Source organism: Uliginosibacterium paludis (genome assembly GCF_039631355.1).
GTDB classification, from domain to species: Bacteria; Pseudomonadota; Gammaproteobacteria; order Burkholderiales; family Rhodocyclaceae; genus Uliginosibacterium; species Uliginosibacterium paludis.
In genome coordinates, this window is sequence record NZ_JBDIVF010000014.1 from 1 (window position 1) to 55,591 (window position 55,591).

Annotated in this window: 53 protein-coding genes (1 of these 53 cut by a window edge); 27 read left to right on the forward strand and 26 right to left on the reverse strand. The window is 66.3% G+C overall.

The genetic code is table 11. The features are described from left to right. A partial coding sequence (locus ABDB87_RS19000) for a LysR family transcriptional regulator (RefSeq protein WP_345930041.1) occupies positions 1-1,060 on the forward strand: 1,060 nt, incomplete at its 5' end. A gap of 50 nt (positions 1,061-1,110) precedes the next feature. Continuing rightward, positions 1,111-1,953, forward strand: a complete 843-nt coding sequence (asd, locus tag ABDB87_RS19005; protein WP_345930043.1) for an archaetidylserine decarboxylase — start codon at positions 1,111-1,113, stop codon at positions 1,951-1,953. Between the two features lie 23 nt (positions 1,954-1,976). On the opposite strand, the gene ABDB87_RS19010 is transcribed toward asd, so the two are convergent. The 4 genes from ABDB87_RS19010 to ABDB87_RS19025 form a co-directional block, all read right to left on the reverse strand. Then, positions 1,977-2,129 (reverse strand): hypothetical protein, encoded by a 153-nt coding sequence (locus ABDB87_RS19010; protein ID WP_345930045.1) that lies wholly within the window; start codon positions 2,127-2,129, stop codon positions 1,977-1,979. Between the two features lie 113 nt (positions 2,130-2,242). Then, the gene (locus tag ABDB87_RS19015) at positions 2,243-3,373 is read right to left on the reverse strand and encodes a porin (protein ID WP_345930047.1); all 1,131 of its coding nucleotides are present in this window, start codon (positions 3,371-3,373) and stop codon (positions 2,243-2,245) included. Between the two features lie 307 nt (positions 3,374-3,680). Continuing rightward, on the reverse strand, positions 3,681-4,829 hold the full coding sequence (locus ABDB87_RS19020) for an AraC family transcriptional regulator (protein ID WP_345930049.1): 1,149 nt from the start codon (positions 4,827-4,829) through the stop codon (positions 3,681-3,683). A gap of 111 nt (positions 4,830-4,940) precedes the next feature. Then, complete coding sequence (locus tag ABDB87_RS19025) at positions 4,941-6,203, reverse strand: putative Na+/H+ antiporter (RefSeq protein WP_345930051.1); 1,263 nt, start codon at positions 6,201-6,203, stop codon at positions 4,941-4,943. A gap of 318 nt (positions 6,204-6,521) precedes the next feature. Here ABDB87_RS19025 and ABDB87_RS19030 point away from each other — a divergent pair, with 318 nt between their 5' ends. Next, positions 6,522-7,820 (forward strand): nitrate- and nitrite sensing domain-containing protein, encoded by a 1,299-nt coding sequence (locus tag ABDB87_RS19030; RefSeq protein ID WP_345930053.1) that lies wholly within the window; start codon positions 6,522-6,524, stop codon positions 7,818-7,820. 14 nt (positions 7,821-7,834) lie between these two features. Here ABDB87_RS19030 and ABDB87_RS19035 read toward each other — a convergent pair whose 3' ends face one another. Beyond that, positions 7,835-9,577 carry an AbgT family transporter gene (locus ABDB87_RS19035; RefSeq protein WP_345930055.1) on the reverse strand — a complete coding sequence of 581 codons (1,743 nt, stop codon included), beginning with the start codon at positions 9,575-9,577 and terminating at the stop codon, positions 7,835-7,837. A 631-nt stretch (positions 9,578-10,208) separates the two neighbouring features. Here ABDB87_RS19035 and ABDB87_RS19040 point away from each other — a divergent pair. After that, positions 10,209-10,409: a hypothetical protein gene (locus ABDB87_RS19040; RefSeq protein ID WP_345930057.1), complete on the forward strand. Its 201-nt coding sequence runs from the start codon at positions 10,209-10,211 to the stop codon at positions 10,407-10,409. Between the two features lie 3 nt (positions 10,410-10,412). Here the strand turns inward: ABDB87_RS19040 and ABDB87_RS19045 are convergent, their stop codons facing one another. The 6 genes from ABDB87_RS19045 to ABDB87_RS19070 all read right to left on the reverse strand — a co-directional run bounded on the left by ABDB87_RS19045 (position 10,413) and on the right by ABDB87_RS19070 (position 15,042). Continuing rightward, entirely contained in the window at positions 10,413-11,297 is an 885-nt protein-coding gene (locus ABDB87_RS19045) for a DNA-3-methyladenine glycosylase family protein (protein WP_345930059.1), read from the reverse strand. Next, complete coding sequence (gene alkB / locus ABDB87_RS19050; protein WP_345930061.1) at positions 11,294-11,950, reverse strand: DNA oxidative demethylase AlkB; 657 nt, start codon at positions 11,948-11,950, stop codon at positions 11,294-11,296. The genes ABDB87_RS19045 and alkB overlap by 4 nt, the downstream gene beginning before the upstream one ends. Positions 11,951-11,952: 2 nt before the next feature. Continuing rightward, positions 11,953-13,011 (reverse strand): bifunctional DNA-binding transcriptional regulator/O6-methylguanine-DNA methyltransferase Ada, encoded by a 1,059-nt coding sequence (gene ada / locus ABDB87_RS19055; RefSeq protein ID WP_345930063.1) that lies wholly within the window; start codon positions 13,009-13,011, stop codon positions 11,953-11,955. A 91-nt stretch (positions 13,012-13,102) separates the two neighbouring features. Continuing rightward, positions 13,103-13,603, reverse strand: a complete 501-nt coding sequence (locus tag ABDB87_RS19060) for a TPM domain-containing protein (protein ID WP_345930065.1) — start codon at positions 13,601-13,603, stop codon at positions 13,103-13,105. Further along, positions 13,603-14,442 (reverse strand): TPM domain-containing protein, encoded by an 840-nt coding sequence (locus tag ABDB87_RS19065; protein WP_345930067.1) that lies wholly within the window; start codon positions 14,440-14,442, stop codon positions 13,603-13,605. The genes ABDB87_RS19060 and ABDB87_RS19065 overlap by 1 nt, the downstream gene beginning before the upstream one ends. 3 nt (positions 14,443-14,445) lie before the next feature. Beyond that, complete coding sequence (locus ABDB87_RS19070; protein WP_345930069.1) at positions 14,446-15,042, reverse strand: LemA family protein; 597 nt, start codon at positions 15,040-15,042, stop codon at positions 14,446-14,448. A 352-nt stretch (positions 15,043-15,394) separates the two neighbouring features. Between ABDB87_RS19070 and ABDB87_RS19075 the strand changes: the two genes are divergently transcribed. Further along, positions 15,395-16,084, forward strand: coding sequence for a GntR family transcriptional regulator (locus tag ABDB87_RS19075; protein WP_345930071.1), 690 nt, complete (start codon positions 15,395-15,397; stop codon positions 16,082-16,084). 30 nt (positions 16,085-16,114) lie between these two features. Further along, the gene (locus tag ABDB87_RS19080; protein WP_345930073.1) at positions 16,115-17,089 is read left to right on the forward strand and encodes a bile acid:sodium symporter family protein; all 975 of its coding nucleotides are present in this window, start codon (positions 16,115-16,117) and stop codon (positions 17,087-17,089) included. Between the two features lie 383 nt (positions 17,090-17,472). Here ABDB87_RS19080 and folP read toward each other — a convergent pair whose 3' ends face one another. Beyond that, entirely contained in the window at positions 17,473-18,297 is an 825-nt protein-coding gene (gene folP, locus ABDB87_RS19085) for a dihydropteroate synthase (protein WP_345930165.1), read from the reverse strand. Between the two features lie 200 nt (positions 18,298-18,497). Continuing rightward, positions 18,498-19,337 (reverse strand): class I SAM-dependent methyltransferase, encoded by an 840-nt coding sequence (locus tag ABDB87_RS19090; protein ID WP_345930075.1) that lies wholly within the window; start codon positions 19,335-19,337, stop codon positions 18,498-18,500. 264 nt (positions 19,338-19,601) lie between these two features. Between ABDB87_RS19090 and ABDB87_RS19095 the strand changes: the two genes are divergently transcribed. Continuing rightward, positions 19,602-20,012: a VOC family protein gene (locus tag ABDB87_RS19095; protein ID WP_345930077.1), complete on the forward strand. Its 411-nt coding sequence runs from the start codon at positions 19,602-19,604 to the stop codon at positions 20,010-20,012. Positions 20,013-20,159: 147 nt separating this feature from the next. Then, the gene (locus ABDB87_RS19100; protein ID WP_345930079.1) at positions 20,160-21,137 is read left to right on the forward strand and encodes a D-2-hydroxyacid dehydrogenase family protein; all 978 of its coding nucleotides are present in this window, start codon (positions 20,160-20,162) and stop codon (positions 21,135-21,137) included. A gap of 13 nt (positions 21,138-21,150) precedes the next feature. Here the strand turns inward: ABDB87_RS19100 and ABDB87_RS19105 are convergent, their stop codons facing one another. After that, complete coding sequence (locus tag ABDB87_RS19105) at positions 21,151-22,095, reverse strand: LysR family transcriptional regulator (protein ID WP_345930081.1); 945 nt, start codon at positions 22,093-22,095, stop codon at positions 21,151-21,153. Positions 22,096-22,174: 79 nt separating this feature from the next. Between ABDB87_RS19105 and bla the strand changes: the two genes are divergently transcribed. Continuing rightward, entirely contained in the window at positions 22,175-23,047 is an 873-nt protein-coding gene (bla, locus tag ABDB87_RS19110; RefSeq protein ID WP_345930083.1) for a class A beta-lactamase, read from the forward strand. 106 nt (positions 23,048-23,153) lie between these two features. Here the strand turns inward: bla and ABDB87_RS19115 are convergent, their stop codons facing one another. Next, positions 23,154-23,783 carry an NADPH-dependent F420 reductase gene (locus ABDB87_RS19115; protein ID WP_345930085.1) on the reverse strand — a complete coding sequence of 210 codons (630 nt, stop codon included), beginning with the start codon at positions 23,781-23,783 and terminating at the stop codon, positions 23,154-23,156. Between the two features lie 144 nt (positions 23,784-23,927). On the opposite strand from ABDB87_RS19115, the gene ABDB87_RS19120 reads away from it, so the two are divergent. Beyond that, positions 23,928-24,842 (forward strand): LysR family transcriptional regulator, encoded by a 915-nt coding sequence (locus ABDB87_RS19120; RefSeq protein WP_345930087.1) that lies wholly within the window; start codon positions 23,928-23,930, stop codon positions 24,840-24,842. A 38-nt stretch (positions 24,843-24,880) separates the two neighbouring features. Here the strand turns inward: ABDB87_RS19120 and ABDB87_RS19125 are convergent, their stop codons facing one another. Continuing rightward, positions 24,881-25,393 carry a nucleoside deaminase gene (locus ABDB87_RS19125; RefSeq protein ID WP_345930089.1) on the reverse strand — a complete coding sequence of 171 codons (513 nt, stop codon included), beginning with the start codon at positions 25,391-25,393 and terminating at the stop codon, positions 24,881-24,883. Positions 25,394-25,736: 343 nt separating this feature from the next. On the opposite strand from ABDB87_RS19125, the gene ABDB87_RS19130 reads away from it, so the two are divergent. The 5 genes from ABDB87_RS19130 (at position 25,737) to ABDB87_RS19150 (ending at position 30,871) form a co-directional block, all read left to right on the forward strand. Next, complete coding sequence (locus tag ABDB87_RS19130) at positions 25,737-27,023, forward strand: MFS transporter (RefSeq protein ID WP_345930091.1); 1,287 nt, start codon at positions 25,737-25,739, stop codon at positions 27,021-27,023. Between the two features lie 126 nt (positions 27,024-27,149). After that, on the forward strand, positions 27,150-28,001 hold the full coding sequence (locus ABDB87_RS19135; protein ID WP_345930093.1) for a tetratricopeptide repeat protein: 852 nt from the start codon (positions 27,150-27,152) through the stop codon (positions 27,999-28,001). Positions 28,002-28,050: 49 nt separating this feature from the next. Then, complete coding sequence (locus ABDB87_RS19140; RefSeq protein ID WP_345930095.1) at positions 28,051-28,941, forward strand: DUF4037 domain-containing protein; 891 nt, start codon at positions 28,051-28,053, stop codon at positions 28,939-28,941. After that, entirely contained in the window at positions 28,941-29,552 is a 612-nt protein-coding gene (locus tag ABDB87_RS19145) for a DUF4125 family protein (RefSeq protein WP_345930097.1), read from the forward strand. The genes ABDB87_RS19140 and ABDB87_RS19145 overlap by 1 nt, the downstream gene beginning before the upstream one ends. Before the next feature lie 458 nt (positions 29,553-30,010). Beyond that, positions 30,011-30,871: a pectate lyase gene (locus tag ABDB87_RS19150; RefSeq protein WP_345930099.1), complete on the forward strand. Its 861-nt coding sequence runs from the start codon at positions 30,011-30,013 to the stop codon at positions 30,869-30,871. Between the two features lie 70 nt (positions 30,872-30,941). On the opposite strand, the gene ABDB87_RS19155 is transcribed toward ABDB87_RS19150, so the two are convergent. Genes ABDB87_RS19155 through ABDB87_RS19170 form a run of 4 tightly spaced genes read right to left on the reverse strand, consistent with a single transcriptional unit; the run spans position 30,942 to position 34,254 of the window. Next, on the reverse strand, positions 30,942-31,322 hold the full coding sequence (locus tag ABDB87_RS19155; protein ID WP_345930101.1) for a DUF350 domain-containing protein: 381 nt from the start codon (positions 31,320-31,322) through the stop codon (positions 30,942-30,944). A 4-nt stretch (positions 31,323-31,326) separates the two neighbouring features. After that, the gene (locus ABDB87_RS19160; RefSeq protein ID WP_345930103.1) at positions 31,327-32,445 is read right to left on the reverse strand and encodes a glutathionylspermidine synthase family protein; all 1,119 of its coding nucleotides are present in this window, start codon (positions 32,443-32,445) and stop codon (positions 31,327-31,329) included. Positions 32,446-32,450: 5 nt separating this feature from the next. Next, positions 32,451-32,870, reverse strand: coding sequence for a hypothetical protein (locus ABDB87_RS19165; protein ID WP_345930106.1), 420 nt, complete (start codon positions 32,868-32,870; stop codon positions 32,451-32,453). Between the two features lie 13 nt (positions 32,871-32,883). After that, on the reverse strand, positions 32,884-34,254 hold the full coding sequence (locus tag ABDB87_RS19170; protein ID WP_345930108.1) for a saccharopine dehydrogenase NADP-binding domain-containing protein: 1,371 nt from the start codon (positions 34,252-34,254) through the stop codon (positions 32,884-32,886). A 155-nt stretch (positions 34,255-34,409) separates the two neighbouring features. On the opposite strand from ABDB87_RS19170, the gene ABDB87_RS19175 reads away from it, so the two are divergent. The 3 genes from ABDB87_RS19175 to ABDB87_RS19185 all read left to right on the forward strand — a co-directional run bounded on the left by ABDB87_RS19175 (position 34,410) and on the right by ABDB87_RS19185 (position 39,618). Next, a complete protein-coding gene (locus ABDB87_RS19175; RefSeq protein ID WP_345930110.1) occupies positions 34,410-35,315 on the forward strand; it encodes a DMT family transporter in 906 nt (301 codons plus the stop codon). Between the two features lie 112 nt (positions 35,316-35,427). Next, on the forward strand, positions 35,428-37,176 hold the full coding sequence (locus ABDB87_RS19180; protein ID WP_345930112.1) for a polysaccharide lyase family protein: 1,749 nt from the start codon (positions 35,428-35,430) through the stop codon (positions 37,174-37,176). Between the two features lie 270 nt (positions 37,177-37,446). Continuing rightward, positions 37,447-39,618 (forward strand): putative bifunctional diguanylate cyclase/phosphodiesterase, encoded by a 2,172-nt coding sequence (locus ABDB87_RS19185; RefSeq protein ID WP_345930114.1) that lies wholly within the window; start codon positions 37,447-37,449, stop codon positions 39,616-39,618. On the opposite strand, the gene ABDB87_RS19190 is transcribed toward ABDB87_RS19185, so the two are convergent. Continuing rightward, positions 39,572-41,011, reverse strand: a complete 1,440-nt coding sequence (locus ABDB87_RS19190) for an MFS transporter (RefSeq protein ID WP_345930116.1) — start codon at positions 41,009-41,011, stop codon at positions 39,572-39,574. The two genes, ABDB87_RS19185 and ABDB87_RS19190, sit on opposite strands and share 47 nt — an antisense overlap. A gap of 81 nt (positions 41,012-41,092) precedes the next feature. Here ABDB87_RS19190 and ABDB87_RS19195 point away from each other — a divergent pair, with 81 nt between their 5' ends. The 4 genes from ABDB87_RS19195 (at position 41,093) to ABDB87_RS19210 (ending at position 44,081) form a co-directional block, all read left to right on the forward strand. After that, positions 41,093-42,049 (forward strand): LysR family transcriptional regulator, encoded by a 957-nt coding sequence (locus tag ABDB87_RS19195; protein WP_345930118.1) that lies wholly within the window; start codon positions 41,093-41,095, stop codon positions 42,047-42,049. Positions 42,050-42,304: 255 nt separating this feature from the next. Next, positions 42,305-42,586: a hypothetical protein gene (locus ABDB87_RS19200; RefSeq protein WP_345930120.1), complete on the forward strand. Its 282-nt coding sequence runs from the start codon at positions 42,305-42,307 to the stop codon at positions 42,584-42,586. A 183-nt stretch (positions 42,587-42,769) separates the two neighbouring features. Then, positions 42,770-43,156 (forward strand): hypothetical protein, encoded by a 387-nt coding sequence (locus ABDB87_RS19205; protein WP_345930122.1) that lies wholly within the window; start codon positions 42,770-42,772, stop codon positions 43,154-43,156. An 85-nt stretch (positions 43,157-43,241) separates the two neighbouring features. Next, the gene (locus tag ABDB87_RS19210) at positions 43,242-44,081 is read left to right on the forward strand and encodes a DMT family transporter (protein ID WP_345930124.1); all 840 of its coding nucleotides are present in this window, start codon (positions 43,242-43,244) and stop codon (positions 44,079-44,081) included. 3 nt (positions 44,082-44,084) lie between these two features. Here the strand turns inward: ABDB87_RS19210 and ABDB87_RS19215 are convergent, their stop codons facing one another. Further along, positions 44,085-44,546: an AsnC family transcriptional regulator gene (locus ABDB87_RS19215; protein WP_345930126.1), complete on the reverse strand. Its 462-nt coding sequence runs from the start codon at positions 44,544-44,546 to the stop codon at positions 44,085-44,087. A 190-nt stretch (positions 44,547-44,736) separates the two neighbouring features. Between ABDB87_RS19215 and ald the strand changes: the two genes are divergently transcribed. Further along, a complete protein-coding gene (gene ald, locus ABDB87_RS19220; RefSeq protein ID WP_345930128.1) occupies positions 44,737-45,849 on the forward strand; it encodes an alanine dehydrogenase in 1,113 nt (370 codons plus the stop codon). Between the two features lie 48 nt (positions 45,850-45,897). Here ald and ABDB87_RS19225 read toward each other — a convergent pair whose 3' ends face one another. The 3 genes from ABDB87_RS19225 to ABDB87_RS19235 all read right to left on the reverse strand — a co-directional run bounded on the left by ABDB87_RS19225 (position 45,898) and on the right by ABDB87_RS19235 (position 48,555). Beyond that, entirely contained in the window at positions 45,898-47,088 is a 1,191-nt protein-coding gene (locus ABDB87_RS19225; RefSeq protein WP_345930130.1) for an MFS transporter, read from the reverse strand. Positions 47,089-47,219: 131 nt separating this feature from the next. Further along, on the reverse strand, positions 47,220-47,837 hold the full coding sequence (locus ABDB87_RS19230) for a glutathione S-transferase family protein (RefSeq protein ID WP_345930132.1): 618 nt from the start codon (positions 47,835-47,837) through the stop codon (positions 47,220-47,222). Positions 47,838-47,862: 25 nt separating this feature from the next. After that, complete coding sequence (locus tag ABDB87_RS19235) at positions 47,863-48,555, reverse strand: Crp/Fnr family transcriptional regulator (RefSeq protein WP_345930133.1); 693 nt, start codon at positions 48,553-48,555, stop codon at positions 47,863-47,865. Between the two features lie 51 nt (positions 48,556-48,606). On the opposite strand from ABDB87_RS19235, the gene earP reads away from it, so the two are divergent. Both earP and efp read left to right on the forward strand, forming a co-directional pair. Then, on the forward strand, positions 48,607-49,779 hold the full coding sequence (earP, locus tag ABDB87_RS19240) for an elongation factor P maturation arginine rhamnosyltransferase EarP (RefSeq protein ID WP_345930135.1): 1,173 nt from the start codon (positions 48,607-48,609) through the stop codon (positions 49,777-49,779). A 101-nt stretch (positions 49,780-49,880) separates the two neighbouring features. After that, a complete protein-coding gene (efp, locus tag ABDB87_RS19245; protein WP_345930137.1) occupies positions 49,881-50,438 on the forward strand; it encodes an elongation factor P in 558 nt (185 codons plus the stop codon). Positions 50,439-50,511: 73 nt separating this feature from the next. Here efp and ABDB87_RS19250 read toward each other — a convergent pair whose 3' ends face one another. Next, positions 50,512-50,967 carry a DUF2141 domain-containing protein gene (locus tag ABDB87_RS19250; protein ID WP_345930139.1) on the reverse strand — a complete coding sequence of 152 codons (456 nt, stop codon included), beginning with the start codon at positions 50,965-50,967 and terminating at the stop codon, positions 50,512-50,514. A gap of 106 nt (positions 50,968-51,073) precedes the next feature. Between ABDB87_RS19250 and ABDB87_RS19255 the strand changes: the two genes are divergently transcribed. Both ABDB87_RS19255 and ABDB87_RS19260 read left to right on the forward strand, forming a co-directional pair. Then, positions 51,074-51,346: a hypothetical protein gene (locus ABDB87_RS19255; protein WP_345930141.1), complete on the forward strand. Its 273-nt coding sequence runs from the start codon at positions 51,074-51,076 to the stop codon at positions 51,344-51,346. Between the two features lie 62 nt (positions 51,347-51,408). Continuing rightward, positions 51,409-55,591: the 5' portion of an excinuclease ABC subunit UvrA gene (locus ABDB87_RS19260; RefSeq protein ID WP_345930143.1), read on the forward strand. Its footprint extends 1,736 nt past the window's final position; 4,183 of the gene's 5,919 nt are visible here — the first part of the coding sequence; the start codon lies at positions 51,409-51,411; its stop codon lies off the right edge, out of view.

A 55,591-nucleotide genomic window follows, 5' to 3' on the forward strand; every position in this document is an offset into this window, starting at 1 on the left:
GGTGCTGGGTGCTGGGTGCTGGGTGCTGGGTGCTGGGTGCTGGGTGCTGGGTGCTGGGTGCTGGGTGCTGGGTGCTGCAGCGATGGTCTCGCAGAGACTTCATGCCGTAAAATGCTTATTTGTCAAACTTCGATTCATTTCTGATATGGACATCGAGCATCGGCACATCGAGGTTTTCCGCGCAGTGATGCGGGCTGGCAGCGTGACCGGTGCGGCGGCCCTGCTCTTCAGCTCTCAGCCGACGATCAGCCGCGAGCTGGCGCGGCTGGAGCAGTTGCTCGGCTTTGCGCTGTTCGATCGGGTCCGCGGTCGTCTGCAGCCCACGGCCCGTGCGCTGGCCCTGCATGACGAAGTGCAGCGCGCCTGGACCGGGCTGGAAGCCGTCCGCGCCACCGCCCGCAGCCTCCGCGACCATGCCGGCGGGCAGCTCGCGATCGTCTGCGTGCCCGCCTTTGCGCAATCGCTGCTGCCCATGGCCTGTCGTCTGTTCGCGCAGACACATCCGGATGTCGCGGTCTCGATCACGCCGCAGGAATCACCCCTGCTAGAAGAATGGCTCAGCGCCCAGCGCTTCGATCTGGGCCTCACCGAGCAGGACAGCCCGCCGCCGGGCTGCGCGCTGGAACCGCTGCTGGCGGCTGACGAGGTCTGCGTGCTGCCCGAGGGGCATCCCCTGCTGTCGCGCGACACGCTGAGCCCGGCCGATTTCGCCGGTCAGCCCTTCATCAGCCTGGCCCCCGGTGACCCCTATCGGCGACAGCTTGACGCCTTGTTCCAGGCGCATGAGGTGCCGCGCCGCATGGCCATCGAAACGCAGACGGCCGCCTCGGTCTGCGCCCTGGTGCGCGAAGGCCTGGGCGTCGCGGTGATCAATCCGCTGAGCGCGCTCGAATACGCAGGACAGGGCATCGTGCTGCGGCGCTTCAGCGCGTCGATTCCGTTCCGCGTCAGTCTGGTCCTGCCGCAGTTCCGACCCTCCACACCGCTGGCGGCCGACTTCGCACAGGCGCTACACCGGGCCGCGAAAAGCCTGCTGGCACGGCTTCAAATCGCCGGCTGAACGCGGCCGAGCCGCTACAATGAGCGCTTTCCGCAAGCTCTGGAGTCATCGTGTCCGATCGCCTGAAAGTCCTGCCGCAATACCTGATGCCCAAGCAGTTCCTGACGGAGCTCGCCGGCCGGTTTGCCGGCAAGGCGCTCGGCAGCCGCACCACCGCCGTGATCCGCTGGTTCGTCGGTCGTTACAACGTGAATATGGCCGAAGCCGCGAACCCGGATATCGCCAGTTACGCGAGCTTCAATGATTTCTTCACCCGTGCCCTGAAGGAAGGTGCCCGCCCACTCGCAGGCAGCCGCCTGCTCTGCCCGGTGGATGGCGCGATCAGCCAGTTCGGCCGCATCGAGGGCGATCAGGTTTTCCAGGCCAAGGGCCACAGTTATTCCACCACCGCACTGGTCGGCGGCGACGCCGCCCTGGCAAAACAGTTCGAGAACGGCAGCTTTGCCACGCTCTACCTCTCGCCCCGCGACTATCACCGCATTCACATGCCGGCCGCCGGCCGACTCACCCGCATGATCCATGTGCCGGGCGAGCTCTTCTCGGTGAACCCGACCACCGCACGCGGCGTACCGGGACTCTTCGCCCGCAATGAACGCGTGGTCTGCGTGTTCGAGGGAGAGGCCGGTCCCTTCGTGCTGGTGCTGGTGGGCGCCACCATCGTCGGCAGCATGGCCACCGTGTGGCATGGGGTCGTCAATCCGCCGCGCGTGATGGATGTACGCGAATGGCGTTATGACGATCAGGAAATCCGGCTGGAAAAAGGCGCCGAGATGGGCCGCTTCCTGCTCGGCTCCACCGTGGTGATGCTCTTCCCGCAACCGGGCGTCGAATTCAATCCGGCCTGGCAAGCGGGGGCAGCCATCCGCATGGGCGAGGCCATGTCGGCCAGCTGAGGCTCACCGTCGCGAACACGGCGTCATACTCGCGTCCGGGCGGCATGCGCGGCCCGCAAGCCCCTCAGCACTTTCCCCAGCGCTTCCAGCTCGTCGGCCTGCATGCCGGCGAGCGCCTGCTCCAGCGCATCACAGTCCTGCCCCGTCTGCGCCGCCAGCCTCAGCAGCTCGAGCATCTGTTTGTATCGAAGATCCAGGACCAGGCCTCCCCAAACGAAAAAGGCCCGCCTCCTTGCGGAAGCGGGCCGGTCTGACTACAGCTGTGTGATCTGGCTCGTCACAGCGGGAATCAGAATTCCTTCATGATGCCGACCTTGACGGTGCGGCCATTTTCGAAGGTACGGGTCGCGGAGTTGAGCGCACCGGTGCCGTCATAACGCCAGCCCTTGTAGCCGCCGCCGTCCTTGTAGGAGTTCTTGGCGAGGCCGGCGTACACCTGAACGCTCTTGCTCAGGAAGTAGGAGCCGCCGAGCATGATGCCGCGACCTGCGAAACGGGTGGTACCCACACCGTTGGTGTGGGACACGCCCAGACCAACTTCAGCCTTGCCGTTGAAGTTGTAGGACACGACAAAGTTCGTGTTCTTGTCTTCATACGAAGTCATGCCGGTGCCGCTGGCTGCGCCGCCCGAGCCTTCCCAACCCTTGTAGGTGTTGTACTGGGCCGTCAGCTTGAGGTTCTTGTTGCCCGGCAGCGGACGCACGTTCACATAGTAGTGATTGAACACGTGCGAGCCGTTGTTGGCGCCGCCTTCAGAGGAGCGAGCACCCACCTTGGTCACGTCGATACCGTAGTCGGCCACGCCATCGAACAGTTCGCCTTCGTGACCGAGCACCACGACGTTGCCGGCATTCGTGCCCGCGGCATCGTTTGCGCCGGTCTTCTGGCCGTCACCGAATGCGAAGGAGGCCTTCACCAGACCCTCGTACGGGCCAACCTTCACGACCGGCGACCAGTAGGACGTATTGTTGCTGGTGAGCGAGCTTTCGCGCAGCTGGGACACGCCGAACTTGACCAGCTCGGTGTCCTTCGGGGTGACCATGTAGGGCTTCTCGGCCAGCTTGTAGTCGTTCGACATCAGGTTGGCCGTACCCCATTGCAGCGTACCGAAGGGGGTGCTGAAAGCCATGGCCTTCTTGTCGTTGGAGGCCAGGCCCGACTTGCCTTCGTGCACGTTGCCGAAGCGGATATCGTAATCGACGCGGATGTCATAACCCTTGGCGATGTTCTCGCGAGCGCCGATCGAAACACGGGAGGTCGAGTTGCAACCGTCGGTCTGTGCTTCGGTGGTCACGTTCTTGGCGGTGCGGGTGAAGGCGTAGCAGGCATCGAACTTGCCACCCAGGGTGACGGAAGTTTGCGCAAAGGCGGCGCCGGACATCAGACCAGTGACGGCCAGAGCGATCAGTTTCTTCTGCATGAGTTTATCTCCTGACATGAATGGGTGACTCTCTCTTCGAAGCCGGCTTCCTTGATGACATACACATAGCGCCTTTGCGCTTCTGTCATGCCGCCCGGCGGTCGTTGATCAGAGGTCAGGACGATTTGTACCGGTCGCTCCCTGGGGTCTCAATTTCGATATTGCCGAAAACCCGTTGTTAAATCCGCTCACGAATTTCGTAAGGCACTGATTGCGTAACGGGCTTTTTTTTCTTCGCCTGCCGGGCCTGCCGCGCAAAAAGGCCGGCAGCGCCCGGTTTTGTGTTGCTGGGGCACAACAGCCCCGCTCAGGCGAATTCCAGCGAGGCGGGTGCCGCACTCTGCGCAAACTCCACCGGCGACATGCCCAGCTCGCGCTTGAACACCACATGCATGTACTGCTGCGTACGGAAACCGCACTGGCGCGCGATTTCGGCCGTGCTCAGCTCGCGCCGCTGGAGCAGCAGCTTGGCCTGGGCGATGCGGCGATTGAGCAGTTCGTCATGCACGGTCACCCCGAGCTGGCTCAGGAAGGTGCGCTCCAGCGTGGCACGGGACACGCCCATGTAGTCCGCCACCTGCTGCGCCTTGATGCAGCGGCCCAGCTGGGCTTCGATGAAATCCATCGCACCACGCACCAGCGCGCTGGACTTGCTGCTGGTTGCGGCAAGCTGCAGCCCCTGCGGCGCTACGGCAAGATCGGCGGGCATTTCATCGGGCCGCACCATGCGCCGGCGCAGCATGTCGCAGGCCTTGCGGCCGATCTCCTCGCTGGCCTGCATGACGGAGGAAATCGTCAGCGGAGAGAGCGCCGCGGCCAGGGGATCATTGTCGATGCCGACCACCGCGATGTCGCGCGGCACACTGCGGCCCGCCGCGGCACACATCTGCAGCAGCTCGCGGGCGGTGGAATCATTGACCGCCACCACGCCGGTGCGCGGCGGCAATGACCGCAGCCATTCAACCGCACGCTCTTCATGCTGGCGGCTGTCGGACAGGCCACCGATCTGCACACCGGCAGAGGCCCCGGCCATGACCCGGAAGGCCTCGATGCGCTCACGCGCCCAGGGCATCGACTGGTAGCGCACCAGCGAAAAACAGGCGAGGCTGGTGAGGCCGTTCTCGCGCAGATGATTCACCGCGAGTTCGACCATCGCCGCGTTATTGGCACAGACCCGTGGTCTGGCCTTGCTCAGGCCGGCGCTCTCGGCGCTGCCGATGAACACCATCGGACAGGCCGGGGGCGACTCCATCAGCTGCTCGAGGCCAGGCGTCTCGACATCGGCGATGATGCCGTCGATGCGCTCGAATGACGCCGGTATCTTTCTGGCGACGCGGATGTGCCAGCCGAGTTCGCTGGCGTGCACGAAAGCACCGATACCGCGCATCACGTCGCGGTGGAAAGGCATGCTGCTGTCAAGGATCAGCAACACGCTGCGTGTACGTCTGCTTCTCATCAGTCTCCCCTGCGTATTTCTTGTTCAGGACCTTCAACAATCAAACTGCCTGCACGCGGCAGACACCTGCTGGCACGCGACCGGTCTCCCGGCCGGTCGCGCACCGCCGGATCAGAGCAACCAGAACGCAGCCATGGCCACCAGCGTGGGTGGCAGGGCGGCGCACAGCATCGGCAGCGCAGCCACGCTCTCATCGGCGAAATGACTGCGCAGGATCGACACCCCCGCCGGATTCGGCGCGTTGGCGATCACGGTCAGGCCACCGCCGGCAACCGCCCCGGCAACCAGTGCGTACTTGAAACCTTCGGACAGGCCGTCGACCAGCGAGCCCAGATAGGTCAGCGCGGCGTTGTCGGTGATGGCGGTCAGTGCCGTCGCGCCGAAGAACACGGCGTCCTGGCTCATGCTCATGAGCAGGGGACGCAGCCACCATTCCTGCAGACCGCCCAGCACCACCAGCCCGCTCAGGAAGAAAGCCACCAGCAGCGCCTCGTTGATCATCAGCCGGCTCTGATAGCGCTCATAGGCATGGGCAAAGCCGATGAAGGCCATCAGCAGGCCCATGCAGATCACCGGGTAGTGCGCGAAATAGACGGTGGCGGCGAGGAAGAACAGGTGCACCAGGGTGATACGCATCGGTACCGCCTCCGCTGCGGACTGCGCGTCCTTCATCGTCAGCCCGGCGAGTTCGCGGCGGAACATCCAGGTCAGCACGCTGGTGTTGCACAGCACGGCCACCGCGGCTTTCCAGCCGAAATGGCTCGCCATGTAGGCGGTGTCCCAGCCCCAGGCGCTCGCAACCATCAGCACTGGCGGTGCCGCATAGGAGGTAAGCACCCCGCCGATGGACACATTGACGAAGAGCACGCCGATGGTGGCGTACTTGAAACGTTCCGAGAGCCCGGCCGCATAGAAGCGGTCGCGCAGCATGAGCGCGGCTACGGTCATCGCGGCCGGCTCGGTGATGAAGGAGCCCAGCAGCGGCAGCAGACCGAGGCACAGCATGTAGAGCGCAATGCTGTCGGGCAGCGGGATGATGCGGGCGAGCCGCTTCACCAGGCTTGCCGCGAGCCCCATGATCGGCCTGCTCGCCGCGATCACCATGATCGCGAACACGAAGAGCGGCTCGACGAAGCTGCGGGAGGAAACGTAGTCGGTCGCGAACGACTTGCCGGCCACCGCGATCATCACCACGAAAAGGCCCATGGCCCACAGACCGAAGACGACCTCGACCTCGCCCAGCAGGTGGAAGAGGCCGGCGTGCGCCGGGTAACGGTGGGCCAGCCGCTCGAAGACGCGGGTGGAGAAGGTATGCACCAGCGCCAGACCGAACAGGACGGCTGCAATGATTTCAATCGTACCGGCGGTTGCCACGCGATTTCCTTTCGAATAAACGGGGCCAGAAGGCCTAAGCTGACCTGTGTGAAAAAAAAAAGTTCCGGCTATCCGGCCGGGACAGGACCTGCATCAAGCGCCCGCCGGCTTCCGCCGGCAGCGCTTTCCCCGTTCAGTCAGGCGGAGACACTTCCCGCCCGCTGCCGGAGATGACCTTGCCACATCCCGCACCGCCTGTTGCCGTGCAAAATCAAGCGATAACAAACCGACACACCGGCGCAACAGACTGACACAATCACGTCCGTGCACCCGCGGCCCGCGCCGCGCGGCCCTCACCCACGACCTCCACGCGCAGCCATGAAACTCTCCGTTCCCGACATCCTGCTCGCCGCCAAACAGAACGAGATCGACGAACTCCGCCGGCTCACCTCGCGCGCCCGCTTCGTCGGCCTGCTCGGCCACATGATCCACGTTCTTCAGGCCGAGCGCGGCGCCTCGAGTATTTATCTGGCATCCGCCGGCAAACGCTTCGAGGCCAACCGGCGCCACCTGATTGCTGAATCGGAGGCCGTCGAAAGCCTGCTCCGCGCCAGCTTCCAGGAGCAGCTCGACACCCCGCAGAACGGCCCCGCCCGGCAATACTCGCTGATGGCCTGGGTGCTGCTCGGGCTCGAATCCCTGCCCGAGCTGCGCAAGCGCATCGCCGAATTCTCGATCGACGCCGAAGCGGCGGTGACGGAGATCAGCCGCATCGTGGCCGGGCTGAGCGCACTGATTTTCGAGGTGGCCGACAGCGCGCTGAACCCCGCGATCTCACGCTCGCTGGTGGCACTGTTCAACTTCGTGCAGGGCAAGGAGCAAACCGGACAGGAGCGCGCAGTCGGTGCGCTGATCCTGGCCGCAGGCCTCTGCGAGCGCAAATACCAGCAACGCCTGCTCCACCTGATCGAGGCCCAGGAGCGCAGCTTCCAGGTCTTCAGCGAATTCGCCGGCGACGCCGCCCGCGCCCAGTGGCAGGCGATCCAGGAAACGCCCGAGATCATCCGCATCGAGCGGCTGCGCCGCATCCTGGCCAGCGCGCAGGATGGCGCCAGCATCGACGCCAACCTGATCAACGAGTGGTTCGACTGCTGCAGCGAACGCCTCGAGCGCATGTGGAAGATCCAGTGCAGTCTCGTCGATGGCCTGCTCGAGCATTGCAACGTGCTCATCGCCGAAGCCGAGCGCGACCTGCACGATTCCGAAGGCCTGCTCAAGGGGCTGATGGCCCATCCCCCGGCCAGCGCGGGCCAGGTCGAGCGGCTCTTCGACCCCGCCAGCCCGGCCTCGCGCGAGGGCGCCTTCATGCCCGGCGCACACCTCGGCAGCCATCCCGGCCAGGCGGTGATCGACATGCTGCAGGCCCAGTCAGACCGCTTGGCGCGCATGGAGAACGAGCTCGAAACCGCGCGCCGCTCGCTCAACGAACGCAAGCTCATCGAACGGGCCAAGGGCCTGCTCATGGCGCGCATGGGCATCGCCGAGGAAGCGGCCTATCGCATGCTGCGCCAGACCGCGATGGACCAGAACCGGCGCATCGTGGACGTGGCCGAGGCCGCACTCGCGCTGCCCGCCTTCATCGGCGGCGACGGCAGGCGGGGCAGCAGCCGGCCCTGAATGCGGCCTGCCGATCACCGGGACGGCGGCACGAAGAAGATGGCCGAGTCCGGACCGATCGGCCAGCCCGCCAGCGCCCAGACCAGGAAAAGCAAGGTCCAGCCGATCATGAACACGATCGAGAAGGGCAGCATCAGCGACACCAGCGAGCCGATACCGAAATCCTTCTGGTACTTGCGACCGATCACGATCACGAAAGCGAAGTAGGTCATCAGCGGCGTGATGATGTTGGTCGAGGAATCCCCGATCCGGTAGAGCATCTGGGTGGCAGCCGGGCTCACGTTCACCGTCATCAGCACCGGCACGAAGATCGGCGCCAGGATCGCCCACTTGGCCGAGGCCGAGCCCATGAACAGGTTGATCACGGCGGACAGCAGCACGAAGCCGGTGATCAGCAGCACGATGCCCGCCGTGCTCTGGTGCGGCAGCAGCTCCAGCAGCTGCGCACCCTTCATCGCGATCAGCACGCCGATGTTCGAGGCATTGAAATACGCCACGAACTGCGCCATGAAGAACACCAGGATCACGAAACTGGCCATGCCGCGCATCGACTCCTCCATCGTATGCACGAAGTCGACACCGCGCCGGATCCGGCCGACCGCCATGCCGTAGACGAGACCGGGAATCAGGAACAGGAAGAACAGCGCCGAGACGATCACCTCGGTTCCGAACAGCGGCGCATGGGTAAAGCCCACGCTGCCGTAACGCGCCATGATGGATGCATACTGCGCTTCGGGCAGCGAGGCCGTCGACAGCGTGCCCAGCAGTGGCAAACCGCTTTTGACCGGAAAGGCCATCCAGGCCAGCACCGCCACGCAGGCGAGAAACGCCAGGCCCGCCCGGCGCAGGCCGCGACGCTCGGCCTCGCTGAGCTCCTCGGCATGCTCTTCGGGCGTGGCCGCATCCGCCCTCCACACACCCAGGTGCGGCTCGATCACGCGCTCGACCACCCAGCTTCCCAGCACCACGATCAGCAGCGTGGAGGCCACCACGAAGTAGTAGTTCATGGTCGCGATGTTCATCGTCTCGCCGAAGTTCGTGCCGACCATGGCGTCGCCGGTTTTCGCGGCGGCCAGCGTGAATCCGCCCAGCAGCGGATCCAGCGTGGTGATGATCAGATTGGCGGAGAAACCGCCTGAGACCCCGGCAAACGCGGCGGCGAGCCCGGCCAGCGGATGTCGCTTCATGCCGAGAAACACCACTGCCCCCAGCGGCACCAGCACCAGGTAGCCGGCATCCGCCGCGATGTTGGACATCACGCCGGCAAACACCACGACCGGCGTGACCAGCCGTGCCGGCGCCGAGAGCACCAGCTTGCGCACTGCGGCCGCGATCAGCCCGCCCTGTTCGGCCACGCCAATCGCGATCATGATCACCATGACCATGCCGAAGGGTGCGAAGCCCACGAAGTTCGGCGTCAGGGTCTGGGTCAGATACTGCCAGCCATTGGCGTAAGTGCTCACCACCGCACCGGTGCGCGGGTTCTGCAGGCTGACCGGATCCTGCCCCAGCAGGTTGTTGATGGCGAAGCGCCCGGTCGGCGTTTCCGCCACCACGCCGAAGGCTGACAGGACTGCCGCCAGAACCAGCAGCCCTGCGACCAGCCCGATGAACATGATGGTGGGATGCGGCATGCGATTCCCGACCGACTCCACCAGCGCCAGGAAGCGCGGCATCAGCCCCCTGCTCCGCGCCTTCCCCTCCGCTTTGCCGGAAGCCGGCCCGGCCTGCCCGGCCACATTCACGCCCTCGTTCATGATCCCTCTCTCCTGCCGGAGCGCGTGCGCTGCGCAGCCTGCTGCAAGCGCGCACGATCCGTTAATGCGCAGCCGCTCGTGGCGCCGCTGCCGTGACTTGAAAGGGCCGAAGGGTAAAAGCACGGAACACTCCGGAACAACCCGGATCACGTCCTTGCCGGCTTCACCCCCGCGAGGGCATGACAGGCGCATCCTGCGGAAGACCTTGTTCGGAACGAGGCGATTCCCTGCCGTGAAGAGGCTTACGGGGGTCTCGGCACGCGCCCCGGCGAAGGCATTTCTGGTTGAATGCAGGAGTTGTTTTTAAACAACACTAGCAGCATCCTAGCAACATCAAAACGCCAAAAACGGCCTGAAAATCGCCAACAAAAAAATGTATTTCGAACAATACAAATCAAATACTCAACAAAAACCGAATCATCAGACAATTTTTTGCGAATTACCGAAGGCGTCGGAAAATCCTAAAGTGAGTGCACACCAGCCCCTGCAGACCGCCTCGGGCGGACTGCGACGGCCTCACTGCCGGAGGCGATGCGTGGGCCGTCCGGCTCAGTGGCGCTCCACGCAGCGAGCGGATCATCCGCCCTGTCCGGCAGCGCAAAAACGGTGCCACACGACCAAGGAGATCCTCATGAAAGCCGCCCTCGTCTGCCTCGTCCTGCTGACGCTGTTCGTACTGTTCAGCTGGTATTTCATCGTGCCCTATCTGGGATTCCTCCTGCTGGCCATGCCGGCGATGATCACCATTCTCGGCGCCCGCGAAATCTGGCGCGCCCTGCGCCCGCAGCTGGCCAGCGCCCCCCGCCCGCAGACCCTGCGCCCCCAGCACTGAGCCTCAGGGCGCGCTGGACGCTGCAGCCCACAGATGCGCCGCCACCAGCGCACGAAAGGGGGCGAATTGCGCGAGCCAGGCTTCGGCCTGCGCCGGCGTGACGGGCGCGGTTTCGCCCCGCAGGGCCTCGATACCGCGGCGCACGGCCACGTCGCCATGCAGCGAGGCATCCAGTGCGGCATAACCACGCAGGAGGGTGTACTGACGCGTCCACGGGCCAATGCCCCGAATGCCTCGAAGCAGCCCTTCGAAGACAATGTCATCAGGACTGGATTCCGATCCGGGCAGCACCAAGCCTCCTGAAGCCAGGGCGGTGGCGAGCTGTGCGAGGCAAGCGGCCTTGGCCGTCGAGAAGCCGCAGGCACGCAGCGCCGCCTCGCCGAGATCGGCCACCGCCTTCGCGTCCGGGTAACACGGCATGCCGTGCTCATTCACGGCGCCTGCCGCCAGAATCATTCTGCGGCGCAGGCTCAGCGCAGCGACCACGCTGATCTGCTGACCGGTGATCGCCCAGCTCAGCGCCTCGAATGGGGTGGCACTCTGCGGGATGCGCAGACCGCGCTGGCGCGCCAGCAGCGGCCCGAGCTGGGGGTGACCGGCAAAGCAGGATTCAAAGCGCGCCACCGGCTGGTCGAGCCCCAGCATGTGGGCCACACGGCGGCGCAGTGCGGCAGCATCCGGCAGGCTGCCTTCAAAGCGGACCGCGATGTGGCCGGGCCGAAATGCCAGCTGCAACCAGGCCGGCTGGCCGTGCCAGACAAAGGCTTTTTCCAGCCAGTCCGGCCCGGTCCGCTCCGCAATCTGCTGATTGTCCCGCGCATGAAAGGCCAGGAAACCCGAAAGCGGATAATCTGCCGGCAATGCAATGACAAAGTCATGCGAACTCATGTCCGCGAGGCCTTGCGGAAGGTGAGATTGATCCGGTAGCGGCCGGTGAGCGGATGCTCGCCTTCGCGCACCGGCAGCACCGCATGAAAGCGCAACCGTGCCGGTCCGCCCCATACAACCACATCGCCATGCACCAGCCCCACGCGCTGCTGGGGATCGCTGCGCCGCAATCCGCCGAAGAGGAAGGTGGCCGGCAGGCCGAGGGAGACCGACACGATGGGCGCAGACAGATCCGGCTCGTCCCGGTCCTGATGCAGCGAGAGTTTTGCACCCGGCCGGTAGCGGTTGATCAGGCAGGCGTCGGGGCTGAAATCCGGGAAGCCGGCTTCGGCAGCGCACGCAATCGCGAATCCGCGCAAGAGCTCCGGCATCGCAGGCCAGGCGCGCCCGGTCTGCGGATCGGTGACCGAGTAGCGATAGCCCCGTTCGTCGCTGACCCAGCCCAGCCGGCCGCAGCAGCTCATGTCGACCGACATCGGATAGCCGCCGGGTGTGGTCATGTTGCGGAACGGCGCCTGCGCGCTGACCCCGTCGATCAGCTCCAGGAACTCCGCTGCGCGCGCATGGGCGCGGCCACGCAGCACCCGCGCGCCCTCGGCGAGCACTTCGCTGCGCCCGAGGCTCGCGTCATGATCGGCGAAAAGGTCATCCATGCTCAGCGGCTTTCCGCCTCGCGATCGAGCAGCGCGCGCTTGCGCGCCACGCCCCAGCGGTAGCCCGACAGCCCGCCATCACTGCGCACCACACGATGGCAGGGAATCGCGACGGCGAGCGTGTTGGCCGCACAGGCGCCGGCAACGGCGCGCACTGCGGCGGGTGCGCCGATGCGCGCCGCCAGTTCGCTGTAGCTCAGCCTGCTGCCTGGCGGAATGTCACTCAGCGCCTGCCACACCCGCAGCTGAAAGGCCGTGCCGCGCAGGTCCAGCGGCAGATGGAGTCCGGTACCGGGCGCTTCGACAAAGCCGATGACCTGCGCCATCCAGTCCTCGAACCCGGGGTCGCCGCCGACCAGTTCGGCCTTCGGGAAGCGGGACTCCAGCTCGCGCAGCAGGGGCTCGGGCGCATCGCCCAGCGCAATTGCACACAGCCCGCGCTCACTGGCCGCAACCAGGATCGCCCCCAGCGCGCACTCGCCGAGTCCGAAGCGGATGCGGGTCTTCGCACCGCCGGCGCGGAATGCGCCAGGGGTCATGCCCAGCACACGGTCTGCCTCTTCGTAGAATCGGCTGCTGGCATTGTAGCCGGCGTGATAGATGGCCTCGCTCACGGCCATGCCCTCGCCCAGCGCCTCGCGCAGACGACCCGCGCGCAGACCGGCAGCCCAGGCATGCGGCGTGAGCCCGGTATGCTTTTTGAATACACGCAGGAAGTGATGCGGACTCAGTCCGGCCCGCTCAGCCAGCACAGCCAGCAGCAGCGGTGCATCCGCCGCAGCCATGCTGCGGCAGGCCGCCTCGACCAGAGCGACGTGCGGATCCACGCAGAGGCTTGCAGCAGGCCGGCAGCGCAGGCAGGCCCGGAAGCCGGCCGCCAGCGCAGCCTCGGGCGAGTCGAAAAAACAGGTGTTCTCGCGCCGCGGCCGGCGCGACGGGCAACCCGGCCGGCAGAACACGCCGGTGCTGCGCACCGCATACACGAAGCTGCCGGCGGCCTGCGCATCCCGCTGGCAGACGGCCGCCCAGCGGGCTTCTTCGGAGGACTGCGAAAGCTTCATGACACGCCCCGGACAGGAATGGGATGACTGCATTCTGGCCCGGTACGGCGTCCGGCGCACTCCGCTTCTTGCGACCGGATTCCCGCCCGGGCTAGAGACGCACCGGCCGGTTCGGCAGCTCGTCCGGATTCTGGCCACCGGCGGGAAAGTGCGTCTGCAACAGCGCACTGAGCGCCGAGACCGCCCGCAGCACACCCTCGAGTGGCTCGCCCGCCGCGAAACGCTGTACGGCGTCCTGCACGATGGCGTCCCACACCTGCTGTGCCACACGGCGGTGAATGCCGCGGTCGGCAATGATTTCGAGGCGTCGTTCCGCCATCAGCACATAGAGCAGCACGCCGGAATGCGCTTCGGTGTCCCACACGCCCTGCATCGCGAAATGCGTCAGCGCCAGGCTTCGGCTGTCAGGCACGCCGCGCAGTGCAGCAAGGCCGAGCCCGCCCTGAATCACCACCCGCAACTCGCCACGATGCAGGCGCTCGGATTCGCTGACCGCCGCCTCGATGCGCTCGAGCGCCTCGGCCGGAAAAGCCTTGCGCGCCTCGCGCTCGCCCTGCCACAGATGCTGCCAGAGTGTTGCGATGCCGCCCATCACCAGCCTCCCGAAGCGCCGCCGCCACCAAAACCGCCACCCCCACCGGAGAAACCGCCGCCGCTGCCGCCACCGGAGCCTCCGCCCCAGCCACCACCCCAACCGCCTCCCAGCGGGAAGCCGCCACCGTGGCGCAGCACCCGCGAGCCGCGGCTGCTGTACCAGGAGGACCGGTCGGACACGATGGAACCCAGTACAACGAGCACGATGAAACCCGCCACGATCAGGAAGCCAATGGGCAGCTCCTCCTCATCGCTGCGGCCGTGGGTGTCGGGCGGCGGCAGGGCTTCGGCGCCGATCTTCTCCGCGATGGCAATCACGCCGGCTGCTAGCCCGCCATGCGTCTGCGGCGGCGGCAAGGCTTCGGCGCCGATCTTCTCCGCGATGGCATTCACGCCTGCTGCTAGCCCGCCATGGAAATCGCCCTGCTTGAAGAAGGGAGTGATGGTGTCAGAGATGATGCGCTTGGCGATTGCATCCGGCAGTGCGCCTTCCAGACCGCGCCCAACCTCCAGGCGCAAGCGGCGATCCTGCAAGGCAACGATCAGGATCGCGCCGTCATCCACATCCTTGCGGCCCAGCTTCCAGGCATCCGCCACGCGAATCCCGAAAGCCTCGATGTCTTCCGGCTGCACCGTCGGCAGCAGCAGGATCGCGACCTGGCTGCCCCTGGTCTTCTCGATGGCTTCGAGCCGGGTGGCGAGATCCTGCTTCGCCTCGGCCGACAGCGCGCCGGTGAGATCGACCACCCGGCCGCTGAGCGGCGGCACCGCCACCTGTGCCTGCGCCAGGGCGGCAGCGCACAGCAGCAGGCATGACAGCAGGATGCGGCGCAGCATCGCTTACTTCTTGCCGCCGCCGAAATCCACCGCCGGCGCATTGCTGATCTGCGCCTCGTTCTCGACGGTGAAGCTGGCCTTGGGCTTCGCACCCGTAGCCATCGCCGTCAGATTGTTGGGGAAAGTGCGCACGCTGATGTTGTAGGTTTCCACCGCCTTGATGAAGCGGTTGCGCGCTACCGTGATGCGGTTCTCGGTGCCTTCGAGCTGGGCCTGGAGATCCCGGAAGCTCGCATCCGCCTTGAGGTTGGGATAGTTCTCGCTGACCACCAGCAGGCGCGAGAGCGCGCCCGAAAGATTGGCCTGGGCCTGCTGGAACTTCGCCATCGCCTCCGGATCATTGAGCAGCTCCGGCGTGACATTGATGCCGCCGACATTGGCCCGCGCCTCGGTCACCCGGGTCAGCACCTCCTTCTCGTGATCGGCATAGCCCTTGACCACGTTGACGAGGTTGGGCACCAGATCGGCCCGGCGCTTGTACTGGTTCAGCACCTCGGCCCAGGATGACTTGACGCCTTCGTCATTGATCTGGATTTCGTTGTAGCCGCAGCCGCTGAGCAGCGTCACGCACAGCGCAAGCAGGAAGGCACGGATCTTCATGGCTCTCTCCAAGGGGGTTCGTCAAGCTGCAGGGCTGGCCCTGCCGACTCCGCATTCTATGCGTGCCGCGTCCACAGGTGATGACGGTCTGTGTCGCTTTCAAGTCGCGGCCGACCGCGCGCACCTGCCCATGCCCCGCCCGGCCAGCGGATCAAACCCGCGCGGAGCCCGGCGAACACTGACCGGCCGCCATCGGACAAGCAGGCATTGCATGCAATCCTGCCAGCGCAATCACGCCACCTGAAAAATACAAAACCCGGCAAACCACTGAAATAAATATGAATTTCAAATACATACCGGGGCCGGACTTCGATTGCTATATTGCATGCAATCCGCCCAGGAAGCCGCCTCCATGCCCCGCTCCACCTCCCTGCCGCCTGCCTCGCGCGGCAGCCGCGCCAGTGAAATCTGCCAGCTGATCGCCGATGCGATTGCGCTGGGTGAATTAGCGCCGGGGCAGCATCTGGAGGAGGTGGCGCTGGCGACGCGCTTCGGCGTTTCGCGCACGCCCATCCGCGAGGCGCTGCGCCAGCTGGGCAGCATGGGGCTGATCGAGATGCGGCCCAATCGTGGCGCGGTCGTCGCGGCGATGACGCCGGAAATGCTCGACCATCTTTTCGAAGCGATCGGCGAGCTGGAAGCAAGCTGCGCCCGCCATGCCGCAGCCCGGATGAGCGAGGCCGAGCGCGAAGCACTGCGAGCGCTGCATGCGCACAGCCGTGAAGTCATGCAGCGCAACGATGTGCCGGCCTACGACCGCATCAATCTCGAACTCCATGCGCTGATCATCCGTGGCTCGCACAACCCGGTGCTGATCGAGACTGTCAGCGCGCTGCACAGCCGCGTGTCTTCCTTCCGCCGGGCGCAGTTCCGCAGCGCCGAGCGCATGGCCGAGTCCTACGCCGAGCATGCCGTCATCATCGAAGCGCTGCTTGCCCGCGATGCGCTCGGCGCCTGGCGCGAGATGCGTCATCACCTGCTTGCCGCCCGGCAGGCGAGCAGTCAGGTCGCGCCGGTCTGGGCACACACGCCTGAGCGCTGAATTTTCCATCCCCTCTCCCTGTACAAGAAAATGAAGTTCAAATTCGACTGGTTCATGAAAGGCATGGTGATCGCCGTGCTGATCGCCTTCCTCTGGCCCGAGCCTGGCGCGCGCGGTGGCTGGCTGCATCCCGAGCTGCTCAACAAGCTGGGCATCGCGATCGTGTTCTATCTCAACGGCCTCGCGCTCAGCATCGCCGCCATGCACGACGGCCTGAAGCGCTGGCGCGCCCACCTGCTGATCCAGGGGGCGACCTTCCTGATCTTTCCGCTGCTGGGCCTGGCGCTCATCTGGCTGTGCGGCGGCTTCGTGCCGGGCGATCTGCAGACCGGTTTCTTCTACCTCTGCGCGCTGCCCTCCACCGTGTCGTCTTCGGTGGCACTCACCGTCGCCGCGCGCGGCAATGTGCCGGTGGCGGTATTCAATGCCACGCTCTCCAGCCTGATCGGCGTGATCCTCACCCCGATGTGGGTGGCGCTGATTCTCGGCCACTCCGGTCAGAGTTTCGAAGTGTGGCCGGTAATCGTCGACCTGCTCGAGTGGCTGGTGCTGCCGCTGGTGGCGGGCCTGTGCTCGCGCCCGCTGCTCGCCGCCTGGGCCTCGCGCCACAAGAAGCGCCTGCAGATCGTGGACCGGCTCACGATCCTGATGCTGGTCTACACGTCCTTCGCCGATTCGGTGAAGGAAGGTATCTGGTCGAACTACGGCCCGCTGGTGCTGGTGGAGACCGTGCTGGGCTCGGCCCTTTTCTTCGCGCTGGTGTTCTGGATCATCCGCCTGATCGCGAAAGCCTTGAAGATGCCGATGGAAGAAGAAATCGCGGTCGTGTTCTGCGGCTCGAAGAAAACGCTCGCCTCGGGCGTGCCGATGGCCCACCTGATCTTCGGCGCCAACCCGGCGCTGGGCCTGATCCTGATGCCCATCATGATCTACCACCCGCTGCAACTCGCCATCGGCGGCGTGCTGGCACAGCGCTGGGCGGAGCGGGGGAAGACGCAGGGCTGAGTCCCGGGTGCTGGGTGCAGGGCGCGCAGAAGGATGCGCGTCTTGTAGGGCGCTCTGAGCAGAGCGAAGCGCGCCGAAGAAGCCGATCCCTGCGTCGTGCGTGCCACGAAATGGAGCCTGGCATGGTGAGCAACGCGGCGCAGGAGGCCGGCGTGCGGAGTGCGTGCCGCCTTGTCGCACGTTGCTGCTGCGGCGCGCTTCGCTTTGCTCAGAGCGCCCTACGGCAAGCCTTCTCCCGCGCCTTCGGCCATCGGGCTGCACACAGGCATCCTGAGTGCAACAAAGGGCAGCAGGTCGAAACAGTCCGGTATTGGGTGCTGGACACTGGCCGCGGACGCCACTCAGTCCTCGGCACTCTGCACCCAGTCCTTCGCTTTCCGCACTCAGTCCTGCAATGCCACCAGCATTGCCAGCGCGTCACGCGTGGACGCCACGTCATGCACACGCAGGATCGCCGCGCCATGCTGGGCTGCGAGCAGCGACGCGGCGGCGGTGGCGACGTCGCGGGCCTCCACCGGGCGGCCGGTAATTTCGCCGAGCATGGTCTTGCGCGACACGCCCACCAGCACCGGCATGCCTTGCGCCACGAACTGCGGCAGCGCGCGGAAGAGCGCCAGGTTGTGCGCCAGCGTCTTGCCGAAGCCGAAGCCGGGATCCAGCGAAATGCGCTCTGCCGGCACACCGGCGGCCTGCAGCACCACCACGCGCTCGCGCAGGAAAGTGTCCACGCTGCCGACCACATCGTCATATTGCGGGGCGCGCTGCATGTCGCGCGGCTGGCCCTGCATGTGCATGATGCACACGCCGGCATCGGTCGCGGCCACCGCTTCGACCGCACCCGGTTCGCGCAGCGCGTTGATATCGTTGATGATGCTGGCCCCCGCCGCGATCGCGGCCGCCATCACCTCGGGCTTGGTGGTATCCACCGAGACCGGCACATCGAAAGCCGTCAGCGCCCGCACCACCGGAATCACGCGAGCGAGTTCGTCGGCGAGCGTGGCGGGCACCGAGCCCGGCCGGGTGGACTCCCCGCCCACATCCAGAATCGCCGCGCCTTCCGCCAGCGCCAGCTCCGCGCGCCGCAGCGCAGCCTCCACCGAGCCATTCACGCCGTCGCCCGAAAAGGAATCCGGCGTCACATTGATGATGGCCATGATCGCCGGCCTGGCAAAGCTCAGCCGGTAGCGTCCGCATTGCCACACCGGCAAGGACGACGCGAAGGGAGACGGGGCGGCGGGGCTGGCAGACATGATTCGGATTCCGGGCTGTTCAACAGAGCCGGCCGCCTGAATATCGGAGACCGGACAAGGCCGCCATTGTAGGTCGGCCCGGAGGCCGCACGAAAGGCTGCGGGGCCACATGCCCCGACCGCTTCAAGAAGGGAAACAGGGCGTGGCCCGGCGCAGGGTCAGACTGCGCGGGCACTCAGGAAGCGCAGCGCCTGCGGAAAGTCCAGCATGCCGTCCGGCCCGGTCGCGCCGGTGACGGCCTGCATGAGCTCATGCTCGACAAGCTCCCGGTCTGCCGCACTCAGCAACTGCAGGTCGTACAGGTCGAGAAACCAGTCCCGGAGCTGCGCAGGCGCGAGTCGCAGCGGAAGATGGAGCTCCTCGATGACGAGCTCATCGAAGCCGGACGCGAAAACTTCGCGGATGCCCTCAGGACTTCGCAGGCGCCGATCGCCCAGGCGCAGCCCGGCAAACTGCGGCAGGCGACTGCGGCGGGACAGCGCTTCGAGGTAAGCGCTCAGCACCGGTGAGTCCGGTGGCATGGCACCCACCACCGCCGCAAACCGGCCGCCCGGACGCAGCACGCGACGCAGTTCGCGCATGACTTCGTCGAGCTCGTCCATCAGCATCAGGGCCATGTGGCAGAGCACGCAGTCGAAGACCCCGTCGGGATACGGCAGCGCCTGCGCCCGGCCCTGTTTCAGGTCTGCCTGGGCACCGAGTCGCGTGCGTGCCAGGGCGAGTTCAGCCGCGCTCATGTCGAGGCCGCTCAGCGCGAGACCAGGCTGTCGGCGAGCGGCCAGCAGCCCGAGCAGATGCCCCTCGCCACAGGCCAGGTCCAGCACCTCGATCGCTTGCGATGATGCGGGGACCACCTCCGTCAGCAGCGCATAGGACGAGTCCATCTCCTGCCCCCTGAAGACAAGCGGCAGACCACCGTAGGCCTTTGAAGTCAGCCCGGGCCGGGCCTCATGGAATGCCTGCAGAAAGGTTTCGGACAGCGAGGGCGCGGAAGACATGATTTCTCGGGAAGGTGAGTCAGGAAGGGATGACCGCGGGGCCGGCCGGTGCGATCCGGAAAACGCTGCATATTACGTCAGCATGACGGCCCCATCTCCTTCCCGCTCGCATCGGAATGCCGCTGCACGGCACGGGCCTGCGCATGCGGTGTCGGGGAAGACCGCTACCCGGCCTCCCCGGCACGCCCAATCCGTGCGTCAATGAAGGCCGTCGGGCCGGGCAAGGCCTGCAGGCCACACTTTTCCCGCAACATGGAGACCACGATGGAAGCACGGATCAGCATCATCACCCTCGGCGTATCGGATAGCGCCGCATCCACCGCCTTTTACCGCGATGGCCTGAAGCTGCCGCTGCTGGCGGACCAGAGCAACGAGACCATCTCCTTCTTCGAGGTCAATCGCGGTTCGCTCTGGCTGGCACTCTATCCCGCCCATCTGCTGGCCGAAGACGCCCGTGTCGCACCGGAGCGGACCGGCTTTCGCGGTTTCACGATTGCGCACAATCTGCGCAGCCCGGAGGAGGTCGACCAGATCTTCCGCGAAGCGCTGGCCGCAGGCGCTACGGCGGTGAAGTCGCCGGAGAAGGTCTTCTGGGGCGGCTACTCCGGCTACTTCGCCGACCCCGACGGCTTCCTCTGGGAAGTCGCCCACAATCCCTTCAGCTGGATCGAGTGAGAGAATGTGCGGGCGAGGCTGCCGGGCAGGCCTGTCGTGTTACGTCGGCCCGGATTCCTTCCAGAAGCCAGTTCATGCTTGCGGCATATCACCCCATCTCGCTGTGGCGTGCCCAGAGTTTTTTGAACATCCCCGTGAAAGATCAGCATGACAATCCGGATCTGCATTCCTGATGACTACCAGCGCGCCAGCGCGTCGCTGCCTTGCCTGCACGACACGCCGGGCTTTGTCTGCAGCACGCTGGGTGACCTCGCACGGGACGCAGAGGCCGGGGCGGCGCTGTCTGCCGCGCAGGGCCTGATCCTGATCCGCGAGCGGACGCTGATCGATGAAGCCTTTCTGCGCCGCACGCCACAGCTCAGGCTGCTCAGCCAGACCGGCAAGCTGGCGCGCAACATCGATATCGAGGCCTGCACCCGGGCCGGCGTCGCCGTCGTGGAAGGCACGGGCTCGCCGGTCGCGCCGGCCGAGCTGACCTGGCTGCTGATCATGGCCTCGCGCCGCAAGCTGACACAGCAGGTCGATGCGATGAAAGCCGGCCACTGGCAGACCGAAGCCGGCGAAGCACTCTGCGGGCAAACGCTGGGCATTCTCGGCTACGGCAAGATCGGCAAGCGCGTGGCCGGCTATGCGCGCGCGTTCGGCATGCAGGTCCAGGTCTGGGGCAGCCCGCGTGCGCGGGATGAAGCCCGGGCGGAAGGCCTGCGTGTGCCGGACAGCCGCGAAGCCTTCTTCGCCAGCAGCGATGTGCTCAGCGTGCATCAGCGGCTGGTCGCCGAAACCTCGGGCGCGATCACGGCAGCTGATCTTGCCGCCATGCAGCCTTCCGCGCTCTTCGTGAATACCAGCCGGGCCGAGCTCGTTCAGCCGGGCGCCCTGCTCGCGGCCCTGCAGCAGGGGCGGCCCGGCTTTGCGGCGCTGGATGTGTATGAGCAGGAGCCGATCTATGATCCGCAGCACCCTCTGCTCCAGCTGCCCAATGTGTTGTGCACGCCCCATCTGGGCTATGCCGAGCAGGCCAGCTATGCCCACTATCTGGAAACGGCCTTCAACAATGCGATCCGCTTCTTCGAAGGCGATACGACGCAGGTCCTGAACCCGGCTGCCCTGCGTGTGACGCGCTGATCCGCGCCGGCATCTATCGGGTTGGCAGCCCCTCATCCTTGTCGTCCGACCGATGCGCCTCGCTCACCAGCCAGTCGTGCAGATCGCGCATCGCGGGCGTATGCGAACGGGATTTGAGCCAGGTGAGCCAGTACTGGCCGGTAGTCACGGTGTGTTCGAAGGGCTGGGCAAGCAGGCCTTCGCGCAGCGGGCGCTGGAACATCGCGACCGGCAGCAGCGCAATACCCAGACCCTGAATGGCGACTTCGGCCATCGCGAGCGAGGAGTCGAAGACCGGGCCGCGCACCAGGGGGTCAGGCAGCCCGGCCGCGGCAAACCAGCGCGGCCATTCATCCGCGCGATAGGAGCGCAGCAGTTCGCCATCCAGGAGGTCGGCCGGGCGACGCAGGGCGGCTGCCACACGCGGCGCGCACAGGGGCGCCATGCGTGCTTCGACCAGCATCTCGGCGCCCAGGCCACGCCAGGCGCCATCACCGAAGCGGATCGCGAAATCCAGGCCCTCGGCGCTCAGATCCACCCGGTTGTTGTGGGTGAAAACGCGCAGGTCAATGAAGGGATGCGCCTGCCGAAAAGCTGCCAGACGCGGCATCAGCCAGCCCACGGCGAAGGTGCCGACCACCGCGAGGTTCAGCACTTCGCGCACGCGGCCGCCTTCGAACTGCTGCAACACGGAAGCGAGACGGCCGAAGGCATCGGCCAGCGCAGGCTGCAGCGCCTGGCCTTCCTCGGTGAGTGCGAGCCCGCGAGGCAGGCGGCGGAAGAGCGTCATGTTGAGGCGCGCTTCGAGATTCTTCACCTGCTGGCTGACAGCGGCCTGGGTCACGTTGAGTTCGCGGGCGGCCAGCGTGAAGCTGAGATGACGGGCAGACGCCTCGAAGGCGCGCAGCGCATTGAGCGGGATGTTCATGACCGGATTGTGGGCCGGCCGCACACGCCCGGCCATCAGATTTTCTTGCATCAGGCGCAGGAAATCATCGTTTGAAGCACCGCCCCGAGGCTGCGAGGATGCGCCTCACCCTCACGACAGGAGCCCCGCCATGCAAAGAAGAAGTTTTCTCGCCCTCAGCGGCATCGGCCTGCTGCCAAGCTCTTTCGCCGCACTCGCCGCATCCTCCGGACGGCCATCCGGCTTCGAGACGCGCTGCCGCGAGCTGGAGACGGAGAGTGGCGGCCAGCTTGGTGTATACCTCTTCGACGCGCGGACAGACTCAGAATTTCTTTACCGTGCGGAAACGCGCTTCCCGATGTGCAGCACCTTCAAGTGGCTCGCGGCCGCCGCCGTGCTGGGGCAAGTCGATGCCGGTCGCGAAGGCCTCGACCGGCTTGTCCGCATCGACCCGAAGGCGGTGCTCGACTATTCGCCCGTCACCGCGCGGCATGCCGGCGGGCCCGGCCTGAGCCTCGCGAAGATCTGCGACGCCGCCATCACCGAGAGCGACAACACCGCCGGCAATCTGCTGATCGAAGCGGCAGGCGGCCTGACCGGCTTCAATGATTTCCTGCGCCGCCAGGGCGACACGGTCACGCGCCTGGATCGCATGGAACCCGCGCTCAATGAAGGCCTGCCGGGAGATCCGCGTGACACCACCACGCCGGCCGCAATGGGCGCCAGCCTGCGCCGCCTGCTGCTGGGCGAAGGGCTCAGCCCGGCCTCCCGCCAGCAGCTGAGCGACTGGATGCTCGCCACCCGCACCAGTGGCCAGCGCCTGCGTGCGGGCCTGGAGCCCGGCTGGCGGCTGGCCGACAAGACCGGCACCGGCCAGCACGGCATCGCCAATGACGTTGGCATTTACTGGACACCTGCCGGCGAACCGGTCGTGATCTGCGTGTATCTCGCTCAGGCAAAAGCGCCCTACGGAATCCAGCAGTCCGTGATCGCCCGGCTCGGCCAGTGGGCACGACAGGGCTGAGCGCTCGTCCGGACGAAAGCGCAAGACCCGCTCCCGCGGGATGATCGGGCAGGAGCGGGGCCGGAGAGGGCGCGCAACACGAGGCTTCGTGTTGCGCGGGCCTGACTCAGTCGCGGCGGATCCAGTTCGGCGCGATCTGAGTGCCGTGACCGGCGCCGTAGGCGAAGTAGATGTTGAGGCCGGCCACCGGCTCCAGATAGCGGGCATTCTTCAGGCCGCCGGCATCCACTGGCGTGAAGCCGATGCTGGCGATCAGTTCGCGCACCTGCGCCTTGGCCGCTTCGTCATCCGAGGCGTAGAACACCGGCGCACGGTTCGCACCGAAGACCGGGCCCTGCGCCAGCACCTGGGCGAGGATGGTGTTGAAGGCCTTGACCAAGCGTGCGCCCGGCAGCGCGGCGGCGATCTGCTCGGCCGCCGAGGTGTCGAAGCCCAGGGTGAGGTCCATGTAGTCGGCGGTCAGCGGATTGGTGATGTCGATCACCACGCGGCCTTCAAGCGCGCCGAGTGACTTGAGCGCCTTCACGGCTTCACCGAAAGGCGTGGCGACGATCACCACCTGCGAGTCACCCAGGGCTTGTGCGGCCGGCAGCGCTTCCACGCCGGGATGAGCGGCAGCCAGCGTGCGGGCCTTGTCCAGATTCTGTGCGGTGACGCGGACCGTGTGGCCGGCGGCGGAGAGTTGGCGGACGAAGCCCGAGCCCATGTTGCCTGCGCCGATGACGGTGATGTTCATGATGTTTTCCTTTGCTGTGGTCGGGGCAGGCGGCTCATCCGCCTGCTCGGGCGCCGTGTGGCGCCGCCGTGGAAAACACTTTACGAGTTCCGATCTTCGACACAAACTCCGAAACAGAACACACTTTATTCCGGAATACGGAACATGGATCTCTTTCCGAGCATGCGCACCTTTGTGGCCGTGGTCGAAGCCGGCAGCTTTGTCGGCGCAATGGACAGCACCGGCCTGTCGAAACCGGCGATCTCGCGTCACATCAATGAGCTTGAGCAGCACCTCGGCGCGCGCCTGCTCCAGCGCACCACCCGCCGACTCTCGCTCACAGCGGAAGGCGAAACCTATCTGGCGCGCTGCCGCGAGATCCTGTCGGCGGTTGAAGAGTCGGAATCCGAGTTGGCCGACCGCAGCGGCCTGATCCGTGGCCGCCTGCGCATCGGCGCGCCGCAGACCTTCGGCGCCCTGCATCTGGCGGCCCTGTGGGGCCGATTCGTGGCCGAAAACCCGGAAATCACGCTGGACATCGTGCTGGCGGACCGCATTGTCGATCTGGTCGAGGAAGGCTACGACCTCGCGGTACGCATCGGCCGCCTGCCCGATTCGGGCCTGGTCAGCCGCAAGCTGGCTGACACCCGCATCGTGCTCTGCGCCTCACCCGGCTACCTTGCGGCGCATGGCACACCGACACATCCGCAGGAGCTCGCCCGGCATGCGGTGATTGCCTACAGCTACTGGTCAGGCGGCGATGTGTGGCGCTTTACCGGGCCGGAAGGCGAAGCCTCGGCGCGGGTCCGGGCGCGCCTGCATGCCAACAATGGCGACACCTGCCGTGCCGCCGCGCTGGCCGATCAGGGCATCATCCTGCAGCCGGACTTCCTGATTCATGAAGACCTGCGCAGCGGCGCGCTAGTGGAACTGATGCCGCAATGGCACGCCGCCACGATCCCGATCCACGCGGTCTATCCCACCCGCAAGCAGGTGCCGCTGCGGGTGCGCCGCCTGCTGGACTTTCTCGTCGAAGCCCTGCGCGAGCCGGTCTGGCAGACCCGTCCGCCACAGGCCTGAACCCCGGCGCACGTGCGGCTGCGCAGTCCTCAGGATTGTCAGCGCGACGCCCAGAACTCGCGCTGCATGGCGATGGTTTCCTCGGCAACTTCGTCGACCGGGCCAATCAGCTCCACCGGCTTCTGGCAGTGATCGAACACATAGCGCGAAGGCACGCTCATGGTCGGGTTCTCGGCGTGGTTGCCGGTCTGGCGCAGCAGTTCATGCTCCGAGATGCCATACACCACGCGGCCGATGTTGGCCCAGTAGGCCGTGCCGGCGCACATGCAGCAGGGCTCCACCGCGGTGTAGAGCGTGCACTGCCAGAGGAACGCCGGCGTGAAATTGGTGGCGGCCACTCGGGCGAGGGTCGATTCGGCGTGGTTGACGGTGTCTATGTTGCACTGCTCAAGCAGCACGGTTTCGTGATCCGGCCCCACCAGCACGGCGCCAAAGGGGTGATGGCCCAGCGCAAGCGCGCGGCAGGCCACCTCGTTCGAGCGGCGCAGATGACGAATGATCTGCTCGCGACTGGGCCCGTGGCCGGATGAGGAAAGATCAGCTGAGGACATGCGCATCTCCGGGTTCATGACTTTTGCGATTTGTTAAATGCCTGACAATTTTCGATTTGTATTTTTTATTAACCAATGCGATTTTCTGTTGACCGATGCCTCGTCCACAGCGAAAAAAGGAACAGGAAAACTCGACGAATCAAGGATAGCCCGGCCTCGCCCGGCTCGGACGACCGAATAACCTTTATTGATGAACTGACAAAACAAGTTTTTCAGGATCCTTGAGAGTTGTCAGGCAAGAGGCCACACTTCGCCCCATTCCCTCCCCCCCGCAGGAGCGGCCGGCGGACCACCCGGAACAGGTGCTCCGACCGCCGCCCGCAACCGAAACAGGAAGCACATCATGAAGCACATCAAGGGACTCCGGTGGTACATGATCGGACTCGTCACGCTGGGTACCGTCCTCGGCTATCTGACGCGCAACTCGATCGCGGTCGCGATGCCGACGCTCAGCACCGAACTCCACATCACCAATCAGGAATACGGCTACATCGTGGCCGCCTACTCGGCCTGCTACACGATCATGCAACCGGTGGCCGGCTATGTGCTGGACGTGCTCGGCACCAAGATGGGCTATGCGCTGTTTGCCAGCGCCTGGGCGGTGTTCTGTGTGGCAACCGCATTCGCCGGCAGCTGGCAGGGCCTGGCCTTCGCCCGTGGCGCAGTGGGTGCGGCCGAAGCGGCGATGATCCCCGGCGGGCTGAAAGCCACCTCGGAATGGTTCCCGGCCAGCGAGCGCCCGAAGGCGGTCGGCTGGTTCAATGTGGGCTCCTCGATCGGCGGCATGCTGGCGCCGCCCCTGGTGGTATGGGCCATCGTGGCGCACAGCTGGCAAGCCGCCTTCGTGGTAATCGGCCTGCTCAGCTTCGCCTGGGCCCTGCTGTGGATCTTCAACTACCGCAAGCCTTCCGAGCACAAGCGCCTGGGCGATGAAGAGCGCCAGTACATCCTGGATGGCCAGGAGGCCCGCCTGAAGGGTGACGGCGGCAAGAAGACCTCGGTGCTGCACATCGTGAAGAACCGCCAGTTCTGGGGCATCGCGCTGCCGCGCTTCCTCGCCGAACCCGCCTGGGGCACGATCAACGCCTGGGTGCCGATCTTCATGCACCAGGCCTACGGCTTCGACCTCAAGCAGATCGCGATGTTTGCCTGGATGCCGATGGTCTTCGCCGACCTGGGCTGCATCGTGGGCGGTTACATGCCGGCCTTCTTCCAGAAGCATTTCGGCGTGACGCTGATCGTCTCGCGCAAGATGGTGGTCGTGCTCGGAGGCTTCCTGATGATCGGGCCCGGCATCATCGGCCTCTTCACGAGCCCCTATGTGGCCATCGCCATGCTGTGCATCGGCGGCTTCGCCCACCAGTCGCTCTCCGGCTCGCTGATCACGCTCTCGGCCGACGTCTTCGGCAAGAACGAAGTGGCCACCGCCAACGGCCTGACCGGCATGGCCGCCTGGACCGCCTCGACCCTGTTCGCACTGGTCGTCGGTGCGCTGGCTGACACGCTGGGCTTCCCGCCGCTCTTCGCCGTGCTCGCCGGCATGGACCTGCTCGCCGCCGCCGCGATCTGGTTCATCCTGCAGGATCCGGAACGCAAGGCTGCACGCCAGCTCGCCCAGCAGGGCGCCTGAACCAGCGCAGCACCGCAGACAGGGCTCCGGATTTTCCGGGGCCCTTTTTGCATCCGCGCCGCGCGGGATCAAGAACGCCACAGGCCTGCGGCGCTAGAGTAAGGGCTTCACCGACCGGGAAACGCCATGACCATCCAGGACGTCCTGCAACACCTCGACAGCCTCTTCCGGAACAACGACATCGCGAAGGTCGAACCCTTCCTGCTCGAGCATCTCGACGCCGCCCGCAAGCGGCGTGAGCTCAGTCTGGAGCTCACCATCCTCAACGAGCTGATGGGCTTCTACCGCGGCATGGGACGGCATCGCGAGGCGATCGCACAGGCCGTCGACGCGCTGGGTCTGCTGGAAGACGCGGGCTACAAGGGCAGCGTGCCCTATGCCACCACGCTGCTGAATGCCGCCACCGCCTACCGCGCTGACGGCCAGAACATCCGCGCCAACCAGGCCTACAACGAAGTGGCCGCGATCTACCGCGCGCAGAAGATGGATGACCCCTATCTCTGGGCCAGCCTGCACAACAACCAGAGCCTCGCCTGGCAGGGATGCGGCCGGCATGAGCGCGCGCTCGCCAGCCTCGAACTCGCGCTGCCGCTGATCGCCAGCCGCGCGGGCAGCGAGGCGGATCAGGCCGTCACGCTGACCAACATGGCGCAATCGAAAATGCGCCTCGGCCGGTTCGATGAAGCTGGCGCCGATCTCGACCGCGCCATCGCACTCTTCGAGAGCCAGACCCCGCGCAACCCGCACTACGGCGCCGCACTCTCGGCGCGTGGCGAGTTGGCCTTCCGCCAGGGCGACACCGCCGAAGCCATCCGTCATTTCGAAGCCGCGCTGCCGGCCATCGAAACGAACTACGGTCGCAGCCACAACTATGCCGTGACGCTGGAAAGCCTCGCCACCGTGATCGAAGCGACGGACCCGACCCGTGCCGGCGCGCTGCGCGAAGAAGCCGCGCAGATCGAGAAGACGCTGGCCTGAGCCAGCACGGAACGCCGCGCAAAGCGCCCCCGAACACAAAGGATCCACCATGCAGGGACTCGAACTCTCCCGCCGTTTCTACCTCACCCATCGTGACGCGCTGCTGCGGCCCTTCATGCCATGGCAGGAGCATATTGCCGCCGGCCTGGTCGGCTTCGGGTCCGACCGTTTCGGTTTTGACGACGCGATCTCGCAGGATCACGACTTCGGTCCGGGCTTCTGCCTGTGGCTGCCGCAGAAGCAATTCGATACCATCGGTGTGAAGCTGCAGGCCGCCTACGATGCGTTGCCGAAAACCTTTGAAGGCCACGCCACCGCGCCCGCCAGCCGCCGCGCCGGCCAGCGCACCGGCGTGTTCGCCATCCCGGCCTTCTACGCCACCTTCCTCGGTGCGCCAGCGCTCCCGGTGAGTGACGCGGACTGGCTGCAGATCCCGGAATACCTGCTCGCCACCGCCTGCAACGGCCAGGTTTTCGAAGACACGCCGGGCGAGTTCTCGCGCTGGCGCCGCCAGATCGCCGCCTACTATCCCGAACGCATCCAGCGCCGCAAGCTTGCCCAGGCCGCCGGCCGCATCGCGCAGACCGGCCAGTACAATCTGCCGCGCTCGCTCGCTCGCGGCGATGCGGTCGCCGCCAATCTGATGCTGGCCGAATTCATCCGCCAGAGCTGTCTGCTCGCCCATGCGCTCTGCCGCCGCTATGCGCCGCATGACAAATGGCTGCACCGCAGCCTTGCGCGCCTGCCGGGCCAGCAGACCCTGCATGCGCAGCTCGCGAAACTCGCCGTCACCGCACCACAAGACGCCGCCGCGCAGATCGCCGAAGTCAGCGCCGGCCTGCTCGCCGGGCTGATCGAGGCCGGCTTCACCGAGCCCGGCAGCGATTTTCTCGAACACCATGTAGACGCCCTGCTCGAGGGCAGCACGGAGACACGCTGATGGACATCGTTGATGAAATCGTGGCACTCGAATGGCAGGCCTTCGACAAGGTGAAGAACGAAGGCGGCCGCGCCAACTGCCAGGATGACTTCGGCACCTTCGAGATCATGCGCAAGAGCCAGTTCCTCGCCTGGGACAATGCCACCCGCGAAGGCTATCTGGCCGACCTGCGCAACGCGGCCCGGCGTGGCCGGAATCTGGTGCAGGAAAAATATGCCCGCATGATGGCCTCCACCGCGCCGGCGCAATACGCCAGCTTTGCCCACACCCTGCCGCCGCTGGCCGAATCGCAGTGCGCCGACATCGAGCGGATCATCCTCCAGCAGCTCGTCTGGCGCCTCGAGTTCGCCGCCGCCTTTCCGCACATGTCCGGCCAGGCCCGGCTGATCCGCAGCGAGGAAGACACGCCCTTCGACACCTCTTTCGAGACCTATCTGCGCGGCGAGCTGGGCACCTATTCCGAGATGACGCTCTCGGCCTACAAGCGCATGGTGGCCGCCCTGCAAGCTGCCGGCGAAAACCTCACCACCCGCACGATGGAACACACCGCCCGGCTCTACGGCTACCGCGACCTGGCCGACGCCGAAGCCCGGCTCGCCGCGGCCGCCTAGGCGCACGCCGGGCAAGAACCGGCCGAACGACCTGCCGCGAGCCCGAACTGCATCCCCCTGAGCCGGTCGGCCAAGCTGCGCCGCCTGACCTGCGCGCGCTCCGCCTGCGGCTCCCTTCACGGGCCTCATGCTGCGCTGGCAAAAAAACAACAAACTTGTTACTTCCTGGTAGCCATGCACTTGCAAGGGCGTCGAAACGCCTCCGCCACCCCGGCCTTCGGGCGCGAATTCCGCAAAAACACAAAGCCCGCCACCGAAAAACCACCCGTCGGGGCGACGTACTGTCGGGCAGGGTTTCAGGTCATGGCGCCCTCTGTTGCGCTGCAGCGCCACTCACTTGTCATTGACCCGACCTGCCCGCACGCCCACGATCCGGCTCCGGACAGACCGGATGTGCGGCCCAACGGGCCAGCCCGTGCAGCCTGGCCGGAAAAGATGCAAATAACTGGAGAAGACAAATGCAACGCATGCTGAAAATGGCGGCCCTGGTCGCCGTGCTGATGGGCGCCGGTGCGGCGCAAGCCGCGGATTCCCGCTGTGTCGCGGGCGCGACCTTTACCAACGAAATCGTGGACTGCGGCGGTCAGTACATCTCGGGCGGCTGGTGCAACGGTGACGACGACAATCAGCAACCGATCATCAAGCTCTACAACGCCACGATCAAGAACGCCAAGTTCGCGCAAGGCAAGGCTGGCAAGGGCATCCAGTGCTACTCGGGCACCTGCAATGTCGAAGGCGTGACCTTCGACGAGGTCTGCGAAGACGCCATCAGCACCCGCGCCGATGGCGTGACGTTGAACATCAAGGGCAGCACCTTCAAGAACACGATGAGCAACGACGCGGCCTACGGCAAGAAGCCGGACAAGTTCATCCAGGTGAATCAGAAGAACGTGAAGGTGAACATCGAGAGCTCGAAGTTCTACATCGTGCCGGCCACCTCCTCCACGCCCAGCAAGATCACCGGCAAGGCCGGCAAGATCGTCCGCACCTGCGGCAACTGCTCGGGCAACACCGGCCCGCGCACGATCACGATGAAGAATGTGGATGCCTACGGCCCCTTCGGCTCGATCGCGGGCGTCAATTCCAAGTATCGCGATCAGAGCGCCAGCATCTATGACGTGATCACGATCACCGGTCTGCGCGTTGAAGGCTATGTCGCGCCGAAGAGCGGTTCGGTCGAATCCACCCCGCCGATCTGCGAGGAATTCGAAGGCCTCGACAAGACCAAGCACAGCGGCGATTCGCCCAAGCTGCAACAGGCCTGGGCAGACAAGAGCAACAGCTGCAAGGTGAAGCTGAGCGACGTCTCGGCACTGTAAGCGCTGAGGCCTGACAGGGCCCGTCTTCCGCTCCGGCGGGGACGGGCCTTTCCGTTTCCTGCGGCAGGCTTCAGTGGCTGATGCAGACCGCGTTCAGAAGCCCCACCGCGATCGATGCGCTGGCGAGCAGGATCGCCGGCGCGATCCGCCCCTGCTCGATCTGACCGGCCCAGCGGCGGAGCGCGATGAAAACCCCCAGCTGAACGAGCCCGGTAATCAGCGCCCAAAGCATCATCTCGACCAGGGACTGCGTGTAGTAGATCGATGCCATCATCGGAAAGGTGAAGCCCAGCATCGCGCCACCGAGCGTCACGGCAGCCGCGCTGTTGTTCTCCCTGATGAGCTGGAACTCGTGATAGGGCGTCACCCGCGCATAGACCCATACGAACACGCCCAGCAGCAGCACCGCGGTGATCAGATAACTCAGGAAAAGAATCAGGGATTGCGTCACGGATTTACTCCACGAAGTAGTGGGGAATGAAACGGCTCATGTTGGTGGTAATGGGGGAAGCGTCTTCGCGGACACAGATGCCCGCCGAAGCCTTGCCCACGATCCAGGCGCCGATGACCGGATAACGGCCACCAAACTCGGGCAGCATGTGCAGGGCCTGATAGACGTAGCCTTCCGCACCATAAGGACCATCGTCACTCGCCAGAATCTGGCCCTCACGCACGAGCTGCACATTTGCGCCCTCGCGCGAATAGAGCGGCTTGCGTGCATAGGACGCCAGCTTGCCGGGCGTGAAGTAGGCGGGGAGCAGATTGGGGTGGTCCGGGAACAACTCCCACAGGATCGGCAGCAGGCCCTTGCAGGACAGCACCGACTTCCACAGGGGCTCGATCATCCGGGTCTGCGATTGCAGGACATGGGGGCCGAACGCCTCCCGCATCATCCATTCCCAGGGGTAGAGCTTGAACAGCGTTTCGATCGGCCGGTTGTCGAGATCCACGAACTGCCGCGTGTCCGAATCCCAGCCGATATCCTCGATATGCAGATGACGTGCTTCCCGACCGGCCTGCAAGACGGTATCGAGCAGATACATCGTGCAGACCCAGTCCTCCTCGTTCCCGCCCAGTGACGCGAGATGGATCGGGCCGTCTCCCGGTGCCAGCTTCCACTGTTCGACCAGACGGTCATGCAGCGAGTTGAACTGATCGCTGCCGGGAAAGACCTCTTCCATCCAGGTCCATTGCGCCACCGCAGACTCAAGCAGGCTGGTCGGCGTATCGGCGTTGTATTCGAACATCCGCGGCGGGTTGACGCCGTCATAGGCCAGATCGAAGCGGCCATACAGGCTGAAATCCTCCGCCCTGAACGAGGCCGCAATGGCGTCCTGATAGCGTACCGGAATGCCCAGCTCGCCCAGGCGCCCGGTCTTGATGACATGGGCAAGTGCTTCGAGGCACATGGCGTGCAGGGCTTCGGCGGCCGCCTCCAGCTCCTCGACCTGGGCGGCCGTGAAGCGATAGCAGACGTCTTCACACCAGTAGTTGTCCCAGCTGTGGAAGGACAGGCCCACCGCCTCCAGCTTCGCTCCGGCATCCTTGCGGGGGGTCACGATCTCGCGAAGCATGGCGCCTAGCCTCCTGCCGAACCGAAGTGGGCAATGCTGCCGAAGCCACCGCGCGACACGCTGCCATGCGCAACGCTGGCCCCCCGGCTGACGATGCTGTTGCCGCGGGCAAAGGAGGTCTGCCCACGGGCCAGCGGTGCATTCGCCATGACCCGCTCGGAGCCGTCCGGCATCAGCGCGATCGGCGTGCCGCCACTGTGGCTCCAGTAATAACGCGGGCCGGCATACACGCCACCATGCGATCCGCCGCCAGTGCCGCTGCGCTTGTCCTGCGCAGGGCAGACATCATCGTCGCCCCAGTCGCGCCGGCAATCCTCCCGCGACGCGTATTGCCCCTGCAGGATGTCCCTGCGGTCATCCGAGCAAGCTGCGGCAAGCATTGAAGTCCCCAGCACCAGCAGACAGATCTCGCGTGAGCGTTTCAAATCAATCTCCATGTCATACAAGAAAACCGGCGAACTGCAGTCCTCCGGAACCCCCGGCAGCACGACAACCCGGAGGCTGCCAGTCCGTCCAGATGCCTTCAATCCGGCCCAGATAAGGGCGGGCCGTTTCAAGGAGCGGCTCGTGCGGCAGATCTTCCGCCTCCAGAACCCCTTCGGCCGGATGCGCCCGCATCCACTCCAGCGCGGCCAGGATGCCGCCGGCTACCTGCAGCGAGGTGGCATTGCAGGTGATGCTCCATCTGCGCGCCTCCGCCAGCGTCACGGTGGAGCCGTACCAGTACGCACCGCCTTCGAAAACGAACAGCAGCCCCAACTGGTCTTCGCCCCCCGCCAGCTCCTCGCGCAGCACACGCGTGGCGACCGGCTCGACACATCCGCTCCCGACCCAGCGTTCAAGGGAGCGCCGGGTCTCCTCGCAGGGAGTGTATGCGTAAAACACGGTTGGCCGATATGCAATCGGGCTATCGTCGGCCCCCTGCCCGCCAACCGTCAGGAATTCCGCCAGTGACAGCGCCTCGTGATGCGTGATGAGCCAGGCATCCTGTTCGCCGCCGCCGGGCACCCATGAGCTGACCCGGGTGCACGCGCCCATCCCGGCCAGATGCAGGCCGGCGCCGCGTCCCGCACCAAGCCGGAAGGCGCCCGCAGGAAGCAAGCGCTCATGACTGCCCCAGCCGCACTCGGCTGCCTGACCCGCTTCGGCCAGCAACCCTTCAGCAGACCAGGTATTCACGAAGACCTCGTCCTGCGGCCGGTCCGGGCGCTGGGTATCAAGCTCCGCGATCTGGATGACCCGGATCCCCAGCGCCTGGCTCAGACGCCCCCATGCGTCAGGCCCCTGAGGCAGGACCAGGCCCCGGTCTGCGGCCATCGCCAGCAGGCCCGCCCGGGCCAGATGACTGATGACGCCGGGATTCGCGCCATGCGCGACGATGGCCGTCGGCTTGCCCGGGGCGCGCAGGGCCAGCACCGCTTCGCGCAAGGCATGATTGGTCGTCGCCGCCAGAGGGCGGCCAGGCGCCGGACGATAACCCCCGGCCCAGGGCTCGACACAGGTGTCCAGATAGAGCACACCGTGCGACTGACTCCATTCGATCAGCGCTCTGGACGAGACCTCGACGGAAACATTGATCAGCAGGTCACCCTCACCGAGGCGCGCGCCCAGCACGGCCTCCAGGTTGCCGGGCACGATGGGCAGGATCTCGTGTGCGATGCCAAGCGAAGCCGCGACCGCTGCGCCCTGATCGTCGGCGGCCAGCGCCCGCAGGCGATCAGGCGACACCTGCCAGCGAGACATCAGGAGCGGCGCCAGTGCCTGTCCGACACAGCCAAAGCCAAGGAAAAGAATCCGCGATGAAAACATGCCTTCATTCTAAGGCGAGCCCCGCCTTCCGCTGAGGCAGGGCGGGGCGCCTGCCCGACCAGGATCTGCCGGCGCGGCGGTTTCCGGACAAGGCTCTGGAGGATAATACCGGGCATGCCCGCTGCATCCGCCCGCCTGCCTCGCCCCCTTCAAGCATGAACGAACGCCGCACCCTTGATGCGCCCGCGAGCGCGCTGATGCTCGTGCTGTGCCTGATCTGGGCACTGCAGCAGATCGTGCTCAAGGCGACCGCCCACGAGATCACGCCCCTGCTCCAGATCGCGCTGCGCTCGGGCCTCTCGGCGCTGCTGATCGCGTGCTTCATGCGCCGCCACGGCGGGCTCAGGCTCACGCCGGGCGTCTGGCGCAGCGGCCTGCTCAGCGGCGTGCTGTTCGCGGTCGAGTTCCTCTTCGTGGGTGCCGGTCTGCAACTCACCAGTGCGGCGCACATGGTGGTGCTGCTCTACACCGCACCGATCTTCGTCGCACTCGGTCTGCATCGCCTGATCCCGGCCGAGCGCCTGGCGCCGCTGCAATGGGGCGGAATCGGGCTGGCGTTCGGCGGCATCGTGCTGAGTTTCTTCGGCCCCGGTCCGGCCAGCGCCGCGCCGGACGCGACGATGCTGGCCGGCGATGTGCTGGGCCTGCTCGCCGGACTCGCCTGGGCGGCCACGACACTGATGGTCCGCTGCTCGCCGCTGGCGACCGTGCCAGCTTCCGAAGCCCTGCTCTACCAGCTTGCAGCCGGCTTCGTCCTGCTGCTGCCGGCAAGCCTGCTGTCGGGTCAGGCGCACTTCCAGCCCGGGCCGGCCGGCTGGCTGAGCCTCGCCTTCCAGTCGGTGATCGTGTCCTTCGCGAGCTACCTGCTCTGGTTTCGCCTGCTGGGCCGCTATCTGGCCTCCAGCCTCGGCAGCTTCTCTTTCCTCACGCCGCTCTTCGGTGTGCTGCTGGGCGCACTCTGGCTGGGCGAAGCCCTCGAGCCGCGTTTCATTGCCGGCAGTGCGCTGGTGCTGGCGGGCGTGCTGACGGTAAGCCGGCATCACCGCCGCCCCGCTTCATGAAAGCCCGGCCAGCCTTGCTCACGGACCGGCCGCGACACAAAGGCCGGCGCGCATGGGTCGGCTCACACTGCAGCCGGTGCCGCTTCCCAACCCGCCAACCAAGGACAAGGTCATGAACCGGCTGAAAAGACTGCTGCATGTGCTGCCCCTGCTCTGCCCGCTGCTGGCCGCTGCCGGCGTATCGCTGGAAGTGGAGGGGCTGGAGAGCCGTTTCGACAATGGCCATCTGCGCGTGGTCTTCGGGCCGGATGCGAGCGCCCGCTCGGTAACGCTCGACGGCCAGCCCCTGATCGCTGATTACTCCGGTGCGATGGCCGACAGCGCGCGCAAACGCAGCGGCTATCTCGATTACCACTCGGGTCGCGCAACGCCCTTCCACCCGGCCCGACTGATGCTGATCGAGCGCACGCCGCAGTTCGCCCATGTGGCCTATTTGCCGGATGCTGGCGAGCCACTGCAGCTGGAGTATCACCTCACCATGCGTGATGGTCTCAACGCGCTGCAGAGCTGGGTCATTGCACGCAATGCCGGCAGCGCTCCGCTGCGGGTGAGCGAGCTGCGCAGCGTGTGGCGGTTTGATGCAAGCCTGCTCGATCGCGCCTTCAACGGCGAGCGCGACATGCAGCCGCCGCTGTATGCCTCGCTGGAAAGGATGCCGAAACTGCAGGACGAAACCTGGACCCTGCCCGACGGCTCGGTCTACTCCAAGTACGACCTCGCCGGCTACCCGCGCCGCGCGCCCTTCTGGGGCGTGCATGGCCATGGCTATGGCGCCTGGCTGCTCTCGCCCGGCCGCGACTATTACTCGGGCGACGATCTGAAGCAGGACCTGCTGGTGCATCAGGATGCCATCGTGCTGAACTACCTCACCGGAGCGCATTTCGGCACGCCGGATCTGGTCGCGCCACCCGGCTGGGAGAAGTTCTATGGCCCCTGGCTGATGTACTTCAACCAAGGGGATGCCGAAAGCATGAAAGCCGACGCGGCTCGCCAGGCCCGTGAAGCTGCACGCGAGTGGCCCGACGCCCGGGTGCGCGACGCGCGCTATCCGCTGCAGCGCGCGAGCCTGAGCGGCCACCTCGTCCTGCCTGCCGGCCCTGCCCGACGCTACACGCTGCAACTGTGGTCGGAGGCCACCGCAACGCCGGAAGACCAGACGCTGGGCTACTTCTACGCGACGCAGGCCGACACCGCAGGGCGTTTCCGCTTCGAAGGCGTGCGCCCGGGCCATTACCGGCTGGCGGTGCGCTCCGACGAAGGCGCGCCGGTGTTGACCGCCGCCACGCGCGAGCTGGATCTTGCGGCAGGTGAGCAGACCTTGTCGGCGATAGCGCTGCAGCCCGCCGGGACGCTGCTGTGGGCCATCGGTGACGCGGACCGCCGCGCCAGCGGCTTCCGTTTCGCCGATCAGCCGCGCGCGAATCACTGGCACCGGGAAGTCCCCGCCGATCTGGACTTCGTCGTCGGCCGCTCGAACCCGTCCACCGACTGGTACTTCGCGCAGACCCGGCCCGGGCGCTGGAACATCCGTTTCGACACAGCCGATGCGCCCTGCCCGTGCCGGCTGGATATCGACCTGGCCGCCGCCAGCCACAGCGGCATGAATCAGCCGAGCTCGCCCGTGCTGGCCGTCGAGCTCGACGGCCAGACACTCGCGCTGATCCGGCATGACAATGACAAATCCATCTACCGCCACGCGATGACGGGCGGACACGGCTACCACCACCGCTTCGAGATTCCGGCAGACCGGCTCGGCGCGGGCGCGCATTCGCTGAGCCTGGTGCTGAAGGGCGGTGCGGTCATGTATGACAGCCTCTCGCTGAGCCGCAGCCCGGCCGCCGACACGCCCCTCGCGCCCTGAGCGCCATGAAGGCGGGCGCCCGGCGTCCGCCGCACCCGGATTCGGGCAAGGTCCGGGCTCGCCCGCCCAAGTCTTCCTGCTTGGGGAGACAACCAGGCACACGTTTGCGGAAGAATGATCTGCAAACGATTGTTAAATATGCCATGCCGGTGCCAGACTTTCGGGCAGTGCGTACGACATGGAATCATCATGCGCACCGGGCGAAATGCCTTCCGCATTCCGCCCTGACCCGCAGCGGGACGAAGATCCCGTTCAGACCAGGCTTAGACGATGACCTCCCCACTGCTGACGGCCTACCTGATTTCGGTCGGCATCATGCTGATGACCTCGGCCCACGCGCTGCTGCTCACCTACCGCAGCAAGCCCGCGCACCTGAATCTCATCTTCATGGCGATCTGCCTGAGTCTGGGCTGCTTCCAGTTTGCCTGTGCGCGGCAGTACTACGCGCCGGATGCCGCCAGCGCGCTGGTCGCGCACCGATGGGGCAATGTCTTCTGGCTGGCGATCCTGCCCCTGATCGCCCTGGCCATGGAATCGCTCGAGGCAGAGCGCCGGATTTTCCGCATTTCACCCTGGATCGCGCTCGCCTCGCTTGCCGGCATCCTCCTCAACTTCGTGATGCCCTATGGCTACCGTTTCTCCGCGGTGCGGCCGGACCATGTGGTGCTCATGCCCTGGGGCGAAGCCCTGCGCTTCATCCAGGGCAGCACTTCGCTGGTCAATCATGCAATGGGCTTCACCTCGCTGCTGCTGGCGGTCTATTGCGTGCTGAGCGTGCGCCGCCTGCAGCGCGCCGGCGTGCGCCTGCCGGTCCGCATCCTGTGGGGCTCGATGCTGATCATGATCGTGAGTCGCGTGCTCGCGGCGCTGAGCGACGACGGCGTGATCGCCGTGCCCTATCTGGGGGGCTTCGCCTTCATCCTGATCTCAGCCGCCTTCTCCTTCACCGTCCGGCGCGAAATGCTGACCCGGGAACTGCACGAGAAGCGCGCCATCCGCGCGCTCGCCAACGAACGCCGGCGCAAGGGCCTGCCGGGGCCGGGCAAGCGCGGCCTCGATCCGCTCACCGGTCTGCCCGATCGCCACAACTTCATCACGCGGCTCGATGCCATGATCCGCGACCATGAGCTCGACGACGCCCGGCTGGCCGTTTTTCTTTTCGACATTGACCGCCTAAGCGCCATCAAGGCCACCCACAGCGTCGAGACCGGCAACGCCGTGCTGTGCGCCGGCGCCCGGCGCCTGCAGGCCCGCATCCGCGAAAGCGATCTGCTCGCACGCACGCAGGGAGACGGCTTCGCGCTCGCCGCCGGCCACATCCGCACCGAGAGCGCACCGGCGGTGCTCCAGGCCAAGCTTGCAGGCGTGTTCGAGGAGGCCATCGATACCGGCGACATGGCGCTGCGCATCACTGCAAGCTGCGGCATCGCGATCTTTCCCGAACACGGCCATACCGCCGAAGCCCTGTTCGCCGCCGCCGAACTCGCGCTGCAAGAAGCACGCAGTGCCGGCGCCGGCCAGACGCGCAGCTTCTCGCCCGCCATGCGCGAAGACCTGCGCGAGCGCATCCAGTTCGAGAACGATCTGCGCAACGCACTCGATCTCGGCCAGTTCTTCCTCTGCTACCAGCCGCAGATCTGTGCCACGACCGGCCGCACGATGACGATGGAAGCCCTGATCCGGTGGCAGCACCCAGAATACGGACTCATCGGCCCGTGCGAATTCATCCCGCTGGCGGAATCGGCCGGGCTGATCAAGCGGATCGGCGCCTGGGTCATCGAAACCGCCTGCGCCCAGCTCGCGCGATGGCGCGCCGACGGACACGAACAGCTGCGCATGGCGGTGAATCTTTCCGCCCGCCAGCTACCGGAGCCCGGCCTGGCCGAGCGCATCGGTGAAGTGCTGAACCGCCATCGGCTCACGCCGGCCGATCTGGAGCTGGAGATCACCGAATCGGTGCTGATGCAGGATTCCGAACGCAGCACCAACCGGCTGATGGCGCTGCGCCGGCTCGGCCTGCGGCTCTCCATCGACGACTTCGGCACCGGCTACTCCTCGCTGAGCTATCTGCGCCTGCTGCCGGTGCAGGCCTTCAAACTCGACCGCAGCTTCGTCGACACCATGGAGCGCAGCGAGACCAGCCTGGAAATCTGCGACAGCGCGATCCGGCTCGCCAAGAACCTCGGTCTGGACATCGTGGCCGAAGGCGTGGAAACCGAGACGCAGGCGCAGCTGCTCCGCGAGATGGGCTGCCCGCTGCTGCAGGGCTACCTGTTCTCGCGGCCGCTGGACGCCGCTTCGGCCGGCCTGTTCCTCGCGGCCGACCGAAGCGCACGGCCGGCCACCCGCTCGGGAAAATACGCGCCGCGCCAGGACGAAGTGCGCGCCCGCCCGCTCAGCGGAATACCCGCTGCAGCATTACGACCAGGCCAACAGGAATGATCGCCAGCAGCATCAGGGCAAAGATCTGCTGACTGGCCACCAGCATCACCGGTGCCTGGACAGCGGTATCGACGATCAGCTCGCTCGCCCCCTGCAGCAGGCCCAGCCGCGCCGGCTCATGCTCGAGCAGATGCAGCAGCAGGGTGGTCAGCGCAATGCTCGAGGAGAGCCCCAGCTGGCGCACGATGTTCTTCACCTGATAACCGTGCGAAAACACCCGCGCCTCCAGCCCCGAGAAGGTGCCGAAAGCCACCGGACCGAGAAAGAGCGGAATCGCCACATAGATCAGCAGCGTGGCCGGCAGCAGGCCGACCCAGCCTGCCGGCGGATCCATCAGCGCCAGCATCAGGCAGCCCGCCGCATAGAGCGCCAGCCCGCTCATCATGTAGAAGCGATGCCAGGGCCAGCGCCGGGCCAGCGCCAGATGCGCCAGCGCCATCGCCACCGTGCCCGCCAGGCCGCAGGTCGAGATCAGCGCGGTGGCGAGCAGTGACAGGCCCAGCACGCCGTGCAGCAATACCGGCAGCATCAGCCCGGCCACCCCGATCAGGAAATAGCCGAAGAAATACATCGCCAGACCGAAGAGATAGCGGAACTGGAACAGGCCGCGATAATCGATCAGCGGGCGATCCTTGCGCCACTGACGCCAGGCGAAGGCGGTCAGCATCGCAATCGACACCAGCGCGGTGAGTGCGACGCTGCGCGGCTGGCTGCCGGCCAGACTCACCGCCTGGATCGCGTACTGCAGGCAGAACACGGCCAGACACAGCCAGATCAGCCAGCCCCAGTGCTCTTCCGAGCGCAGCGCGGGCGGCGTGACCGCGCGCGACAGCCGGCCCCGGGCAAGCCAGGCCACCAGCAGCACCTGCGGCAGGCCGAAGGCAAAAATCGCGCGCCAGCCCCCGGCGCCCAGCAGGCTGGCCGCAAGCAGCGGCGCCAGCGCCGATCCGCCAAGCAGACTGCCGACAAAGGCGAACAGGCCGGCAAAGCGCGACTCCGCCGGCAACTCGTTGATGGCCAGTCGCCCGGCGGTGAAGAAGGTCGCCCCGCCAAGGCCCTGCAGCAGGCGCCCGGCCGCGAACAGGCCCAGGCCGGAGGCGCTGGCACAGAGCAGCGAGCCCGCGCCGAACACCGCCAGCGACAGCATCACGAAACGCTCGTAGCCCAGACGCTCGACCATCCACTGATGCTTGCAGAGCATCACGATCGCCGCCATGCCGTAGAGCGTGTAGGCAAACGCGAAGTCCGCGGCCGACAGATGCAGGCCGGTCATGATCTGGCTGGCCGAGAACATCACCATCCCGTTCTCGAGGAACTCGACGCTGGTGACGGCCCCGAGCGCAACGAGCGAAGGGCGCAGGGAAGACGGGGCGGGTGCAACGGCGGCAGACATGAGGGGAAATCCGGATAAAGAGCCAGTCTAGGCGAGCGGCTACAATTACGAAAATCGATCATTCCAATCAACAACATCGACATGAACGATATCGATCACAGCCTCTTCCGCCGCCTGGACCTCAATCTGCTGGTGGCTTTTGACGCACTGGTCACGGAATCCAGCGTGACGCGCGCGGCCAGCCGCCTGTGCATCGGCCAGCCGGCGATGAGCCATGCGCTGGGCCGGCTGCGCGAACTCTTCCAGGACGACATCCTCTACCGCGAAGGCGCCGCCATGCAGCCCACCGGTCGCGCCCTCGCCCTCGCGCCGGCCGTGCGGGAGCTGCTGCTGGGGGCACACCGGCTCGCGCTGGCCAACGAGCGTTTCGATCCGGCGCGCGTCGAGGAGCAGTTCCGCATCGCCCTCAATGACCCGCTCGAAGCCCTGCTGCTGCCCGCGCTGATGGCCCGGCTGCGCGCCGAGGCCCCCGGCCTGCTGCTGTCGGTGCGGCCGATTCCCGCCTCCCGCCAGCTCGACGAGCTGGACGCCGGCACGATCCGCCTTGCGGTCGGCCACTTTCCGCGGGTCCGCGCGGTGCATGAACAGATTCCGCTGCATGACGCCGGCTTCTGCTGTGTCTGCAACCCGGCGCTGATCAGCCTGCCGGAGCAGGTCCGGCTTGAGGACCTCGTCGATCTGCCTCACATCCACACCAGCTACACCGGCGACGCGCCGGGCATGATCGACCGCGCCCTGCAGCAGCGCGGGCTGCGCCGGCGCATCGTGGCGCATGCCGCAACGCCACTCTCCATTCCCTTCGTAGTCAGGCAGAGCCCGCTGGTGGCGGTGGTGCCCGAGCTGGTCAGTCGACTCTTCCTGCGTCACGGCGATCTGCGCATCCTGCCGCTGGCCCTGGACGACCTGCACCTGCCGATCTCGGCCGTATTCCACCGCCGTGACAGCTCCGATCCGCTCGCCGGCTTCATGCGCGACACGCTGCTGGAAACCGCCCACGCGGTACTGGCAGAGGACACCGGAGCGGAGGCGCACCGCTGAAGGCCTGCCCGGGCGCGGCCATGCTGCACCGCTCGTCGTGCGCCGGCAGCCGATGCGACACATCGTCACGATGGCGGGGCTGACGCCGCCGCCGACTTTGCGAGAATGCGCGCGGGGGACGATCTGCTGCATGACAGCCGGTTGAACCGGCACGCATTTCTGGGGTCTGTGACAACAGCGTCCGCGGAAACACCTGCCGGCAGCAGGTGGCAGCCCCCGGGCAACAGCCCGCAGCAAACGGAGGAGAAACCCGTCATGAAACGCAACAAGTTGCTGGCGCTCCTGCTCGCCCTCGCCCTCTGCGTCGCGAGCCTGGAAAGCGTGAATGAAGAATCCAGCCTGGCCATCGCCAGCGGCTCTGCCGTGCTTGGTGCGGTGCTGGGCGGTGGCGCCTTTGCCGCCTTCGGAACCGGTGGCGTCGCGCTGGCCAGCGTGGTCGCCGGCATCGGCGCAGCCCCCTTCATCGCGGCCGGAGCAGTGGCCGGTCTGGCCGGATACGGCGTCTATTCGGCGGTGTGCTCCGGCACCACGGCCTGAGGCCTTCTGCCCGCGCGGGGTGGCGCAGAGGCCGCCCGCCCCCGCCGAGCCCTGAACAAACGGGCAGAAGCCCATGAAATGACAGGCCTTGGGGCATGGCCTGCCGCCGGGCGGTGACGCATGGCAGGCAAGGTCGGCTGCGCGGACACCATACTCGCGCCACTTTCAAGCCGGAGCCCCGTCATGCTGCGCAGCCTTCGTTACCCGGTAGCCCTCATCGTCGTGGCGCTGGCGTTTTTTGGCGGCGCGGCCACCGCCACGATGCGGATCTGGTTCGACCCGGTGGTCCGCATCACCATCTCCAACGATACCGGTCAGCCCATCACCGCCATGCGCATCCAGGTCCGCACGGATGACAGCACCCATCTCGCGCTGATTGACTCGCTCCCCGCTGCCGGGCAGCACCGGCTCTACATCCATACCAGCGACCGGGCCACGCTTGCGGTGGAAGCCCGCCTGCAGGACGGTCGCGAAATCCACAGCAGCGACAGCTACCTCGAGCCGGGCGTCAGCCTCACTTCGCATGTGGAGGCCGCCCGCGTCCGCATCGAATACCTCGCCCGCATGTAACGCACGCCTTGTCCTGCAGCCGGAGGCCGGTGCATCTGCCAGACTGCAGAGCCGGCCCCCGCCGGCGTCGTGATGAGGAGACGCCATGCCCCGCCGCCAGCTCGCCGTCCTGACCGCCCTGGCCATGCTCGCCTTCGCCGCAAACTCGCTGCTGTGCCGTGCCGCCCTGCGTGACAGCGGCATCGACGCGGCCAGCTTCACCACGCTGCGGATGGCGTCCGGCGGCCTGATGCTGTGCCTGCTGTTGCACCTGCGCGGCCGCAAACCCTGCGGTGGCGGCAACTGGGGCTCGGGGTTCGCGCTCTTCGCCTATGCCGCCGGATTTTCCTTCGCCTACCTGAGCCTGCCGGCTGCGACCGGTGCGCTGCTGCTGTTCGCGGCGGTGCAGGCCACGATGATCGGACAGGCGCTGCGCCGCGGCGAGCGCTTCGGCCCGCGCCAGCTGGGCGGCCTCGTGCTGGGTTGCGCCGGGCTGATCCTGCTCCTGCTGCCGGGTCTCTCCGCGCCGCCGCTGGCCGGTGCGCTGCTGATGCTGGCTGCCGGCGCGGCCTGGGGCGTGTATTCGCTGCGCGGCCGCGGCAAGAGCGATCCGCTGCAGGCCACGGCCGGCAATTTTCTGCGCGCCCTGCCCTTCGCGCTGCTGCTGAGCCTGCTCGGCCCCCAGACAACGCGCCTCGACGCTGCCGGATTCGTGCTCGCCCTCGCTTCCGGCGCGCTCGCGTCCGGTGCGGGTTATGCCGTCTGGTACAGCGTGCTGCCGGCCCTCAAGGCCAGCCATGCGGGAGTCGTGCAGTTCAGCGTGCCGGTGATTGCAGCACTGGGCGGGGTGCTGTTTCTGGGCGAGCCGGCAAGCCTGCGCCTGCTGCTGGCCTCGGTGGCCATCCTCGGCGGCATTGCGCTGGTCATCGCCGGGCGGCAGCGCTGAACCTCAGAGACTCAGTTGCAGGGTTTCCTTGATCTCTTCCATCACCACATAGCTGCGCGACTCCACCGCGTTCGGCAGCTTCAGCAGGATGCGGCCGAGCAGGTCGCGGTAGTCGCGCATGTCGGGAATGCGGGCCTTGATGAGGTAGTCGAACTCCCCCGCGACCAGATGGCATTCGAGCACCTCCGGCACATGCGCCAGGCCCTTGCGGATGGAGTCGAAGATCTCGGACGACTTCTGCGCCAGGCGCAGCTCCACGAAGACCAGCACGCGCAGGCCCAGGGCTTCCGGATTGACGCGGGCGTGATAGCCGCTGATGACTTTCTCGCGCTCCATGCGCCGCACCCGCTCGCTCACCGGCGTGGCGGAAAGGCCCACGCGCTGGGCGAGTTCGGTGATCGGGATGCGGGCCTCGCGCTGCAGGATCTGCAGGATTTTCCGGTCGATCTTGTCCAGTTCGGTCATTTCACTGCAGCCGGCGGATGGAGGCCCGATTATTCATGAGCTTTCGCCGGAAAGGGTTTCGATTGCAGTGACTTTCACTATCTGCCTCTCAATATGATTCCGGCATCCGCTGCACAGACCCGGCGAGCCAGCCGAAGCCGCGGCCAGACCTCTCTTCCGAAACCACAGCCCTGCTGAACTGGAGCACATCATGTTTGTCGGCGTTCCCAAGGAAATCAAGAACCACGAATACCGTGTCGGCCTGACCCCCGCCTCCGTGCGCGAACTGGTCGCAGCCGGCCACACGCTGATCGTGGAAACCGCGGCCGGCGCCGGCATCGGTGCCAGCGACGAGGATTACCGCGCCGCCGGTGCGCGCATCGCGGCGACCGCCACCGAAGTCTTCGCCAGCGCCGACATGATCGTGAAAGTGAAAGAACCCCAGCCCACCGAATGCGCCCTGCTGCGCCCCGGCCAGCTGCTCTTCACCTATCTGCACCTGGCGCCGGACCCCGAGCAGGCCAAGGCCCTGCTGGCGAGCGGCGCAATCTGCGTGGCCTATGAGACCGTGACCGCAGCCGACGGCTCGCTGCCACTGCTCGCGCCGATGTCGGAAGTGGCCGGCCGGATGGCCATCCAGGCCGGCGCGCACAGCCTCGAGAAAGCCCAGGGCGGGCTCGGCGTGCTGCTCTCCGGCGTGCCGGGCGTGGCACCCGGCAAGGTCGTGATCATCGGCGGCGGCATCGTCGGCAGCAACGCCGCGCTGGTCGCCTCCGGCATGGGCGCGGACGTGACGGTGATCGACCGCAGCCCGGCCGTGCTGCGCCGCCTCTCGGCCCAGTTCGGCACCCGGGTGAAGCTGGTGCATGCCACCCGCGAATCGGTGGAAGCCGAAGTCAGCAGTGCGGATCTGGTCGTCGGCGCGGTGCTGATTCCGGGCGCTGCGGCACCGAAGCTGATCTCCCGCGCGATGCTCTCGAAAATGAAGCCTGGCGCGGTGATCGTGGATGTGGCCATCGACCAGGGCGGCTGCTGCGAAACCTCGAAAGCCACCACGCATGCCGAACCGACCTATGTGGTGGATGGCATCGTGCATTACTGCGTGGCGAACATGCCCGGCGGCGTGGCCCGCACCTCGACCTACGCGCTGAACGCCGCCACCCTGCCCTTCGCCCTGGCACTGGCCGGCAAGGGCTGGAAGGCCGCGCTGAAGGACGATGTCCATCTGCGCAACGGCCTCAACATCTGCGAAGGCAAGCTGACCCGGCCGGAAGTTGCCGAAGCACTGGGCCTCGCCTTCACCCCGGCCGACAGCCTGATCTGATCCGGCACGGCCGCCGGCAGCAGCCCGATCCGCGGATCGGGCTTTTTTTCAGACGATGGTCGCGGCCTTGCGCGCGAAGCGAAAGCCCCGGTCTGATTGCCAGCTCGCGATGCCGGCCACCAGACCGACGCACAGGAAAACCGGCGTGGCCCCGAAAAGGCCGCTGATCGCACCGTAGGCCGAGGGGGCGGTCAGGCCGACCGAGTTCCCCATCATCGAGCGCAGGCCGGCGCCCTCACCGGCCTGCTCCGGCGGCATGGCGCGATAGACGAGACTCATGATGTTGGGCCCGCCCGCGCCCATCGAAAGCCCGAACACGAAGCCCAGCGCGGCATGCATCCAGCCCGCATGCGCAAGCGGCAACAGCAGGAAGGCGGCGGACGCCACGCCGAAAGTCAGCGTCAGCGTGCGCCACTCCGGCATCCTGCGAGACAGCCAGGGCAGGAATATGCGGACCGCGAACGTGCCGATCGCGAAGGCGGACATGATCAGGCCGATCGCGGTCGCGGAAAAACCTCGCTCATGCCCCAGCACCGGCGTCATGAAGGAAAAGCCGTCGTAGAGCATCGAGGAGCACATCGCGAGCAGGTAGATGCGCAGGATGCGCGGATTGCCGAAAACCGTCTTGACCACGCTGCTGCTGCCGCTGCCGGCCCTGCCGGGGCGCACGTCGCCGCCGGGCACGTCGACGCTGAAGGAAACGCCCAGACTCAGCAGCACGATGCCGGCCATCAGTGCATAGGCTGCACCGAATCCGCCGTGGTCGATCATGAAACCGGTCAGCGTGGGGCCGCCCACGGCGGCGACCGAATTGCCCATCGCCAGCCAGCCCAGCATGCCGACCCGCTCGCCGTCGTGCGCCACCGGCATCATGCTGACCGACACGTTGGCCGCCAGCATGTAGCTCGCAAACCCGAAACCGCAGACCAGGGCACTCGCCAGCACGCTTGCGGTGCTCTCCCACAGCGCCGGCAGGATCAGGCCGGCCACCATGATGGCCTGGCTGGTGCGCATCACGCGCCGGGTTCCCGCCCGGTCGATCCACTTGCCCATCAGGAGCGAGAGCAGGGCCGGCAGCAGGCAGTAGCCGCTGTAGGCGATGCCTGCCATCGTTTCCGAGCCCCCGTGCTTGAGCATGAAGAGCGATGCGGCCACCCGTCCGCCCCCCATGGTGATGTGAGCGAGCATCGAAACGGAGATGAGGGACAGGACCTGAATCTGGTTGCGCGACAAGTTCATGGGCTCGACTTTATCAGCCGGGAGGTGAAATGTGAACGTTCTCAGCCGGCGCGACACGAAAGGAAACACGCGTCGGGCGTGCTCGCGTCGCAGGAAAATCGGGAGATCCGCAGGCCTGAGCCCGCGGTCGCTCAGGCCTCGGCCGCCCTCACCCGCTGCACCCGCGGATCGGCCCGGAGACGCTCGCGCAGCGCGTTGTCCCGGGGAAAGTCACGGATGTCGACGCCGTCGGCCTCCAGCCACTCGGAGATCGTGTAGAGGTAGAGGTCGCTGATGCAGAAGCGCTCGCCGAGCACCCAGGGCCCGGCCAGCAGCGAATCCTCGATCAGCCGGAAGCAGGCCTGCATGTTGGCCGGCACCTTCTGCTTCATCGCCTCAATGGCCGCGGGCTCGTCGGCCCAGCGCTCGCCCCGGAAACGGTGCGCATGCGCCACATGCACGGTGCTGGCCAGATAGCTGTTGAAGGACTGCACCCGCGCCAGCAGGAAGGGATCCTCCAGCGGCGCGAGACCGGCAGCAGGATGGCACTGCGCCACATACAGGAGCAGAGCCGGGGTTTCGGTCAGCACACCCTGCGGCGTAGCCAGCGCGGGCACGCGACCGGTCGGATTGATGCGCAGATAGGCCTCGCTGCGCTGCGCCCGGCTCGCGAAATCGACACGTTCGAGGGCGTATTCCGCGCCGGCAAACTCCAGCGCAAGGTGGCTGGCCAGCGCACAGGTGTTCGGCGCGTAATAGAGGGTCAGCATCGCGATCTCCCGCAGGACGGAGGGCTCAGGACTCGAAATCGCGCAGACCGGGCAGATCCAGGATGCGGATGGTCTTGCCATCCACCTCGATCAGACCGGCCGACGACAGGTTGTGCAGGATGCGGGAGAAGGTTTCGGGCGTGACCGACAAACGCGAAGCAAGCACCTGCTTGCTGGTCGGCAGATCGATCTCGAGCCTGGCGGCGGGCACGTCTTCCCCGGCTTCACGCAGCAGGTAGCCGATCAGGCGCTGGGTGGAGGAGCGCAGCGCGTAGCCCTCCACATCCTTGACCAGCGAATGCAGGCGCAGCGAGAGGCCGGCCAGCATCTTGCGCGCGAAAAGCTTGTCATGGTCGATGAGGTCCAGCACCGGCTCGCGCGGCACCCCGAGCACCAGCGAATCGACCAGCGCTTCGGCATTCACCGGATAGGGCTTGCCGAGGAACATCACCGCCTCGCCGAAACTCATGTGCGGAGGAATGATTTCGAGCACTTTCTCGTTGCCATTGGGCGCCATCACCGCAATCTTCATCTGGCCGTGGGCAACGAGATAGAAGCCGTTGCAGGGCGTGTTCTGGCGGAACAGCACTTCGCCGCGTGCCAGCCGGTGCTCGGTGACGCTGAGCGCAATACGGTCGAGTGCCTCCGGATCCACGGCGGCAAACATCGGCAGGCGGCCAAGCAGGCCACGCACATCGGTCTTGAGGGCTTTTTCCATAATCACCGGCTTGCTGGGACAATACGAAGCCCCATTCTGCGCAATCCCGCCATGTCCGTCACGCGCTGCGACATCTTCTGCAAGGTCATCGACAACTACGGCGACATCGGCGTGTGCTGGCGCCTGGCCCGCCAGCTCGCCGCGGAACAGGGTCTGGCCGTGCGACTGTGGGTGGACGACCTGGCGAGCTTCGCCCGGCTCGCCCCTGCACTCGACGCTAGCGCCGCACAGCAGAGACTCGCGGATCTGGACATCTGCCGCTGGGACGGGGCGGCAGCCAGCGCCACGCCGGCCGACATCGTCATCGAAGCCTTCGCCTGCGACCCGCCCGCCGCCTATGTCGAGGCCATGGCGAAACGACCGCGCAAGCCGGCCTGGATCAATCTGGAATACCTCAGCGCGGAAGGCTGGGTGGAAGGCAGCCACGGCCTGCCATCGCCGCACCCGCGCCTGCCGCTGGTCAAGCACTTCTTTTTCCCCGGCTTCACGCCCGCCACTGGCGGACTGATCCGGGAGAAGGGGCTCATCGACAGGCTGCGGGCCTTCCAGGCGGACGCCGCAAGCCAGGCCGCGTTCTGGCAGCGCATCGCAGGGCAGGCACCGGCAGCAGGCGCGCTGAGCATTTCGCTCTTCGCCTATGAAAACGCCGCACTGCCCGGCCTGCTGGACGCCTGGGCCAGCGGCGAGCGCAACATCTTCTGCGCCGTGACCAGTGGCCGCCATCTGCCGCAGGTCGACGCCTGGCTCGCTTCACGCGGCGCGGCCGGCTGCGGCAAGCTTCAGCTTGCCTTCCTGCCCTTCCTCGATCAGGGCGACTACGACCATCTGCTCGCCGCCTGCGCGCTCAACTTCGTGCGTGGCGAGGACTCCTTCGTTCGCGCCCAATGGGCGGGCCGGCCCTTCGTCTGGCACATCTACCGGCAGGAAGAAGACTGGCACCGGGTCAAGCTCGACGCCTTCCTGCATCGCTACGGCGCCTCATCCGGCACGGCCGGAATGCGCGCACTCAAGGATTTCTGGCAGGCCTGGGAGCGCGAAAGCGACGCCGGCGGACAATGGCCGGCCCTGCTCGCCGCATTGCCGGAACTCGCTGCGCATGCCGCGAGCTGGCAGCAAAAACTGGCGGAGGACACCGACCTGGCCTCCAAGCTGCTGATTTTTTGCCAGAACTTGCTAGAATGTGCGGCTTTCCCCAAGGCAGCCACCGGAGCTTCCGGCAACTGACTTGTTCCCTTCCGGGGTAAAGCCGGCCCCTGCGGCCGCGCCGGGAATCTCTACCAACTCTCTGTCAGGCGCTTTTCAGGGCGCCGTACCAAGGTGTCTTTATGAAAACCGCTCAAGAACTCCGCGTCGGCAACGTCGTGATGGTTGGCTCCGATGCACTGGTCGTGCAGCGCACCGAATACTCCAAGGGTGGCCGCAACGCAGCCCAGGTGAAGATGAAGTTCAAGAACCTGCTGACCGAAGCCGGTTCCGAATTCGTCTACAAGGCTGACGACAAGTTCGAAGTCGTGACGCTGGATCGCAAGGAAGTGACCTACTCCTACTTCGCCGACCCGATGTACGTCTTCATGGACGAAGAGTACAACCAGTACGAAATCGAAGCCGACAACATGACCGACGCGCTCAAGTACCTGGAAGACGGTCTGAAGTGCGAAGTCGTGTTCTACAACGAGAAGGCCATCTCGGTCGAACTGCCGACCTCCGTGGTCCGCGTGGTCGAGTACACCGAACCCGCCGTCAAGGGCGACACCTCCGGCAAGGTCATGAAGCCCGCCCGCCTGGCGACCGGCTTCGAACTGCCGGTGCCGGCCTTCGTCGAAATCGGTGACAAGATCGAAATCGACACCCGCACCGACGAGTACCGCAGCCGCGTGAAGTAAGCACCGCCGCCACTCGGGCAGAAAAAAGGACCTTCGCGGTCCTTTTTTTTCGCCTCTTGCCGGCGCGCCAGCGTCAGTAGCGCATCTCGATCTGCTGCGTGCCGCCTTCCGCACCCAGCTCGAAGGCACTGTCCTCAAAAGCCGGCGGCCCCATCACTTTCGGATTGCGCGACAGGCCATAACCCTCGATCGGGAACATGCCCAGGCGCAGATCGAGTTTGCCATTGGCATTTTCGTCGTGATAGGCCATCAGCGCATAGCGCCCCGGCGCCAGCCCCTCCAGCCGGAACACCACTTCGCCCGGGCTCGCAGGCAGCTCCACGACCCGCAGCGCACGGGCTTCCTTGCGAAAACCGGCCGGGTCGGCATAAAGCCCCAGGCGGACCGCCCCCTGCGCCGAATGCAGCGGTGCGACCTTCACTTCAAGCACGGCCGACGGTTTTGCTGCCGCCTCCTGCGCGAATACCGGCTGAATGCCTCCGGCCACCGCGAGCGCGGCCAGCGCCCTCATCACTTCACTTCCACGCATGCCTTCTCCTTTTAGAACCTGGCCGGCTGCCCGCCACAGATTCCCGGCGGCAACTCCGGGAGGAAACAATTGTCCTATGCTTCAGCCTGTTTGAAATGGAGACGCGATGATGCCCAGAATCCTCATCCCCCTTTTGTGCGCCCTGCTGACCGCCTGCTCTGCGCAGGAAGTGAAGCAGGACAGCAAGGCCGCCAGCGGCGAAGTCGCCAAGGGCGCGAAAGCGGTGGCGAATGGCGCGGTCGACGCGGCCAAGGTGGTCAAGGAGACCGCGGTCGATGTCTATCACGGCGCCAAGGACGTCGGCAAAAAGATCGGCTCGGACGCCGCAGACCTTGGTCGTGACGTGGGCAAGAAAGCCAGGGATACCTTCGGCGACTGAGGGCGCCCGAGCGGCCGGCTTCCTGCCACAATGATGTTTTGCGCAGCAGCAGGCAGCCCCCGATGTCCTCCCCCGCCCATCCCTATGTCCGCCCCGCGATCCGCATCCGCGGCGCGCGCCAGAACAACCTTAAGAACATCTCGCTCGACATCCCCACCGGCGAACTGGTGGTGGTGACCGGCCCCTCGGGTTCGGGCAAGAGCTCGCTGGTCTTCGACACGCTCTACGCCGAAGGCCAGCGCCGCTACGTCGAGACCTTCTCGCCCTACGCGCGCCAGTTCCTCGACCGCATGGACAAGCCGCAGGTCGACGCCATCGAGGGCGTGCCGCCGGCGATTGCCATCGACCAGAGCAACCAGGTGCGCACCTCGCGCTCCACGGTCGGCACCATGACCGAGCTGGCGGATTACCTGAAGCTGCTCTGGGCCCGCGCCGGCCATCTCTACTGCAAGGGCTGCGGTGCGGAAGTGCTGCGCGAAACGCCGGCGAGCATCCTCGCCGCACTGGCCACACGATGCCCGCAGCATGAGGATCCGCGCCTCGCGCTGGTCGCCCCGATCACGATTCCCGAAAACTTCACCGCCGAGGAAATGCGCGGCCATCTGGAGCGTCAGGGCTTCACGCGCATCGCGGAAGACGGCAAGCGCCTGCTGGTCACGGTGGACCGCTTCCGCTTCGGCAATGCCGAGACCGCACGCGTCAGCGAGGCGCTGGAAAGCGCGCTGCGCCTCGGCAACGGGAAGGTGGAGGTGCATCTCGGGGGCGAAGCGCTTGTGGCGGGAGTGGGGAGTCGGGAGTCGGGAGTCGGAAAAGCCGGAGACGGGGCGCCCACTCCCCACTCCCCACTCCCCACTCCCCAGATCTGGCGCTTCTCCGCCGACCTGCACTGCGCCGACTGCGATATCCACTACGCCGAACCGACGCCCGCGCACTTCTCCTTCAACTCCGCCGTCGGCGCCTGCGAGACCTGCAAGGGCTTCGGCCGCGTGATCGGCATCGACCCCGGCCTGATCGTGCCGGACGAAACGAAAACGCTCGCCGGCGGCGCAGTGAAGCCCTGGCAGAGCGAGAGCTACAGCGAGTGCCAGACAGATCTGATGAAGATGTGTCGCCTGCGCGGCGTAGCCACCGATGTGGCCTGGCGCGATCTGCCCGCAGAGCATCGTCACTGGGTCATGGAAGGCGAGCCCGAATTCAAGAGCTGGGAACGCTCCTGGCCGAAATACTGGTACGGCGTGCGGCGCTTCTTCGACTGGCTGGAAACCAAGGCCTACAAGATGCACATCCGCGTGCTGCTCAGCCGCTACCGTGCTTACACCGACTGCCCGGCCTGCGCCGGCGCGCGCCTGAAGACCGACTCGCTGCTGTGGCGGGTGGGCAGCAAAGCCGAAGCCGATGAAGCCCTCGGCGTAGCCCGGATGGAGCAAAGCGGAATCCGGGGTTCCAGTGCCGCCACCGCCCCGGATTCCGGCCTGCGGCCTGCATCCGGGCTACAAAGAAAGCGCTTCCGCGCCAAGGGGCTGCGCCTCGCCGAAGACACGCTGCAAGCCCTGCCCGGCCTCTCGCTGCATGACGCAATGAGCCTGCCGGTGGAGCGCGCACGCGAATTCTTCAACGCCCTGCACATCGAAGGCACGGCCGGTGACGCGGCCGATCTGGTCATGCAGGAGATCCGCAGCCGCCTCGCCTATCTGTGCGAAGTGGGCCTCGGCTACCTCACGCTGGACCGCCAGAGCCGCACGCTCTCCGGCGGCGAGGTGCAGCGCATCAACCTCACCACCGCGCTGGGCACCTCGCTGGTGAATACCCTCTTCGTGCTCGACGAGCCCTCGATCGGCCTCCACCCGCGCGACATCGACCGCATCAACGGCGTGATGCGCCGCCTGCGTGATGCCGGCAACTCGCTGGTGGTGGTGGAACACGACCCGGCCGTCATGCTCAATGCCGATCGCATCATCGACATCGGCCCCGGCCCCGGTGCGGCCGGTGGCAACATCGTGTTCAACGGCACGCCGGACGAGCTGCGCAGCAATGCCAGCACGCTGACCGCGCAATTCTTGAGTGGTCAGCGTCAAGTCGACGCCGGGCTGGTGCGCCAGCCGGTCGACACGAAAACCCCGCGCCTGCAACTGCTCGGCGCGACGGCCAACAACCTGAAGAACGTCGATCTCTCCGTGCCGCTGGGTCGCCTCGTCTGCGTCACCGGCGTCTCCGGCTCGGGCAAGTCCACGCTGATTTCCGATGTACTGTGGCCGGCGCTGAAGAAGGCCAAGGGCGAAGCCACCGAAGCGCCGGGCGCTTTCGCCAAGCTCGTCGGCGAGAACCTGATCGATGCCGTCGTCATGGTCGATCAGAGCGCCATCGGCAAGACCACGCGCTCGAACCCCGCCAGCTACGTTGGCGCCTTCGACGTGATCCGCAAGCGCTACGCGGCCCTGCCCGAAGCCGAGCAGCGAGGCTACACCGCCGGCACCTTCTCCTTCAACTCCGGCGACGGACGCTGCCCGACCTGCGGCGGCAACGGCTTCGAGCATGTCGAGATGCAGTTCCTCTCCGACGTGTATCTGCGCTGCCCGGACTGTGACGGCACGCGCTACCGCCCCGAGCTTCTGGAGCTGCATTTGCGCGGCAAGAGCATCGCCGAGGTGCTGGAGCTGACCTGCGCGGATGCGCTGGCCTTCTTCGAGGGGGACAAGGAGCTCACCCGCGCGATCCAGCCGCTGGTCGACGTGGGCCTCGATTACCTGACCCTGGGCCAGCCGGTGCCGACGCTCTCCGGCGGCGAGGCACAACGCCTCAAGCTCGCCGGGCATCTGGCCGAATACGCGGCGAAATCCTCGAAGAAAAAGGCTGCCACGAACGGCAGCCTGTTCCTCTTCGATGAGCCGACCACCGGCCTGCACTTCGGCGACATCGAGAAGCTGCTGCGTGCCCTGCGCGCGCTGGTGGATGCCGGCAACACCGTGCTGGTCGTCGAGCATAATCTGGATGTCATGCGCGCCGCAGACTGGCTGATCGACCTCGGCCCCGAAGGCGGCGACGGTGGCGGCGAGATCCTCGTCGCTGGCCCGGTCGAGGCGCTGATCGCCGAGCCGCGTTCGCATACCGGGCGGGCGCTGGCGGAATACCACCTGGGAGTCGAGAGTCGGGAGTCGGGAGTCGGGGCGCTTCGCGCCGCCGAGCCCGCCACGGTTTACCGACTCTCCACTCCCCACTCCCCACTCCCGCATCACGATGCCATCGAGGTCGTGCACGCCCGCGAGCACAACCTGAAAAACGTGTCGCTGGCGATCCAGCACAACCGCTTCACGGTGGTGACCGGCGTGTCCGGCTCGGGCAAGTCCACGCTCGCTTTCGACATCATTTTTGCCGAGGGCCAGCGCCGCTATCTCGAATCGCTGAACGCCTATGCGCGCCAGTTCGTGCAGCCGGCCAGCAAGCCCGATGTGGACGCGATCCACGGCATTCCGCCCACCGTGGCGATCGAGCAGCGCACCAGCCGCGGCGGGCGCAAGAGCACGGTGGGCACGCTCACCGAGGTGCATCATTTCCTGCGCCTGCTCTATGTGAAGCTCGGCACCCAGCACTGCCCGGACTGCGGCTGCGCGATCGAGCCGCAATCCGAAGACGCCATCGCCGCACGCATCCTGCGTGAGTACAAGGGCCGCAAGGTCGGTCTGTTGGCTCCCTTGGTGGTCAATCGCAAGGGCCTCTATACCGACCTCGCCAAGTGGGCGAAGGGCAAGGGCTACACCCACCTGCGCGTGGATGGCGAGTTCATCCCGGTCGCGCCCTGGCCGCGCTTGGACCGCTTCAAGGAACACAACATCGAGCTGCCGGTGGCCGATGTGGAGGTCAGCGCGCGCAGCGAAGCCGAGCTGCGCGAGAAGCTTTCCACCGCGCTGCAGATCGGCAAGGGGACGATCCGCTTGATCGTAGCGCCCGATGACGTAGCCCGGATGCAGCCGCAGGCGGAATCCGGGAAGCATGGCGGCGCGGATCCCGGATTGCGCTCCGCTTCATCCGGGCTACCCGAAACCACCTTCTCCACCCTGCGCGCCTGCCCCAGTTGCGGCACCAGCTTCCCCGAGCTGGACCCGCGCCTGTTCTCCTACAACTCCAAGCACGGCTGGTGCGAGAGCTGCTGCGGCACCGGCGTCGAGATTCCGAAGTGGATGAAGGATCCGGAGGTCGACGTCGCCGAGATGGAATTTGCCGGCCTCGATGATGAGGACGGCGAGGAAG

Excerpts from the sequence above, each read along its gene's own strand:
- ABDB87_RS19230 (WP_345930132.1), bottom strand. The coding sequence starts at position 47,837 with ATGCTGACCCTCTATTACGCGCCGAACACCTGTGCGCTGGCCAGCCAC.
- ABDB87_RS19205 (WP_345930122.1), top strand. The coding sequence starts at position 42,770 with ATGCTGCGCAGCCTTCGTTACCCGGTAGCCCTCATCGTCGTGGCGCTG.
- ABDB87_RS19160 (WP_345930103.1), bottom strand. The coding sequence starts at position 32,445 with ATGCTTCGCGAGATCGTGACCCCCCGCAAGGATGCCGGAGCGAAGCTG.
- efp (WP_345930137.1), top strand. The coding sequence starts at position 49,881 with ATGAAAACCGCTCAAGAACTCCGCGTCGGCAACGTCGTGATGGTTGGC.
- earP (WP_345930135.1), top strand. The coding sequence starts at position 48,607 with ATGTCCGTCACGCGCTGCGACATCTTCTGCAAGGTCATCGACAACTAC.
- ABDB87_RS19130 (WP_345930091.1), top strand. The coding sequence starts at position 25,737 with ATGAAGCACATCAAGGGACTCCGGTGGTACATGATCGGACTCGTCACG.
- ABDB87_RS19170 (WP_345930108.1), bottom strand. The coding sequence starts at position 34,254 with ATGTTTTCATCGCGGATTCTTTTCCTTGGCTTTGGCTGTGTCGGACAG.
- ABDB87_RS19255 (WP_345930141.1), top strand. The coding sequence starts at position 51,074 with ATGATGCCCAGAATCCTCATCCCCCTTTTGTGCGCCCTGCTGACCGCC.
- ABDB87_RS19225 (WP_345930130.1), bottom strand. The coding sequence starts at position 47,088 with ATGAACTTGTCGCGCAACCAGATTCAGGTCCTGTCCCTCATCTCCGTT.
- ABDB87_RS19180 (WP_345930112.1), top strand. The coding sequence starts at position 35,428 with ATGAACCGGCTGAAAAGACTGCTGCATGTGCTGCCCCTGCTCTGCCCG.
- ABDB87_RS19010 (WP_345930045.1), bottom strand. The coding sequence starts at position 2,129 with ATGCTCGAGCTGCTGAGGCTGGCGGCGCAGACGGGGCAGGACTGTGAT.
- ABDB87_RS19080 (WP_345930073.1), top strand. The coding sequence starts at position 16,115 with ATGAAGTTCAAATTCGACTGGTTCATGAAAGGCATGGTGATCGCCGTG.
- ABDB87_RS19175 (WP_345930110.1), top strand. The coding sequence starts at position 34,410 with ATGAACGAACGCCGCACCCTTGATGCGCCCGCGAGCGCGCTGATGCTC.
- ABDB87_RS19045 (WP_345930059.1), bottom strand. The coding sequence starts at position 11,297 with ATGAGTTCGCATGACTTTGTCATTGCATTGCCGGCAGATTATCCGCTT.
- ABDB87_RS19190 (WP_345930116.1), bottom strand. The coding sequence starts at position 41,011 with ATGTCTGCCGCCGTTGCACCCGCCCCGTCTTCCCTGCGCCCTTCGCTC.
- ABDB87_RS19030 (WP_345930053.1), top strand. The coding sequence starts at position 6,522 with ATGAAACTCTCCGTTCCCGACATCCTGCTCGCCGCCAAACAGAACGAG.
- ABDB87_RS19215 (WP_345930126.1), bottom strand. The coding sequence starts at position 44,546 with ATGACCGAACTGGACAAGATCGACCGGAAAATCCTGCAGATCCTGCAG.
- ABDB87_RS19210 (WP_345930124.1), top strand. The coding sequence starts at position 43,242 with ATGCCCCGCCGCCAGCTCGCCGTCCTGACCGCCCTGGCCATGCTCGCC.
- ada (WP_345930063.1), bottom strand. The coding sequence starts at position 13,011 with ATGAAGCTTTCGCAGTCCTCCGAAGAAGCCCGCTGGGCGGCCGTCTGC.
- ABDB87_RS19075 (WP_345930071.1), top strand. The coding sequence starts at position 15,395 with ATGCCCCGCTCCACCTCCCTGCCGCCTGCCTCGCGCGGCAGCCGCGCC.
- ABDB87_RS19150 (WP_345930099.1), top strand. The coding sequence starts at position 30,011 with ATGCAACGCATGCTGAAAATGGCGGCCCTGGTCGCCGTGCTGATGGGC.
- alkB (WP_345930061.1), bottom strand. The coding sequence starts at position 11,950 with ATGGATGACCTTTTCGCCGATCATGACGCGAGCCTCGGGCGCAGCGAA.
- ABDB87_RS19195 (WP_345930118.1), top strand. The coding sequence starts at position 41,093 with ATGAACGATATCGATCACAGCCTCTTCCGCCGCCTGGACCTCAATCTG.
- ABDB87_RS19185 (WP_345930114.1), top strand. The coding sequence starts at position 37,447 with ATGACCTCCCCACTGCTGACGGCCTACCTGATTTCGGTCGGCATCATG.
- ABDB87_RS19095 (WP_345930077.1), top strand. The coding sequence starts at position 19,602 with ATGGAAGCACGGATCAGCATCATCACCCTCGGCGTATCGGATAGCGCC.
- ABDB87_RS19035 (WP_345930055.1), bottom strand. The coding sequence starts at position 9,577 with ATGAACGAGGGCGTGAATGTGGCCGGGCAGGCCGGGCCGGCTTCCGGC.
- ABDB87_RS19125 (WP_345930089.1), bottom strand. The coding sequence starts at position 25,393 with ATGTCCTCAGCTGATCTTTCCTCATCCGGCCACGGGCCCAGTCGCGAG.
- ABDB87_RS19100 (WP_345930079.1), top strand. The coding sequence starts at position 20,160 with ATGACAATCCGGATCTGCATTCCTGATGACTACCAGCGCGCCAGCGCG.
- ABDB87_RS19200 (WP_345930120.1), top strand. The coding sequence starts at position 42,305 with ATGAAACGCAACAAGTTGCTGGCGCTCCTGCTCGCCCTCGCCCTCTGC.
- ABDB87_RS19070 (WP_345930069.1), bottom strand. The coding sequence starts at position 15,042 with ATGAAGATCCGTGCCTTCCTGCTTGCGCTGTGCGTGACGCTGCTCAGC.
- ABDB87_RS19060 (WP_345930065.1), bottom strand. The coding sequence starts at position 13,603 with ATGGGCGGCATCGCAACACTCTGGCAGCATCTGTGGCAGGGCGAGCGC.
- ABDB87_RS19145 (WP_345930097.1), top strand. The coding sequence starts at position 28,941 with ATGGACATCGTTGATGAAATCGTGGCACTCGAATGGCAGGCCTTCGAC.
- ABDB87_RS19020 (WP_345930049.1), bottom strand. The coding sequence starts at position 4,829 with ATGAGAAGCAGACGTACACGCAGCGTGTTGCTGATCCTTGACAGCAGC.
- bla (WP_345930083.1), top strand. The coding sequence starts at position 22,175 with ATGCAAAGAAGAAGTTTTCTCGCCCTCAGCGGCATCGGCCTGCTGCCA.
- ABDB87_RS19015 (WP_345930047.1), bottom strand. The coding sequence starts at position 3,373 with ATGCAGAAGAAACTGATCGCTCTGGCCGTCACTGGTCTGATGTCCGGC.
- ABDB87_RS19065 (WP_345930067.1), bottom strand. The coding sequence starts at position 14,442 with ATGCTGCGCCGCATCCTGCTGTCATGCCTGCTGCTGTGCGCTGCCGCC.
- ABDB87_RS19090 (WP_345930075.1), bottom strand. The coding sequence starts at position 19,337 with ATGTCTTCCGCGCCCTCGCTGTCCGAAACCTTTCTGCAGGCATTCCAT.
- ABDB87_RS19115 (WP_345930085.1), bottom strand. The coding sequence starts at position 23,783 with ATGAACATCACCGTCATCGGCGCAGGCAACATGGGCTCGGGCTTCGTC.
- ald (WP_345930128.1), top strand. The coding sequence starts at position 44,737 with ATGTTTGTCGGCGTTCCCAAGGAAATCAAGAACCACGAATACCGTGTC.
- ABDB87_RS19120 (WP_345930087.1), top strand. The coding sequence starts at position 23,928 with ATGGATCTCTTTCCGAGCATGCGCACCTTTGTGGCCGTGGTCGAAGCC.
- ABDB87_RS19135 (WP_345930093.1), top strand. The coding sequence starts at position 27,150 with ATGACCATCCAGGACGTCCTGCAACACCTCGACAGCCTCTTCCGGAAC.
- ABDB87_RS19235 (WP_345930133.1), bottom strand. The coding sequence starts at position 48,555 with ATGGAAAAAGCCCTCAAGACCGATGTGCGTGGCCTGCTTGGCCGCCTG.
- ABDB87_RS19250 (WP_345930139.1), bottom strand. The coding sequence starts at position 50,967 with ATGCGTGGAAGTGAAGTGATGAGGGCGCTGGCCGCGCTCGCGGTGGCC.
- ABDB87_RS19040 (WP_345930057.1), top strand. The coding sequence starts at position 10,209 with ATGAAAGCCGCCCTCGTCTGCCTCGTCCTGCTGACGCTGTTCGTACTG.
- ABDB87_RS19140 (WP_345930095.1), top strand. The coding sequence starts at position 28,051 with ATGCAGGGACTCGAACTCTCCCGCCGTTTCTACCTCACCCATCGTGAC.
- ABDB87_RS19105 (WP_345930081.1), bottom strand. The coding sequence starts at position 22,095 with ATGCAAGAAAATCTGATGGCCGGGCGTGTGCGGCCGGCCCACAATCCG.